This is a genomic window from Streptococcus sp. 27098_8_69 (genome assembly GCF_041432445.1).
Lineage (GTDB): Bacteria > Bacillota > Bacilli > Lactobacillales > Streptococcaceae > Streptococcus.
In genome coordinates this window covers 1-57,671 of sequence record NZ_JAPVZO010000010.1, presented here as the reverse complement: position 1 = coordinate 57,671, position 57,671 = coordinate 1, and the positions used below count along the sequence as shown (strand labels likewise).

The following is a 57,671-nucleotide window of genomic DNA, read 5'->3' as shown; positions in this document are numbered from 1 at the left end:
GGCTTTGATAGCTTCTTCTGAGTAAAGTTTTGGATCCAATTCAAGTACTTCTACTGGAAGTGGACGGTGTGGTGTGATGCGGGCATCGATCACAACTGTCTTACCTTCTTTGTTCAATTTAACAGCTTCTGCAACAACTGCATCGATGTCTTCGATACGGTCAACTGTAATTCCTACAGCACCTTGCGCTTCAGCGATTTTCGCATAGTCAGCATTAGGGAAGTCACAACCAAACAAGTGTTTGTTTGTGTCTTCGTATTTGTCCTTGATGAAGGCATATTTACCATTTGAGAAGACAACGTTGATAACTGGAAGGTCGTATTGAACGTTTGTGATAACGTCTGGGTAGCACATGTTGAATGCACCGTCACCCATGATGTTCCATACTTGGCGATCTGGATTGTCTTTCTTAGCAGCGATACCACCAGGAAGGGCAATACCCATTGTCGCAAAGAGTGGAGATGTACGCCACATGTTCTTAGGTGTCATGTGAAGGTGACGAGTAGATGTTTGAGTAGTGTCACCTACGTCGATTGAGTAGATAGCGTCTTGATCAGCATGTTTGTTGATTGCATTGTAAACTTGATACAATTGCAATTCACCCTCAGTTTTACCTTCGAGTTTGTTCATGTAATCACGCCAGTTTTGGTTGTTCTTCACGTTTGCACGCCACCATGGAGTAGATTCAACTGGGTTTACTTTATCAAGGATAGCTTGTGCTGCTTGACCTGCATCACCAAGGATTGAAGCGTCAAGGGCGTGGCGTTTACCAAGTTTGTAAGGGTCGATATCCACTTGGATGAATTTTTCAGTGTTTTTGAATGCTTGGTAAACTTCAGCAAATGGGAAGTTTGAACCAAGGAAAAGAACTGTGTCTGCTTCAAAGACCACTTCGTTGGCTGGTTTCCAACCAACACGGTAAGCAGAACCTGTCAAACCTTCGTAGTTCCATTCGAACGCTTCAAAGTTTTTACCAGTTGTGATGATTGGTGCTTTGATTTTACGTGACAATTCAGTGATTACTTCACCAGCTTTAACACCACCGTAACCAGCGTAGATAACTGGACGTTCAGCGTTGTTCAAAATTTCAACAGCTTTGTCGATTTCAACTTCATTCAAAGCAGGAGCGATGAATGAACGCTCGTAAGAACCTGAACCGTAGTATGAGTTTTCGTCGATTTCTTGGAAACCAAAGTTTACTGGAATTTCAACAACGGCTGGACCTTTTTTAGAAACGGCAGCACGGCAAGCTTCGTCTATAACTTTTGGTAATTGCTCTGCGTAAGCTACACGTTTGTTGTAAACAGCGATACCGTTGTACATTGGGTTTTGGTTCAATTCTTGGAAGGCATCCATGTTGAGTTCATTAACAGGACGTGATCCAAGGATAGCGAGGAATGGAGTGTTATCCATAGCTGCATCGTAAACACCGTTGATCAAGTGAGTCGCACCTGGACCACCTGAACCAACTGCAACACCGATAGATCCGCCAAATTTAGCCTGCATAACCGCTGCAAGAGCACCTGTTTCTTCGTGACGAACTTGCAAGAAACGGATATCTTTGTCTTCAGCCAAAGCGTCCATAAGTGAGCTGAGTGTTCCTGATGGGATACCGTAGATAGTGTCTACGCCCCATGTTTTCAATACGTTAAGCATTGCTGCTGATGCAGTAATTTTCCCTTGAGTCATAATGATAACTCTCCTTAAAAGTTAATTTGATGAATAATAAAAGCGCTTTTATATGTTTTTTGAAAACGATTCAGTAAATTTACACTCCTAATTTATCACATTTACTTATAGTTTCATAAGAATGTGCTCAGAAACTTTCATTCTCTATTACAGTACAATTTGAAAACGTTTTGAAAATCTGTTTTAGAATAGCAAAAAAGCGGTTAAGACCGCCTTTTTAATCGACTTTAGTAAAATTAAGCATCAGAGAGCTGATCAGAACAGAGACTGAACTAAAGGCCATGGCTAATCCTGCAAGTTCTGGATTGAGTACCAAACCAAGACCAGAAAATACTCCTGCTGCAATCGGAATACCAATGAGGTTATAGATAGAAGCCCAGAAAAGATTGAGTAGAATACGATTAAAGGTCTTCTTACTCATATCAAAAGCACGTGCCAATCCTAATAAATTGTTGGTTGTAAGGACAAGGTCTGCGGATTCAATGGCAATATCTGTCCCAGAACCCATGGCAATTCCGACATCCGCTACACTGAGGGCCGGCGCATCATTGATGCCATCGCCGACAAAGGCCAATTTGCCATTCTTTTGAAGCTTGTGAATTTCATGTGCCTTTTCCTCTGGCAAGACATTTGCGATCACTTCTTCGATTCCAATTTGCTCTGCAATCGCATGCGCTACTCCAGCATTATCTCCGGTAAGCATGACCGTTCTAAGACCACGTTTTTTCAATTTAGCAATAGCTTCTTTGGCATTTTCCTTAGGGACATCCTGCAAGGCAATTAAGCCTTTTAATTCACCATCTACTGATAAGAAGACAACTGTTTTCGCTTCTTTCTCAAGCAAATCAAATCGTTCTTGATAATCATGTGGAATAGCAAGATCATCTAAGAGTTTTGCATTCCCAAGCAAGACTTGTTTACTATTAATAATCCCAGTCACACCTTTTCCATGCAAGGCTTGGAAGTTTTCCACTGGGTAAAGGCTAATTCCTAGTTCAGAAGCACGATTAACAATAGCTTGAGCTAGCGGGTGTTGAGATACATCTTCCAATGAAGCAGCCAAACTTAGCACTTCTCTTTCATCACCAATAACATCTGTCACTACTGGCTTCCCTTCGGTCAAGGTTCCTGTCTTATCAAAAACAACTGTTTGGACTTTTTGGATTTCCTGTAAAACTGTACCATTTTTGAGAAGAATCCCCATCTTGGCACTTCGTCCTGTTCCAACCATAAGGGCTGTTGGTGTCGCAAGTCCTAGAGCACAAGGGCAGGCAATAATCAAGACTGCAACACCATAGAGAAGCGACGTTACAAAACTTTCACCAAGAAAAACAAACCAGATCCAAAAAGTAAGGAGTCCTAATATGACAACTGCTGGTACAAAAATCCCAGAAATCTTGTCTGTCAAATCTTGAATAGGAGCACGACTCGTTTGCGCTTTCTTCACAAAGTCTACAATCTGAGCCAACATGGTTTCGGAACCTATTTTTTCAGCTCTAAAGATGATCGTACCACTATTATTGATAGTTGACCCAATAACAGCATCTCCAACTGATTTATCGACTGGAATACTTTCCCCAGTCACCATTGATTCATCAATACTCGTTTCACCTTCTAAGACAATCCCATCAACGGCAATTTTTTCACCTGGTCGAACGCGAATGAGATCCCCAACTTTGACTTGTTCTAGAGGTATTTGAACATAAACATCATCACGCAAAACCTCTGCTGTTTTTGCTTGTAGGTCTAATAATTTTTCGACTGCCTGCGAAGTATTTTTTCGCATTTTTTCCTCAAAAACTGCTCCCAAAAGAATGAAGAAGAGGATAAATGCAGCACTTTCAAAGTAAACGGGCAGACCAGTGAAGAGGGCAACTAAGCTATAGAAATAGGCCACTAGGGTTCCCAGAGCAACCAAGGTATCCATGTTGGAATTGTGCTTTTTAAAACTAGCCCAGGCGCTTCTGATATATGGAACTCCAGCTACCAGCATAATGGGTGTTGTGGCTAAAAAGGTGCCCCAACGCATGACTTGGTGACTAATTCCTCCTGTAGACATCCCAATCATGAGAATCACAAGAGGCACAGTAAAGATACTAGTAATCCAAAAACGCTGTAAAAGACTGAGAGACTTTTTAGTTTTTTCAACAACGGTGTAGGTCCCCTTTTGCATCTTCATGCCGCATGAAAATTCATGCTCACCTAGGTCTTGAGGAGTAAAACGAATGAGTTTTTCCTCATCTTGAGCGATTGGTTCTAGGATCCCTTCTTCTTCGAAGAGAATTTCTTTATAACAGTTTGAAGGTGTCACACGATGAAAGGTAATCTCAGCAGGAATCCCTTTTTGCAGTTGAATGTGGGCTGGATGGTAGCCTTTGTCTGCCGTGATACGGATTTTTTGAACACCATTTTCAAGACTTGCTTTTACAATTTCAGTCATATCATTCTCCTATTCTACAATCATCTTACCGTGCATCATATTCATGCCACAAGAGAAACCATACTCACCTGCTTCTTCAGGAGTGATTTCAACCACATATTGGTCTCCCATAGGCAGATCTGCATGCACTCCAAAGTCTGGAAAAACGATTTGGTCCAAGCAAGGTGAAGGATCTTTTCGATCAAAAATAATGCGAGCAGGTTGCGATTTTTTGAGGATAATGGTTCCTGGAGTGTAGCCCCCCATGACTTCCACTCGAATTTCCTGATAGCCATTTTTTTGTTGGGCTCTCTTAGCATCTTCTTGCGGTTTTTTGAAAAACCAAAAGAGGATAAAAGCAATCATTCCTAAAACAATAATAGATACAAATAGATTTAACATAGCGTCTCCTTTACATACAATTACATCTTACTTCTGCCACAGCACTTGCTTTTTTCTCAGCAATCACTTCTTCCAAGCCTTCCAAGTCAGCTAGGGTAAAATCACATTCTTCAATCAAATCAGCTAGTAACTGCTTAATCCTTCGAGAACAAAGCTTATCTTTGATATCTTGGACAAGTAACTTCCTACTATCTTCCTGCGTCAACAGAGCTGAATAAATAAAGGACTTGCCCTGCTTTTCCCGAGTCAAACATTCTTTTTCCACCAAACGTGCCAAGAGTGTCTGGATAGTGGATTTGGACCAACTGAACCTTTTCTCTAATACTTTTATCAGATCAGTACTAGTCTGCTCCCCCTGCATCCAGATAATCTTCATGACCTGCCATTCTGCATCCGAAATCTGCATTGTCATCTCCTCCAAAATCTACATTTGTCAATTACAAATATCAGTATACTCTCAAAATCTACGTTTGTCAACTAAATTTCCTTAAAATTTTAAATTTCTCTTTCCAATAGATTTTGTCTATCATTGTGATAGAAAATACATATTATCCAAAGCTCCCTTTTAATGCTACAATGTTTTTATCATTTCTAGATGGGAGGTTTTAGTTTGGATTGGTCTATTGTTGAACAATATCTACCACTTTATCAAGAGGCATTCTTTTTGACCTTGCATATTGCAGTTTGGGGAATTCTAGGTTCTTTTTTGCTGGGGCTCATCGTCAGCGTCATCCGGCATTACCGCCTTCCTGTTTTCTCCCAGTTGGCAACAGCCTATATCGAGCTTTCACGAAATACACCCCTTTTGATACAACTTTTCTTTCTCTACTTCGGCCTACCTCGAATAGGGATTGTTCTTTCTTCAGAAGTCTGTGCAACACTGGGACTGATTTTTTTAGGTGGTTCCTACATGGCGGAATCCTTCCGAAGTGGACTAGAAGCTGTCAGTCAAACCCAGCATGAGATTGGTTTAGCCATTGGGCTTACACCTTTTCAGGTCTTTCGCTACGTAGTTCTTCCACAAGCGACTGCGGTGGCTCTACCGTCCTTTAGTGCCAATGTCATTTTCCTGATCAAGGAAACTTCTGTCTTTTCAGCGGTTGCCCTTGCTGATCTTATGTACGTTGCTAAGGACCTGATTGGACTCTACTATGAGACAGATATTGCGCTAGCCATGTTGGTGGTTGCTTACCTTATCATGCTTCTACCTATTTCACTAGTCTTTAGCTGGATAGAAAGGAGGCTCCGTCATGCAGGATTCGGGAATGCAAGTACTCTTTCAGGGAAATAATCTCCTGAGAATTTTACAGGGATTGGGAGTCACGATTGGGATTTCTATCCTGTCTGTCCTCTTATCCATGATTTTCGGAACGGTTATGGGAATTATCATGACCTCTCATTCTAGAGTCGTTCGCTTCTTGACACGCTTTTATCTAGAATTTATCCGTATCATGCCTCAGCTAGTGCTCCTTTTTATCGTTTACTTTGGCTTGGCGAGAAACTTTAATATCAATATCTCAGGTGAGACTTCTGCTATTATCGTTTTCACTCTTTGGGGAACAGCTGAGATGGGGGACTTGGTTCGTGGAGCTATCACTTCTCTTCCTAAGCATCAGTTTGAGAGCGGACAAGCACTTGGCTTAACTAAAGTGCAACTCTACTACTACATCATTATCCCTCAGGTCTTGAGAAGACTGTTACCACAAGCTATCAATCTTGTCACTCGGATGATTAAAACGACTTCCTTGGTTGTTTTGATTGGGGTTGTTGAAGTTACCAAGGTTGGGCAACAAATCATCGATAGCAATCGTTTGACGATCCCAACAGCTTCCTTTTGGATTTATGGAACCATCCTAGTCTTGTATTTCGCGGTTTGCTTCCCTATTTCCAAACTATCTACTCACTTAGAAAAACATTGGAGGAATTAAATGTCTGAAACTATTTTAGAAATCAAGGAACTAAAAAAATCCTTCGGAGACAATCCTATCCTCCAAGGACTTTCTCTAGATATCAAAAAGGGAGAAGTTGTCGTCATCCTAGGACCATCTGGTTGTGGGAAAAGCACCCTTCTTCGTTGCCTCAATGGTTTAGAAAGTATTCAAGGAGGAGATATCCTGCTGGATGGCCAGTCCATCGTTGAAAATAAAAAAGATTTTCACTTGGTTCGCCAAAAAATCGGTATGGTCTTTCAAAGTTATGAACTCTTTCCTCACTTGGATGTCCTTCAAAATCTTATCTTAGGCCCTATCAAGGCTCAAGGACGCGACAAGAAAGAAGTAACAGAAGAAGCCCTACAACTACTAGAACGTGTCGGATTGTTGGATAAACAACATAGCTTTGCTCGTCAATTATCTGGTGGACAGAAGCAACGGGTTGCTATCGTCCGTGCCCTCCTCATGCATCCAGAAATTATCCTCTTTGACGAAGTGACTGCTTCTTTAGATCCAGAAATGGTGCGTGAGGTTTTGGAACTTATCAATGACTTAGTCCAAGAAGGGCGTACTATGATCCTGGTAACCCATGAAATGCAGTTTGCCCAAGCCATTGCGGACCGCATTATCTTCCTCGACCAAGGGAAAATCGCCGAAGAAGGAACTGCTCAAGACTTCTTCACAAATCCACAAACCAAACGAGCACAAGAATTTTTAAACGTCTTTGACTTTAGCCAGTTTGGCTCATATCTATAAAGGAGATTTTTTATGAAACTACTAAAACCACTCTTAACTGTTTTGGCACTTTCCTTTGCACTTATCTTTGTCACAGCTTGTAGCTCAGGTGGAAGCTCTGATGCTTCATCTGGTAAAACGACTGCTAAGGCTCGCACTATTGATGAAATCAAAAAAAGCGGTGAACTTCGAATCGCCGTATTTGGAGACAAGAAACCTTTTGGCTATGTTGACAACGATGGTTCTTACCAAGGTTACGATATTGAGCTTGGGAACCAATTGGCACAAGACCTAGGTGTCAAGGTCAAATACGTTTCTGTGGATGCTGCCAACCGTGCTGAATACTTGATTTCTAACAAGGTTGATATCACCCTTGCCAACTTTACAGTTACAGACGAACGTAAGAAACAAGTTGACTTTGCCCTTCCATACATGAAAGTTTCTCTTGGTGTTGTGTCACCAAAAGATAAAGTTATCAAGGACGTTAAAGAACTTGAAGGCAAAACCTTGATCGTTACAAAAGGAACCACTGCTGAAACTTACTTTGAGAAAAATCACCCAGAAGTAAAACTCCAAAAATACGATCAATATAGCGATGCCTACCAAGCCCTTCTTGACGGACGTGGAGATGCCTTTTCTACTGACAATACTGAAGTCCTAGCTTGGGCGCTCGAAAATAAAGGATTTGAAGTAGGAATTACTTCCCTCGGTGATCCAGATACCATTGCGGCAGCAGTTCAAAAAGGCAACCAAGAATTGCTAGACTTCATCAATAAAGATATTGAAAAATTAGGTAAGGAAAACTTCTTCCACAAGGCCTATGAAAAAACACTTCACCCAACCTACGGTGACGCTGCTAAAGCAGATGATTTGGTTGTTGAAGGCGGAAAAGTTGACTAACATCCAATGAAATCACAAAAAGAAATCAGATAACTGATGTAATACACTCCCCTTATAGTAGACAGTGAAAAAACATAAATTCACTAGAAACTATAGGGGGAGTTTTCATGCATTAAAAGAAGTCCAAAATCAATAGATTTCATCCAAACTCTACTTATCCTACAATCTTTTTTGTAAAACTGATTTGAATCAGGTGATTTTAGCACTCTACTTAACCGATGTCGTCATTTTTCACCTATATTATACATGATGTGTAATACAACGAAATACAAAAACACCTCGTACAATCTATACGAGATGTTTTCATTCTTCCCCTACTCTCTAAATTTCTTTCAATTTTTCGAGATAGGCGATTAATTCTGCTTGAGCTTCTGGTGTTGTACCTACTAGCTGGCTGCGCATGTGTGCGAGTCTGACTTCTACCTCTCCAATCTCTTTATCAATCTCTGCGAGCTGGTCTGCGAGGTCGGCTAGGGGAACAACTGGTTCTTCCTCAAAGGTATCGACATAGCGCGGAATGTTAAGGTTGTAGTCATTTTCTACAATCTCTTCAAAGCTGGCTAGATGGGCAAACTTCTCGACATTCTCACGTTTTTGATAGGTCTCCAAAATCTTGGCAATATGGTCTTCGGTCATATTGTTTTGATTTTTCCCTTTTTCAAACTCTTTTGAGGCATCGATAAAGAAGACATCCTTGTTAGTGCGATTCTTTTTAAGGATAATAATGGTTGTCGGGATAGAGGTATTGTAGAAGATATTTGCTGGCAAGCCGATAACTGTATCAATAGCGCCTTCTTCTAGCAGGTGCTGGCGAATCTTTTGCTCGGCTGCTCCTCGGAAAAGGACTCCGTGAGGAAGAACGATAGCCATGACACCATTATGCTTGAGGTGGTAAAAACCGTGAAGGAGGAAGGCAAAATCTGCTTTGGACTTAGGTGCAAGAACTCCATAGCTTGAAAAGCGAGGATCTTGCAGGAAGCCACTATCTGCTGACCACTTAAGCGAATAAGGTGGGTTCATCAAAACCCCATCAAAGTCTGTCGGCTCGGTAGTCGGCCAATCTTCGTCTAGGGTGTCGTGGTTACTGAGGTGATAGTTCTCAATCGCAACCCCATGAAGCATCATATTCATACGAGCAAGGTTGAAAGTCGAAGTAATCAATTCTTGACCGTAGTAAGAAATTGTCGAAGCTTGCTTACTATAGCGCTTGGCATTGAGCAAGAGGGAACCAGAACCCATGGTCGGGTCGTAAACCGACATCCCCTTTTGATGCTCCCGCCCTGCAAAGACAATCTGAGTCATGAGGTGAGAGACTGTTTGAGGTGTATAGAACTCTCCAGCCTTTTTCCCAGAATCACTGGCAAATTGACCAATCAGGTACTCATAAGCATCACCCAAGATATCACCAGCATGACCAGAGACATTGAGGTCGTTGAGCTGTTTCATAACCTCAGAGATGGTCTTGTTTTGCTTTTGCGGGGTGTTACCTAGCTTTTTCGCATAGAGGTCGATATCTTCGAAGAGATTTTCAAATTTTTCATTGGCCTGCTCGATATCACGGAAACTTTGGGCTAGGGATTCTAGCTGGAAGGTGCCTTCATGGATAGACTGAACCAGATTGGTAAAGGTCAAAGAAGGCTCAATCACATAGCCCAGCTCGTCATTTAAGACCTCAATGAGGTCTTCACGGACATCTGCATCCGCAAAGTTTTCCTCATAGAGAAGCTGGGCTTGCTGGAAGGACTCAAAGGTCTCGTCCAAGTTATCACAGACGGCTTGGAGGATGTTGTCGGATAGGTACTTGTAGAAAATCAAGCCCAAGAGGTAGGACTTGTATTCATTGGCTTCCATCTGGCCACGCAGGATATCTGCCGCATTCCAGAGGGATTGGTAGAGTTCTCTTGATAAATCTGTTTGTGACATAGGGTCTCCTATCAATTTATGTTGTGAGTAGTATTCCATGTTTTAAAATATTTTTCTTTTTTATATTTTCCTTAAATAGTGCGGACGGGAGCAACTTCCTTCGGAATTTCATCCCTAATTTTTGAGCCCAGAGTCTCAAAAATCCCGTCCTATACAATAACTTTGTTATTGTATAGGATACCACTATGGCGGAAAATATCTTCTAAAGGCTCACTTCGTTCGCGCTCATTTTACATCTAGTTATTAAGATGAAGTCTTTTAAAAACGGGTTACTATACTATGCTTTTAACGGTCTTGTCATCTTAGATAAACATTTTTTTGAGTAGGGTTTGTTTGCTTTCTTTGAGCTGGTTGACTTTTTCCTCTTGCTTGGAAATGGCCTTGTCTAGGTCTTGGAAGAAAGAACCGATAGCTTGTTGCTCAGGGAGGGTTGGGAGATGTAGAGGGAGCTTCATCATTATATCCGAATTTAGCTTCGCTCTTCCTCCTCCTACTAGAAAAGGTTCAATGTTAATTTGTTTTACTGCAAATAATAAAAACAAATTGTTTATCAAGTCATTTTTACCTTGAATAACATGAGCATGATTATTTACCCAAACTTTTCCATTTACATATTGTACTGGATAATTTTTTAAATCACTTGCGCCATCTTCGGCAATAAGAATAAACTCGCCATCATGTGTATAACCATCTACATAATCCTGTATCCCATTAGCCCCATAATATGGAGTATCCCCAGAAACCCTTTCATTTGCTGAAACTGGAACTCTTAAATTATCATATCTATCCGTAACTTCCCCCAACTTCACTTCCTTCCACTCATCTTCAAATCCTGCGAAGCGAAGAGCTGGTTTGGTTTGTCCTTTGGCTGGGAAAAGGAGCTTGAGGTAGGTTTTCTTCTGCTCTTTGAGCACCTCTAACTTACACTGTTGAAGGCTAATAAGCTGGTCAATATCTTGGAAGAAAGAACCAATGACAGTTTGCTCGGGGAGGGAGGGGAGGGGGACTGGGATATCTTTTAGTTGCTTAAGTGGTAACTGCTTTAATGCCGTTCCAGTATTTCTCGATAACAATTCTTTTTGCCCTTTTGTACTAATAAAAAATTGTAAAAAAAAGTCCCCTTTAGCTTCATTTTTATTAGTCCGAATAATTGCGAGCTGTGAATTGATGTTCCATCCAACATTCTCATCTTTAGCGTATCCAATAGCTCCTAATGATCCTCTCACTGCTAAAATAATATCATCCAATTCAATGTGACCAGACGTCAATTCTTCATGTTTTTCATGAGTTATATAATTTGCATTAGTCTCATCCAAAACTCCATTTACAAGATTACTACCTCTTAAAAAAGGGACACCATTTTCACTAGTAGTAAGGTCTTTCTCTGATGGATAAGCTTCTCCGTAGTTGCCATCTGTAAAAAGAGTTTCAGTTTCCCCCAACTTCTTCTCTACCCAAGGTTCGGCATATCCCGCAAAGCGATAACTTGGTTGTTTTGTCATATATCTCCTCCTTATAACAATTGATTGTCCCTTGTATCTATCAATCTTAGTTTATATGCTTTATCTGCACCTAATTTTTTCAGAGTTCTTTTTATTTGTACTATATTTCCAAATCGGTAATAACTATCAAGTAAAATATCTGCATTTGGATTCTCCTTAAATATTGCTTTTAAATATGGACTGTCTACCCATCTTTGTTCTGAACGAATTCCAAAACCGATGAAATAAATTTCTTTGACAGAAGATAATCTTTCAAAAAGTTCATCATAATTAGATAATACATTGTCAACTGGTTTCTTTAACTTCATAACAACCTCTTCAAGGTACGCTGCTACATCTAAAGGATTGAAATCATTTACTTCATCATCAAAACCATGTCCAAAAATAAATTTTTCTCCACCAATAACTCCATGTAAATGAAAAACTCGCTCTTCAGGAATTCTATATAAATCCTCTAACGTTTTTGTATAATTGAAATTGATAAATAATGCATCAGAATTTTTCAAAACTGTATCTTTTAATAATTTAGAGTATGATTCTTCACCTTTAGTCAGAATTCTATCCTTCCAATCAGAATATGTCTCTTCTATCCACAATTTAAATAATTTATTTAAAGAATAATCTATATATTTAGCTAGAATTTCTCCTATCTCATTAGCATTATTAGCCATCAAAGAACCATTCAAATCACCATCACTATCCACAAAATCCATGGTATCAATAGACACTTTATTAAAATCTGCTAATTTCTCTTCAAAATCAGACCAAAATTTCTCAGTTTCTGTAATTTGACCCATCAACTGATACAACAACTTGTAAAAATCTACATCATCTGGATATGGGGCATCTTCTAGCGCCATTTGCTTTTCAAGAATATCATAATCATCTATTTCTTCGAATAATATTTCTTCATCAACCCTATTTAGATATAATTTAATGGCATTTTCACTTTGCAACGACTCCAATAACTCATCTTTGCCATAGGCCTGTTGATAAACAAACTTTTTGAAATATAAATAATTCGTCTTCAAATCATGTGCTATATCGAAACCATTTCCAATAATAAATAATTTCTCCATAATGCTCCTTCTTTCTATTACTCCATTTTCCTATTTCTACACTTTAGATTTTCTTTTTTGATATCTATTCTTCATTTTTATCTATTTTGAAACAATAGATAGGCTGATTTGACAGGATAAAGTTAAACATCTAGCAAATAAGAAAAGTCAAATCGGAATTTTATCTTCCCCTTAGTGGTAAGATATCCTCTGAAATCATGCGCATATAGTCCTCTTTGAGGGCTTTTTTGTATTTGAGTTTTGGCAGTGCCTTGTCTCCGTGGGTTTCCTTATAGGACAGATAGTCCTGAGACTCCGTGATGGCTTTTTCACCATTTTGCTTGTCGCGTCCGATGCGGTAGTTGTCCACTACGAACTGGAGTTCATCCTCCCCTATCTGCCAATAATCTGCCGTTTCACGAATCTTTTTCTGGGTTGTTAGTTCAATCATCTCATCCAACTTATGGATGATAGACTGCCCCTGATAGCTCTTAGCATCAGCTTGGACATCCTGCCAGAGGTTGGAGATGAGGTTGGATAACTTGGGATTGGATTTGTTCAAATCTTCGATATAGTTATCTACCAGACTCTTTTCCTTTTTACCAATGAGGTTTTCCCGATTTTCAATCAGAGCTTGGATGAGAGAGAGGATATAGTGATAGTTTATCTCGTCAGTGCGGATAGATTCGAGCTCATACTCGATATCCAGCAGCACACCTTCATCTTCTTGATCTTCTTTTCTGCGTCTGCGAAGCTCTTCGATGACATTTTGATATTGGCCGGCAAAGTTCTCGATATCTTCGAGGCTGAGACCAATTTCTCTGAGGATGACTTTCTCATCATAGTCCGAATAGACTTGTATAGAGGATAGGAGCTTGTCAAATTCTTGAAAGGCCTTGGCAAAGCGTTTTAATTCTGCATCTGTCGCTGTATCCAAATCAGGCACCTGCTCTGGACTTGGAGCGATGGCTAGTAGTTGATGAACCTTCTCAAGAAACTTGGCCTTCTCCTCCTGCCATTCTGGGGCTAAGACACTAGTTTCACCCCCATTTGAGTAGAGGCTCAGAGCTTCATCCACCTTTTCTTTAAAGCGGTCAGGCGTTTGGAAGGTGACGATTTGACCAAATTTCTTGCCTTCATCAAAGAGGCGATTGGTTCGTGAAAAGGCCTGAATGATATGCTGGGGTTTCATGGGCTGACGATCCATGAACAGGGTCGATAGGCAAGGGGCATCAAAGCCCGTCAACAAGCGGTCCACAACGATAACCAGGTCCAACTGTTCCTCACGAAAGGCAAAGCGTTCTTTCTTACGGGCCAGACGGTCGTTGAGGTCACTATTGTAGGAAGCAATGGTTGCTAGGCTAAAGTGGGTGCCAAACATAGCATTGTAGTCTTCTAAACTCTCCTCCATGTAGGCTTGGTTAACATAGGAGTCTGCTTCATTTTCTGTCACAGAATAGGTAATGGCAACCTTAGGAAAGTCTGGCAAGACCTTTTTAACTTTTTCTGAGATACTTAGAGACTTCTCTCCATTTTTGACTTGCTTAATCAGGTTATAATAGGCCTGCGCACGGGCAATGCTTTTGACGGTCAAAATGGCTTCGTAGGTTTTCCCTACCCCATTTTGGAAACCGAGTTTGCGTCTTGAGCGATTGAGAATGGCATCTAAAACCGCAAGCATGTGGCCTTCGTCATCATAGCGCTCCTCGTCAATCTCATCTTCTGCCCAACCAGGCATGGTTGTCTGATACTCCACATTAAATCCAAGAACCGCCTTGTCATGAATGGCTTCTTTGACGGTATATTGATGGAGACAGTCACCATACTGCTCTTCGGTCGTCTGAGCAAGGTCTCCTTTTTGTTCACGTTGATTTTCTGTAAAGATAGGAGTCCCTGTAAAACCATACCAGAGAGAATTTGTAAAGAAATGCTCTAGGTGGCGCTGGCGTTCAGGAGTCACTGCGCGATGGCATTCATCGACGACAAAGGCAAGTTTGAGTTGCTTGATACGATTGTAAACCTTTTGGTGACGGCCTTCATCAAACTGACGAATCATGGCGTTGATTTTCTGGATGGTCGTCACAACGACACGACGATCATCAGAAGCCAGATTTTTAACTAATTCCTGTGTATCATCTGTCTCGTCGATATCAATCATGTCGTTCTCTGCATAAGATTGAAAAGAACTAGTCGTCTGCTGGTCAAGATCTGTCCTATCAATCACAAAGATTGTCTTTTCGATGGATGGAATCTGGAGCAGATTGCGCGAAACCTTATAGGAGGTCAGGGTCTTTCCTGAACCAGTTGTATGCCAGATATAACCCGACTGGCGCTTGCGACTAGCTTCACGTATAGCCTCAATGGCATGAACCTGATAGGGACGCAATAAAATCAAGGCCTTCTTGTCATCATCGATGACAGAATACTGCATGACCATCTCGTGGGCTCTCGGTATGGACAAGACAGACTCTGCAAAGTCAAATAGCTGAGGCTGGGGTCTATTTTCACTATCCACCCACTTGGTCAAGAAGCGTTCATTTAGCTTGTTGGCTTTGGCAGCTGCGATGTAGCGAGTATCTGTGACATTAGAGACGACAAACATCTGAAGACTTGAAAAAATGCCTCTGAACTGTCCTTCTTGGTCGTATTTCTTAATCTGACGGAAGGCATCCATATAAGGATGAGAACGGCTTTTCAGTTCGATTTGAATCATAGGCAGTCCATTGATTAACAAAGTCACATCTCCACGGCGCTGACGAATCCCTTCTCCGCCTGTGATGACTTGGTTGACAACCTCATAGCTGGATTTGCCACCAGCGACATTGTTTCTCCACAAGACTTCCAAGCGAATGGTGCCTAGACTGGCATCTTCACGTTGAACCTGTACCTTGGCAATGCCATTTTCTCCTGCTATCCACTTGGCTGCTTCATAGAAGTTGACGAAATTGAGCTGGTTTTTAATTTGATTTTTCTCTGAATTTGTAAGGGGATAGTCTTGCAAAATGCGGACATTATTGGCTTCCAGCTTGGCAAAAAAGTTTCCCCATAGGAGGTCTTCTGTATTCAACTCAGGTCGATACACCCATTGACTTTCTCCCTTTGTCAGCTGGTTGATTAAATCTCGCTCGATAGCCAATTCCTGTTTGGTTTTGGCTTTGCCTGCTATAGGAACAGCAAGCTCATCTTTAGGAGAGAGTCTCTGGCTGATATGGAAATCCTGCAAGGCTGCTTGATTGAGATGTTGCAATTTTTCAAGCAGGGCTTGCTCCGTCCCTTTTATGGCTTGATAGCCTGCCGTCAAGTCTTTATCTGCATCTAGGTAGTGATGCGGGTTCTTCTTTATTTGGATATAACCCTGCACCAAATCTTCTAAACGTCTCAGCTGAATAGCAAGCTGGTTCTGGAGTTCCTGAGAATTGCTTCCAGATGCTTCTTTCTGGTTGATAGCCTCTAGGTATTCTACGATGGCAGTATAACTAGGCTGTAACTCAGGTGCAGAAACGATGAGTTCTTGTTCTAATTCTTTTGATAAAGTGTACATCATGTCCATCCTCCACTTCTATCAGGCAAAAAGCCCACCAAGGAGATTGGCAGGTTTTGAAACTGGGTACGTGGACGCGAATATAGCTCTCTGTATGGGACTTGTTTGCTTAAATCTGAAAACCATAGGGACTCTTCCTTTTCATTCATCCAAGGCGTTGCGACATTGAAAAACGGCGCCTTTACTGCCTTTCATTATATCATAAAAGACTAGTAGCGAAAAGATTTTCTAGGGTATTCTCTCTAAATCTAGCAATAATTTCCTGACTTCAAACTTCTACTAAAACAAGCAAAATCCCCTGCAAATCTACCTTACAGGGGACTTATATATTATTCTTGTACTTCTTTCTGGGCGGCCTTGCCTTGGTCTAGAAGGGCTTGGACGATTTTCTCATCGCGTAGTTTGACAGAATCGTTAATCATTTCTGCGGACTTGACGATGGTTGTTTCTAGTTGGGCACGTTTCTGGCGTCCCAACTCAATGGCAGCAACGATACCTTGGTTTTGAGCAACCAGACTTTCAGCCAGCTTAGTAACAGATTCGACAGCGACTGTCGGATTTTGAGCAATTCTCTCCATCTGCGGAATCACTTCCTTGCTGGTTTCAGCTAGCATCTGAAGGGCAGCATTGTTGGCATTGACAATGGCATCTGCCACGACACCTGATTTCATTGATTGTTGCAAAATACCAAGTTGGGCAATGGAAAGCTTCATTGTTGGAATCGTATTGCGACGAAGCATGCCCAATTTTTGGCGCATATCAGATGATACCTTCACAAGGTTGCGCATCTGAGGTGTTGTGGCCCAGGCAACATAGAGACGGCTGACATACTCGGTATGTTGTTGTTCGAGGGTATTGACTACTTCTGCCATGCGGGCCAATTCTTGAGACTTGGTCTGGTATTCCACCGTACTTGTATCGAGTTGGTCAGCTTGAGCTTTCAATTCTGCAGCGCGATTGCCAGCTTCTGTCTGGCTGGCTTCGATAAAGGAAATCACTCCCACTAGATTTTCAATAGATTTGGTATTGTCCTCAATCAACATCTCAGCAGAGACGATATTTCGAGCTAGCACATCTTCTTGCTTGACCACTGCAGCAGCCATGCCATCCAGCTTTTGCTCCACTGTTTTTGAGTCAAAGTAAAATTCCTGTAGGGTATTCTTGCTCTTGTTAAACAAGCGTTGCAAAAAGTTTGGCTTTTCTTCCAACTCAGCAATTTCAGCATTCTTGTATTTGACGACAAAGCCTTGCAACTCACGGTTAGTATTTTTGAGTAGATCATCCACTTGGGGAATCTGCAGTTTCTTTTGTTCTGACAAGATACGGTTGACCGTATTGTTCACACCTTCGACAGCAGATTGTCCAAAATCCAAAAGAGCATTTTGATTGGTGACAAACTGGTCTACTAACTGAGGCACGCGCGCCTTGATTCCCTCTTGCTGCTCAGGGCTCAACTTTTCAAGGAAAGTCAAGGTCTTGTCCGAGCCAGTATTGGTCTCGATGATTTGGGTTGTTTTATCCACCTTAGCTACCGTATTATTGGCAATCTGGTCAATATCAAAATTAAATTCTGTCATGGTTACTCCTTTATTTCTAACCTATTCTTTACGATCTTTTTCTAGGATGCGCAGACTGATATCAAAATCACGCATATCTGTTTCATTGAGTTCTCTCAAGACTTGGTCCAGCTCAAGGTCAAATTGTTCGATGGCTGCTTTAGCTTGCTGCAAACGTTCTTCTGCCCGATTATAGTTTTTAGGATTGGCCTTAATCTTTAAATAGCCTTCTAAAATCGTTTGGAATTTCTCCATCTTCAAAGTATGGATGGCGGTCAATTCTTCCTTATCACCCTCAGCAGAGGTGGCAATCTTGTCTAAAATGGCCTGATGGTCAATAGCAATATTAGCCAAGGTCTGGGACAATTCTGGAGCTAGTTCCTCTGGCTCCGCATTTTCAAGATCTACCTGACTTTCTCTATCCAAACGTTCTAGCTGAACATCGATAGTTGCCCGCACTGTACGAACCTTTTTGTCAATACGGTTGTAAACATCATCATCAATATAGGACTTGAGACGATCCGCCTCCTGACGAATTTCCCGCAGTTCAATTAATACTTGATTGGCCAAACTCTTATAGGACTCTGAGCCTTTTTCTACTAAAGTTCCCTCTAGTTGCTGAATATCTTTGTCCGCCTGGCGAATCCTAGCTTTTAAAAGCTCAATCCGATCGTCGAGCGAACGGTCCTGCAAAAGAGGATAGCGCCAACGTTTGTAAAGTAGATAGCCACCATAACCTAGCAAGACACAAATTGCAAGAGGTAGCGCATACTGAAGCAGAAGCCCCAGCAATAACAAAACTCCCCAAAAATAGAGGCAGCCTTTCCAAAAACCATTACCCGATTTCATAAACATTCCTTATTTTCAATTTATAAGTCTATTTTAGCACAAAAGACCAAAATGAGGGCGGAAATCCCCTAGAAAAAAGTTGATTTCTTTCCTGTAGAATGGAATCTAGAAGCGCATGTTCTAATTTCAGTTGAGCGAACTCAAACCACAGGCTTCGGTGTTATAAAATGGCGGAATGACCTCTGAGGAAATATCAAAACAAAAGCTTGAAATATCGATAGATTTGTGTTAAAATGAACTTACAATGTGAGTAAAGTTACAGCATATGTAACTAAAAAAGCCCCACCGTGTCACCGATGGGGTTTTTTGCTACCCTCTAAAAGGGTTAACCATTACTTCTTACGTTTCTTCAGCCATAACTTAAAAAGCTCAGATAACACGTTAATCAGTAACGGAGCTAGAAACACTGTGAGTAAAGTTTCTAACATATGTAACACCTCCCTTCCTTAAATTGAGGGGGCTAAAACATTATATCACACCCGATTTATATCATCAACATTACTTAATTCAAGGAAGAGACTATATACAATAATCCCTTAGTTATGGAAAAGCTATAGAGCCTAATCTAGGTGCAACTTCGCTGATTCATAGTAACCGTGAATCAGCGTATACACACACGAGAATACTGGATGGTCACCACTGCTCTATATCTAGAGTTGGTAAATGTATTGATAATGCCCCTATTGAGAGCTTCTTTGGACACTTTAAAACGGAGTGTTATGATTTGAAGAAGTATAAGACTTTTGAGGAACTTGTTGCTGATATTGATGATTACATCTACTTTTATAATAACGAGCGTTTTCAAGAGCGCAACAAAGGCCTTGCTCCTCTTGAAATGAGGAACAAGGCCCTTGCTTAATTTTTTATTATTTCATTGTCCACTTGACAGGGAGCAGTTCATAGTACCTACCTGATTTTCTATTTTTTAAGCATTTTGCCAATTTTCTTGGTCTTCTTTAAAGCGTTTTAGGAGGTCAAGTCCTTCTGGTGTGATGTAACCTTCTTCTTGGGCTAGGTGGATAAGCTCACTGTAGTTTGAAAGTGTCACCAGTTTGACACCAGCATCTGCAAAGTTTTTCTCTGCTTTTGGTAATTGATAGCTGAAAATTGCTACGACACCTAATACATCTGCACCTTCACGTTTGGCAGCAGCTACGGCTTCTAAAACTGAGCCCCCAGTTGAAATCAAATCTTCAACAACGACCATTTTTTGCCCTTGGGCTACACGGCCTTCGATTTGGTTTCCTGCACCGTGGTCTTTTGGTTTGCTGCGGATATAGGCAAATGGCAAGTTCATCTTGTCAGCGATGATGGCACCATGAGGAATACCTGCAGTCGCTGTTCCTGCAATCACTTCTACTTCTGGGAATTCTGCCTTAATAGCTTCCACAAAACCATTTTCAATCAAGCTACGAGTATCTGGATAAGCAAGCGTCACACGGTTGTCCGTATAAATCGGTGACTTGATACCTGATGCCCAAGTAAAAGGTTCTTCTGGTTTGAGGTAAACGGCTTGAATTTTTAATAGATGGCTGGCAATGTCTTTAGCAAGTGTCATGGGATTCTCCTTTTAGTTCTTATTTTGTACCTAATTATTTCCAATCTCGTGTCCATTCATCCTTGATAGCATAATAAGCTGCTACTGGATCAGTGGCTTGAGTGATTGGGCGTCCGACAACGATATAGTCACTACCAATCTGGTAAGCTTCTCCTGGGGTTACTACCCGTTTCTGATCCCCTGCTTCTGTCCCTCTTGGGCGAATCCCTGGTGTCAGACAGATAAAGTCTTCATGAGTTGCTTGTTTGATAAGCTTGGCTTCTTGGGCCGAGCAAACGACTCCATCTAGACCAGCTTCAGCTGTTTTCTGGGCATAGTGGATAACCGACTCTTGGAGGCTGGTTTGGATATTTTGACATTCTTGCATTTGTTCCTCCGAGGTTGAGGTTAATTGGGTAACAGCTATGAGAATCCCCTTGTCTCCCAATCCTTCACGCGCTGCTTGCATCATCTCAACCCCACCTGCTGCCTGCACATTGGTCATATCAACTCCCAGGTTCGATAAAATTTTCATGGTTGATTTGACTGTATTGGGAATATCATGCAGTTTGAGATCCAAAAAGACACTATGTCCTAATGACTTCAAATAACGGACAACTTCAGGTCCTACAGCATAGTAGATTTCCATTCCTACTTTGACATAGAGCTTTTCCTCTGCTGGAAATAGGGCTAAGAACTCCTTGGCTTCTTCAAAACTTGGAAAATCCAGAGCTATGACTGGGCGACTTTCACGCATGCGTTTCTCCTCTTATCTTTCTTATCAGCCCAGCTTCCGTCAAAGAGACTACAAAAAAGGAACCTGCCAACAGCAAGGTTCCACGAAAAATGGGTAGAATCCACCCTTTCACCGTCTAACCTTAGCTGCCTCTCTGGACTGCTTTAAAGGTTTTTTACTATTCTATTATTTAAAGTGGGACTTGTCAAGTAAAAACCAATGATTGAACTTGTAGAAAACATGACTCATCATCAAGTCAACAGAATCATCTTAAGCTTAACGACTCTGTGATTGTTGGGTTGTTTGATTTTGACTCTGAGTTTGATTCCCTTGCTCTTCTTGTTTTTTCTTTTCTTCTTCCTGCTTCTTCTTTTCCTCTTCTTTAGCTTTGATTCTTGCTTCTTCTAAAGCCTTATCCGTCAAGCTATAACTATAGATCCCAACTTCCATATCAATACCGCTCGGTACTGTTAGTTGGGGTTTAATCTTACTATAGTAAGGTAATTTTTTACCTAGTTCTGATAAAGGAACCAAAATCTCATCCGTATCATACATGGTAATCTTGAGCAGATCACTAGTTACACTAGTTGGAGCCAATTCAATCGTTTTGATCGCCTGCTTAATCTCTGGGCTGATTTCAGCTAGTTGTTCAATCAAGGTTTTGACTTGCTGCTCATCGTTAAAAAGTACAGACATATAGGTTTCTGGAAGACTGACTAGACTAACTGGACTGGTTTCCACCGTCCCACTAGAAAGAATCGGATAATGGTCCTCTCCAGAAACATAATAGGCTACAATCCCGTATTCCTTGACCTGGATGGTAAAATTGGTCGGAAATTGATAGCGAATGCTAGCAGATTCAATCCAGTGATTGGACTTAATCATCTCAGCATGTTTGTCTTTATTGAGGAGCAGACCAAAGGTATAATCACTATCACGAATCCCTGAAGCCTCTTTGATTTGGTCTGCATTGGTCTCTACCGTACCAGTAACCTCTATGTTTTTCAAAGTTGAGTATGGCGTCAAAAGATAGATGGAAAAGAACAAGACAAGCAAACTTGGGATTAGAATCGTAACAGCACGCCAGATATGAACACTTGGAATAGAAGGCTTGGCCATCTTTCTCTTAGACTTAGATTTCTTTTCTTCTACTTTTGTTTCTTCAGATTTTTCGTCCTCTTCTTCTACTTGTTCTGTCTCAGTAGTTTCCTCCTCATTTTCAAGCGAGGACTGGTCTTCTGCACTTTCCTTCTGCTCTTCAGGATTAGAATCTAAATCCTCTTCCTCCTCAGTATCTTCAGATAAGTCTGACTCTTGTTCTTCCTTGGTCTCTTCCTCAGCCTTTTTACGCAGATATTCACGGTTCTGCTTCTGCCACTCTGATAAAGTGGTTTCTTCTTCCGGAGCTTTTGCAACTTCTTTTTTATTGGTATCTGCTTGGGCCTTTTCTTCAGCTTTTTTTTGAAGATATTCTTGATTTCGTTTTTGCCACTCTGACAATTCCTTGCCTTGAGTTGGCTCTTGTTTCTTATCCTTTGACATCGATTTTCCTTATGATAGATCTTTTGTTAGTAGCGCATAAAAATCCGCCACAGATTTTAATTCATGAGAATTCTTCATCGTGTTCTGGTAGTCTTCTTTGTGGGTCAAAAGCTTGCTTACTTTTTCTTCTAAAGTAGACAAGGTCAAATCGCCCTCTTGCAACTCCTCAGCATAGCCTTTTTTCACAAAGTAAGCCGCATTTTCAATCTGATCTCCACGGCTAGCTTCACGCCCTAGAGGGACAATGACATGCAATTTAGCCATAGCAAGAAGTTCAAAAATCGTATTGGCACCACCACGAGTGATGACTACATCAGCCATATTCATGAGCGGTTGATAGAGGTCAGTCACGTAGTCAACACGGTAGAGGTTTGAACTTAGTTCATTTAAGCTAGCATCCCCTGTTAGGTTGATGATATTATAACGACTAGTCAGTTCTTCCTTATGGTCTGTAACTAATTGGTTAAAGACACGCGCCCCAGCAGAACCTCCGACGAAAAGAAGAGTTGGTAGCTTATCATTGAAAGAAGTTCGGATATCCACCATTTCTTCAGGCTCTTCCATAATTGGTCCAGAAACCTTGGTCACGGCTCCTACATGCTCTACCTTAGTGAGGCTAGATGCTTGCTCAAAAATAGAGTACATTTTAGTCGCAAATTTATAGGCGATTTTATTGGCCAATCCCATAGAGAGGTCAGACTCGTGGATAAAGACTGGTACTCTGCATACTCGCGCTGCAATAACAGGCGGAACAGATACAAATCCACCCTTAGAAAAGAGGGCTTGTGGACGAAGTCGTAGCATGATAAAGAGAGATTGAATAATTCCAAAAGCAACCTTAAAGACGTCAACCATGTTTTGCCATGAGAAATAACGACGCAATTTCCCAGTTGCAATAGAATGAAAGGTGACATCTAAACCTGACTTGAGAATTTCATGATGCTCAATCCCATTTTTGTCACCGATATAGTGGACTTCCCAGCCATCTTCGATGAACTTAGGCATTAACAAAAGGTTGAGGGTAACGTGTCCAACCGTTCCCCCACCTGTAAATACTATTTTTTTCATATTATCCCTTTAACTCCGCTACAGTGTCGATAAAAAGATCTCCACGTACCTCAAAGTTGGCATACATATCCCAGCTAGCATTAGCAGGACTGAGGAGAACCACATCTCCTTCTTCTGCAAGTTCATAAGCCTTTCGAGTTGCGTCAGCAATATCTGTTGCATCGACATAAGCCACACCAGCCTTATCCGCTGCACGCTTGACACGTTCTGCAGACTGACCGAGAATGACCATGTTCTTAAGTCCAGTAATATCAGGGACCAATTCGTCAAACTCGTTGCCACGGTCCAAACCACCAGCAATCAAGATAACCTTGCTATTGTCAAATCCAGACAAAGCTTTTTGAGTTGCCAAGATATTGGTTGACTTGCTATCGTTATAGAATTTAACCCCATTGATTTGGTCTACAAACTGGAGACGGTGTTTAACTCCTCCAAAGGCTGACAAGGTTCCCTTAATCGTTTCATTGTCAACACCACGAAGTTTAGCAACAGCAATGGTTGCAAGAGCATTTTCCACATTGTGGCTACCTGGAACACCGATTTCATCAGCTGCCATGACTTTTTCACCACGGAAGTAGAGAAGACCATCTTCAAGATAAGCTCCGTCAACCTTTTCAAGGGTTGAGAATGGTACTACAGTCGCATTTGTTTTTTTCGCAAGTTCTTTAGACAATTCCTGGTTGAAGTTCAATACTAGGTAATCAGCCGCTGTCATATTTCTTTGGATATTCCACTTGGCTTCAACGTAGGCTTCAAAAGAACCGTGGTAATCAATATGTGTTGGCATCAGGTTGGTGATAACAGCAATTTCAGGATGGAATTCCTGGATTCCCATTAGTTGGAAAGAGGATAGCTCCATGACAAGAGTATCCTTATCTGTCGCAGTTTGAGCCACTTGACTAGCAGGATAACCGATGTTCCCTGATAAAAGACCATTTTGCCCCGCAGCAGTCAAAACTTCTCCAATCATGGTCGTGGTCGTAGTCTTACCATTTGAACCTGTAATACCGACGATTGGTGCTTCTGAGATCAGGTAAGCCAACTCAACCTCTGTCAATACTGGAATACCTTTTTCTAGAGCTTTTTCAATCATCGGATTGCTATAAGGAATTCCTGGATTCTTTACCATAAGGGCAAAATCTTCATCCAATAATTCCAAAGGATGTCCACCAGTGACAACCTTGATGCCCTCTTCCAAGAGACTTTGCGCAGCTGGATTTTCCTCAAAAGGCTTGCCATCATTCACTGTCACAATGGCACCTAGCTTGTCCAAAAGACGAGCTGCAGATTCACCAGATTTGGCCAAACCTAGGACTAATACTTTCTTATTTTCAAATTGATCAATTCGTTTCATATCTAGAACTCCATTTCTACTCTTACTATTTTACCATTTTTATGAAAATAAAAAAGCCACAAAGGGCTTTCTTATTTGTTTTTGTCCTCGATCAACTATTCTACAGACTTGAGGGCTTCAAGCATATCTACCTTTCGGAGATAATGATTGACAAAAAAGCCTAGGATAGTCAAGATGACACTAACAGCTAGAATTGGGATGAGATACACTTCCCAGCCGACCTTGGGTTGAAAACGGAAGGTTCCAGGTGCGATCATCTGAATGAGAAATTGATGGAGATAAAAGCCTGAGACCAATCCTACAATCATTCCAATTAGTGATAATATGATGGTCTCCCGATAGATGTAAAGGGTCACTTCTTTGTTATGAAAACCAAGAACCTTGATGGTTGAGAGTTCCCTAATCCGTTCAGCAACATTGATGTTGGTCAAATTATAGAGAATCACAATAGCTAGTAGCACCGATACCAGCACCAAAATCGCCATGGTATGATTCAGAGAATTGGCAAAACTTTCAAAGAGCTGAATGGTGGAGGCGTTTTGAACGAGGCCACTGATAGCCGCCTGGTCCATAAATTCTCCTGCGACTCTTTCGGTATTGACTTCACTTTTATCCTTGAGTTGGACCAGATAGGTATTCATCTTGGGTGCTTGACCGTATATCTCCTCATAGGTCGCCTGATTCATGTATACAAAATGACCAACATAGTGCTCGGTAATAGCACCTACTTTAAAGGTTTTCCCATCGATGGTAAAATTGTCACCAACAGAAACTCCAGCCAACTGGGCTAATTTTTCAGTCAAAATGACTCCGTTTGATAAGTTCAGTTTCTCCCCATTTTTTTCTAAATGGACAAAGGGATCTAGGTCATCTTGATCCGTTACCATGATGGTCACGGTTTGAACACCTGCCTTACCGGCATAGTCTTCCTCAATCTGTTTGGAAAAAATCAAACGGTAGTTTTCTACTTCATCACTTTTCAGTTTTTCCTCTAGCTTGGCCTTGTCAGAATCAGAAGCTCGAGAATTGACAGAGAGAATCATTTGATATTGTTGCAGGTCCTTAAACTGCCTGTCTGCCACTCCAACCACAGAGGATTGAATCCCAAGTCCTGCAAAGAGGAGAGCTACTGAACCAGCAACTCCAAAAATGGTCATCAGCATGCGTTGTTTGTAACGGAAAATGTTGCGGGCTGTTACCTTCTGAGTAAAACTCAAACGTGACCAGATAAAGGTTATCCGCTCCAAGAGAATTTTAGAACCCTTGACTGGTGGCTTAGGTAGTAATAATTGCGCTGCTTCTTCATGCAATTCTCTGCGAGATACAAGGTAGGCAGGTAGGACACTAGCCACTAAGCTTAGCCCCAGAGCTAAACAACTATAGGTCCAGTAGAAATACTGCTGACTCTCTCCAACAATCATTCGCTCAGTAATAATATGCGAAATTGTAGGTGCTAGGATGTAGTGACCAAGCAAAATACCTAGAAGGGTTCCAAGAGTTCCAGCAACCAGACCATAAATGACAAACTTAGCAATGATGTCTTTGCTATGGTAGCCTAAAGCCTTAAAGATACCAGCATTGGTCCTTTCCTCGTCTACAAATCGTGTCATAGTGGTAAAGGTAACCATGGCTGCAACGGCATAGAGAACGACTGGAAAGATATTCCCTACGGCTCGAATACTCATAGCCGAGTTACTATACATGAGGTAACCTTGACCAGTAGGAGAACTCTTGCGATTGTAGACATGATAGGTTGGCTCTGTTAGAGCATTGACCTCATCCTGACTAGCCTGCCATTTATCCTTTTCGCTCGCCAGATTCGTTTCAGCTTGGCTTAGCTTTTCCTTTTCTTGCTTTAGTTGTTCTTTTGCTTCTCCTAACTGACTAGATGCTTGACTTTTTTGTGGTTCTGGTAGTTGGCTCACTTGATTTTCTTGAGCTTGAAGTCGACTCTCGATATCCTGTAGGCGTTTCTTGCCAGCTGTCAAATTGCTTTCAGCCTCGTCCAGTTGCTTCTTCCCTTCATCAAGAGACTCTTGAGCCTCCTTCTTCATTTTCTCTAGTCGCGCTTGTCCATTATCAGCAACTAGGTCTTTGAGAATTGCCTCTTCTTCCTCTTGCTTCTTTTCGTAATCACTAGAGAAAGGATTGACATCTGTTAGGCTAGCAAAACGCAGGCGGGCAATCGTGTAAACAGAGCTCTTAAAATTTTCTTCAGTTACGACACCATAGGCTGCTAAGTTCCCATTACCACTGGCTGAACTCCCCATATCCGTTTTTGAGAAAATATCTGGAGAGTGGACGAAGCCTGTAATGGTATAACTATCCCACTTCAACTGAGAATTGCTGCCCTTCTTTTGGCTCAAATGAATGACTTGACCAACCTGATAGCGATCTTTCCAAAAATCCGCTAAGGCTAGTTCATCTTCTTTTTCAGGCAAACGTCCTTGGGTCACTTGGAATTTTGAAATCTTATCAGTATTTGAAAAGATTCGTATGGCATCTTCACTGTTTGCCAGAGTCAAATCTGTCATATAACCAAATTCGACATCTACTCCTGATAGAGTTTGTAATTCTTCCTGGTCTGCCTGATCTAGACCATAATCTGCTATGACGGTCATATCTGCCGCATTAGTATCTTTTAGATAAGCCCAAGCTGTTCGCTCCATGTTAGGACTAGCAACCTTGAGACCAACCACGGCTAAAGAACCTAACATCATCAGAGTTAGGATGGATAAAAACCGTCCCTTTGAACCTGTGAAAGACTGGAGCAGGTCTTCCCAATATGTCTTTCTTTTCATCTTAGTACTCCAAATCATCAATATCCTGTGGTTGAGGATTGAGGACAACACTCTTGACACTGGCATCATGCATCTGAATCACCCGATCAGCTATTGGAGCTAGGGAGGCATTATGGGTCACGATGATAACGGTGGCCCCCTTCTTACGTGACATATCTTGAAGAATCTTTAGAACCTGCTTACCAGTCTGGTAGTCCAAAGCTCCCGTTGGTTCATCACAAAGGAGAATTTTAGGATTTTTTGCCACCGCTCGAGCAATGGATACCCGTTGTTGCTCACCACCTGACAACTGAGCTGGAAAGTTATTAAGACGGTGTCCTAATCCTACGTCCTTGAGAACCTGCTCAGGATCCAAGGCATCGGCAACAATTTCTGAAGCTAGCTCGACATTTTCCTTAGCAGTCAAGTTAGAAACCAAGTTGTAAAATTGAAAGACAAAGCCAACGTCATCTCTACGATAGTTAGTTCTCTGATGAGAAGTGAAATTCGAGATATTGGTCCCATCAATCCAGACTTGCCCTTCATCGTTTGTATCCATACCACCAAGAATATTTAAAACTGTTGACTTCCCTGCACCAGATGACCCAAGGATAATGACTAGTTCTCCCTTTTCAATCTCGAAGTTGACATCTCGATTGGCTACGATTTCTGTATCACCAGTATGATACCTCTTATAGCTGTTTTTCATTTCAATATAAGCCATCCTATCTCCTCCTCTTCTCCTATTTTCATCTTTATTATAACTCTTTTGAGGAGAGAAAGAAAGCTTATCCCTGTATACATTAGAGTGATTTTAAGACTCCTTAAAATCGCTGAAAACAAGTCAGTACGGCCTTGCCTTAATCACCTTTGTTTATGAGGCAATTCCCCTAGTTTGCTTTTGATTTTTTGTAGAAAATCCTCACTTTTCTTCTTTCGCAATTGATTCATGAGAAAAAAAGCGAACAAGACCAGATTCTGTTTATCAGAAAACTAGTTTTGTCCGCTTTTTATTATCGAGATTAGTCTCTTGGCCCAATCTCTATGACTTAGATGCTTTTACATCATCTTATTCGTCGTCTTTTTTCTTTCCCATTGCAAACATACCAAGAAGTGCTCCTACAACACCTACGGCTGCAAGGCCAGCATTTTCTTTAGTGCCTGTCTCTGGGAGTTTGTATGGATGACTTGCAGGTGCTTGATAAGTCTTATCTTGTGACATAGTAAGAGCTACAAGAGACTGCTCATCTTTGTATTCTGGAATCTCATGGACAGCTCCTTCTGCCCCATTGACACCACCTGTGAATTCTGGGCCTACTTCCTGAACAGCTGCTGCTTCACCATTCACTCCACCAGTAAACTCTGGAACTTCATGAATAGCGGCTTCTGCTCCATTGACACTGCCTGTGAATTCTGGACTTACTTCCTGAACAGCTGCTTCGACACCATTCACTCCACCTGTAAACTCTGGAACTTCATGAATAGCTCCTTCTGCTCCATTGACACCACCTGTGAATTCTGGGCTTACTTCCTGAACAGCTGCTTCGACACCATTCACTCCACCTGTAAACTCTGGAACTTCATGAATAGCAGCTTCACCTGCTGTACCAATTGCTCCTGTGTACTCTGGAACTTCATGAACAGCTGCTTCGACTGCGTTAACGCCACCCTTGAATTCTGGGACTTCTACTACTGGTGTTGCTTCTTCACCTGCTGTGCCAATAGCTTCAGTGTACTCTGGAACTTCATGAACAGCTGCTTCGTCACCATTTACTCCACCGGTAAATTCTGGGATTTCTACTACTGGTGGTTGGATTTTATCAGCTGCTTCATTTTCTTCAATGTACTCTGGAACTTCATGAACAGCTGCTTCAACAGCATTAACCCCACCCTTGAATTCTGGGACTTCTACTACTGGCGCTGCTTCGTCACCTGCTGTACCAATAACTCCTGTGTATTCTGGAATTTCCACTACCGGAGCTGCTTCATCGCCTGCTGTGCCAATTGCTCCTGTGTATTCTGGAATTTCCACTACTGGCGCCGCTTCGTCACCTGCTGTACCAATAACTCCTGTGTATTCTGGAACTTCTACTACTGGAGCTGGCTCGTCGCCTGCTGTTCCAATTGCTCCTGTGTACTCTGGAACTTCTACTACTGGAGCTGGCTCGTCGCCTGCTGTTCCAATTGCTCCTGTGTACTCTGGGACTTCTACTTCTGGCGCTGCTTCTTCACCTGCTGTACCAATTGCTCCTGTGTATTCTGGAATTTCCACTACTGGAGCTGCTTCATCGCCTGCTGTGCCAATTGCTCCTGTGTATTCTGGAACTTCATGAACAGCTGCTTCTGCTCCGTTAACACCGCCTGTGAATTCTGGAACCTCGTGGATAGCTGGATCAGTTTTACCTGATACTTCTTTCTTAGTTCCGACTAAGACAATCTCATCTTGTGCTGCTTCAACAACTTCACGAAGTTTTTCAGTACGGCTTCCATTTACTGCTACTTCAGTAAGAATGCGTTCTTTACCTTCACGACCTACTTGAGTCACACGAGTTTCACCTTCTGGAAGAGTCGGATCATCTTGCTTAATAGACTTAAAGCTGATTGCTTCTTCTACCACTTCTAGGCTAGGAAGTGCTTCTTGAACAGCTGGTTCTGTCTTAGCAGTTTCGACCTCATCTTTAGTCAATTGGATTCGATACTCTTTAACGTTCTTACCACTTTCTGAAACAAGACGTACCAAAACTGGAAGTTTATCGTCACCACTATCAACAACTGTCGCCGCTACGTTTTCACCAGCTTCAACTGTCACTTTAGGACGTTTTCCACTATAGGTAACTGAGTAATCAACGCGACCTTCTGAGAAGTCAGCAAGCTCTCTACCATCCACAAGAAGTTTAGAAGCTGTATTGTCCTTAGGTGCTTCACTTGGTGCGATAAAGGCCATTTCAGTGATAGCCACACCCTTCTTGTCTGCTTTTCTTTCCATGCGCCATCTCATAGCTTTAGCTTTGACTGGTGCAAAGGTTACATGGATGTCAGTTCCTGCTTGAATCTCTTGATCCGCACGGTATTCAACTTTCTCCCAGTTAGAAGGAGTGTTGAATGGGTGATCAGGATCGTATGGTTGGTAGTTAGAGTAATATTCTGGTGAATCAAATTCTGGTCCAACATAGCGTTCTAATACTAGTTTAGAAGGGGCGTCTGTTCCACCATCTGCAAAGAATCGAATTTTTCCTTCTGCTACTGAACGCTCAACAATCTTACCAGCTTCTCTAAAGATAACCCCTACTGAAACTTCTGGATTAGAAGATGGAGTTGGAGACCAGTTAGTCCAACGACGGCTTTCATCATCAGAACCATCATTGACATAGTCCACACGGTCACGAGAATTTGGATCAATATCGTTAGTTGCTGAGGCAAATGAGCGGTTGCTGTCATCATCGAAGTCTGGGTTGTCTGATAGGTTTTCACCGAGTTTGTCTGTCACTCGTACAGCCACTTCAGCGGATAAATCAGTACCTAAAACGCGACCATGAACTGTAAATTCACCAGCTTTTGCTAGATTTTCTGCTGGAACTTCTTCCCAGTCAACAGCCAAGTCCTTGACTTCATAGCCATCTTTTCCTGTAAAGTAAACAGGAACTTTGGCTGGTAAGTCTAGGTTTTGCCCCTTAGCAACCAAGCGAGAAGCTTTAGCCACAGCTACTGGTTTACTTGTTAGTAAATCTTTGTCAGTTGTGAAGTGTAGGCGGTATTCACCCAGGATATCTCCATTTTCTGCCTTGACAACAACACGAACTGGATCTCCTTCACGTACGCTTGGTACAACTGTTGCAATACCATTTTCAGTAACACTTGCTGTAACTGCTGGAGCTTTTCCTTGGCTTGCTTCAAGATAGTAGTCAGTCAAGCCTGGGTTAAAGTTTGGCAAATCTTTTCCATCTACTTGGATTTGTGCTTGAGCTTTCTTAGCTGCTGCTACTTGTTTAGAGAAGACTTGCATTTCTGTAATAGAAGTACCCCATTTACCATCTGGTCGAATCATGCGGATACGAACTGCGTAAGTGTTGACTTTATCAAAGCTAAAGTGGGTCATTTCTCCAGCTCTTACTTGATCTGGAGCCTTGAGATTTGTTACTTCTTTCCAGTTTTTATCGTCATTAAAGACATGATCTTCACGTGCTACAAAGCTTGGATTCTTAGGAACTGTTGGAGTTGCTGAACCGACATAGTATTCGATGACATAGGATTTAGGTGCACCAACACCGTGGTCTTCGTGGAAGGCGACATTGAGGTTATCAACTGAACGTTTAGACATGATACCAGAGTCACCAAAGAGAATTCCCACTGATGCTTCACTTGTACGGTTCCAGTTTGTCCAACGGTTTGCTGGTTGGTTATTATATGAGATTAGTTTGTCATTGACATTTGCTACTGAATCACTTGGATTTGAGTCTGATGCAAAGGCAAGTGGCAATTCTGAACCAGTCCACTGGTCAGAAATATTAGCACCAGTTTCTGTCTGAGCAGACACACGAACATGAAGTTTAGTTGGTAGTTGAGTACCTTCGACATGTCCTGTCACAGTAAACTTGCCTTCTTGTGCGTATTGGCTTGGTTCAATTGCGTCCCAAGTTACTTTAGCTGAAGAGACTTGGCCATTTGAGTGGTAAGTACGAACGCTCTCTGGTAGTTGAGGAGCTTCTGCAACTGGAGTTGTTACGCTCACTTCTTCGACAGCAATGATACCTTCAACAGATACCTTAGCATGAGCTTCTTTTTCAAGCCCTTCTACTTTACCAAGAACATCAAAGCTATGGTATTTAGCAAGGTCTTCCTTAGCAACTGCTTGCCAAGTCACCTTGTGAACCTTCGGAAATCCTTTGTCATACTCTACAGTTACAGTAGCAGGTAGACTTGGTTCTTGGTTCAAACCTGTCACGACACTAACTGGACGGATGGCTTGGACAACTTTGCTTTCAGTATTTGCTTGAATGTTCAAGTCAATCTGACCTTCTGCTCCTTCAAATTGAGCTTTCAGAGTTACTTGACCAGGTTTATGCAATTCAAGCATACCTTTACGAACGGCTACATCTCCTTCACCTGTAGTTGAGAAGGTAACCTTATCAGCCTTCAAGACTGCTTGTGTACCGTCTTGATAGTGAGCCAAGACCTTGATACCGACAGTTTGGTCTTCTTTCAAAGTAGCTACATTTTCAACTTCTAGGCTCAAACTTTCAATTTGTGGAGCTTCTTGTAGGAATTGGATAGCATAGGTTTGTAGTGGGCCACCATCGTTTGGTTGAACATGGATGCTTGCACGCATACCATTTGCTTCATTAGCTTGAATAACTGTCACTTGAGCATTTTCAGCCGTAGCTTTAACCTCTGGCAAAGCTGCTCCATAAGCAAGCTTGTGGTATTTTACAGGTTGGTCAGTTGAAAGACCTTCAACCGCTTGATCTGCTACAGTTACACTTGGAACTACTGGATTAGCAGCTTCCCCTTCTGCAACTACCAAGGTCGCAGCGATTTCTTCATCTTCTAAAATACCTTTTGCTGGGATGCGAGAGCCTGGGATTGCTAGTTTAGCTTGATCTTCAGCTGCAATTTCCCACTTATTAACATCATAGCTTGCTACAGTACCATCTGACAATACGTAGGAAACAGATTTGTCAACCGAATTTAGATCTGTATTTGGAGCGATTCTCTTGACTACAGGCAATTCTGCTTCGAGAGCCAAGACTTCAACACGAGCTTCTACATCACGTCCATCTGCCACACCCTTAACAGTCACAATTCCTGGTTCATTGACATCAACTGCTGACCATTCTACTGGAAGTTTTGTACGGCTACCATCACTGTAGATAAATGCAACCTTCTTAGGCATTTTTGGTGCTTGACCGATAACAGTACGGACTTTAGCAACTTCTGTACCCAAGACAGTTTTTTCAGCTTGGTCTTTCTTACCTGTAAAGATTGTAGTTTGATCAGATTTCAAGAGATCAGAATGAGCAGTCAAGGTAAATTTACCAGCTTGCTCAGTTGATTTGACAATGACAACACCCTTACCATTGAAGGCCTTACGAACCCATGAACCGTCAGCTTGCTCTTTATAACGTTCACGGCTTGCTTGTTCCCCGTTATCCACACCGACAATCTGACCTTGTCCATGCAACTGGAAGCGAACAAGGTTATTGGCAGTTGGAACTACATTACCAGCACTGTCAACGATTTCGTAGTAAATATAAGTGAGATCTTTTCCGTCTGCTGCGATAGCATTTTCTTCTTTGACTAGGCGAACACCTGCAGGTTCACCAGCAGTCGTAACCTTATCACGAGCAATTTCATTACCAGCCTCATCGCGAGCTACTGCTTCCAAGGTTCCAGGTTGATAAGCAACCTTCCACTCAAGGTAAAGTTCCTTTGCATTGGCACCTTCTTGGTAAGTACGGCCATCGCTTGTTTGTTTCTTGTTAAAGGTTTTCTTACCTAGGGACTCACCATTCAAGAATAGTTCCACACTGGCAGCATTTGAAAATGCACGAACAGGAATATTACCATCTGCGTCAGCTACATTTGCTTTCAGAGTAGGATCTTCCCAGTTCCAATGAGGAAGAAGGTGAACCATTGGTTTCTTCTGAGCAGAAACCCATTGGCTTTGGTACAAGTAGTAATCATTCTTTGGAATTCCGGCTGTATCTACGATACCAAAGTAAGAACTCTTAACTGGTGTGTTGTTTTGGTTGTGCCATGGAGTAGGCTCACCGATATAGTCGGTACCTGTCCAGATAAACTGACCAGCATAACCAGCATTGTCTCGGTCAAAAGTCCACGATGCAGTGGCTGTTTTACCCCAACCAACACGGTCATTACCATAGTCTGACTGCTCATAGTGTCGGTAAGCTTGATTGCTATGAACTAGCTCACTTTCTGGACGGAAATAGCTACCACGAGTACGAGTTGCTGAAGAAGTTTCTGAACCATAAATCAACCAATTTGGATGTTTCGCACGAAGCTTCTTGTAGTTGTCTTCTGAATAGTTAAATCCAACCGCATCAAGTTCGTTGGCAATCTTTTCATGATCACCACTACCATCACCAAAGCGGAACTTATCTGCTCCCATAGTGACATAGCGTGTCTTATCAACTGCTTTAATAACTTGGACCAAGCGTTTTACAGTCGCTAGAGAACGAGCCTTACCGTCTGCTTCACCGATTTCATTACCGATAGACCACATGAAGATAGCAGGGCTGTTTTTGCCTCTTTCGACCATTGTACGTAGGTCAAAATCAGACCATTTTTCACCTTTTTTAGCATCTGGGTGAGTAGCGTCCTTGTCAAAGAAACGTCCGTAGTCATACTGTTTCTTCCCACCGTACCAAGTATCGAAGGCTTCTTCTTGCACCAACAAACCTAGTTCTGCAGCGATCTGCAACGTTTGCTCACTAGCTGGGTTGTGGGTTGTACGGATAGAGTTCACACCCATATCCTTCATCTGTTTCAGACGACGGTATTCTGCCTTATAGTTTTCTTCAGCCCCTAGAGCTCCGTGGTCGTGGTGAAGAGAAACTCCATGGAATTTAATGCGTTCACCATTCAAAGAGAATCCTTCATTTGGTGTCCAGTTATAGTAACGGTAACCAAACAAGTCCTTCTTAGCATCGACCAATTGACCATCACGATAAACACGAGTCACCAACTCATAAAGGGCAGGCTTGTCATTAAGAACTGTCCAAAGTTTTGGTTTCTCAACTTGCAAAATAGCATTCAAGCTAGTTGATTGATGGGCTTTCAAGACTTGGCTGTCTGTACGAACAACGTCCGTCACAGCCTGACCATTTCTTTCAATAATTTGGTATTCAGCAACAATTTCATGATCTTTGTCATCTGTATTGACAATCTTACTTGTTACATGAGTATCAACCTTACCATTTTGTTGTTTTTCAAGGTCTGGTGTTAAGATAGTTGTTCCGTTTTTCTCAGCATGAACCTTATCTGTGACTTGAAGGGTAACATCGCGGTAAATACCACTTCCTGAGTACCAACGGCTACTTGGTTGTTTATTGACCGCATGTACAGCTACGACATTCTCACGACCGTCTTTATTGAGATAGTCAGTAATGTCATAAGAGAATTGATTGTAACCATTTGGATAGTGACCAACTAGCTGACCGTTTACATAGACTTGCGAATCCATATAAACTCCATCAAAGACCAGGCGAACATTCTTATTAAGGTCTTTTTCATCTAGTTTAAAGGTCTTGCGATACCAAGCATCACCACCGTTGAGTTGTCCACCCTCATTTTGGGCAGGAGAATCATGATCGAAGTCATTGTAAATACTCCAGTCATGAGGAAGGTCTAATTTCTTCCAGCTTGATACATCTGCATCTGGTTTGATAGCGTCTTTGGCATTAGCATTGAGTTTAAAATGCCAGTTTTGGTTAAATTCTACTTTACGGTCCTCAACCAATTGATTTACCTCCTCACTGGTAGCCGGTTTTAGGTCCGGTTTTTCCGTTTGAGCAGATTGATCTTGAGTAATTGCTTGAGGTTTCTTATCTAAGATGGAATCCACTTTTTTATCAGAATCTGATTGTACAGTTTGGTCGTCCTGTGCCTTTTCAACCGCATGAGCTGGTGTAGCAACTTCACTTGCAGCTGATTCAGTTGATGCTGGCTGTTCTGGACTTCTTGTTTCACCAAGTTCCTCTTTATGAGAATCATCCGCTACTTTTTCTGCAGCAACTGCAATTGGAGTTTCATCAGCTGAAACTGGGTTTGCACCAGCTACACTTGCTCCAAATAAGACTGAGCAAGTACCGATGACTACAGAGCAAGTTCCAACGGTAAATTTTCGGATACTATACACTCTTTTTCGATTCCAATGATCTTTTCTCATAATATCCTCCTTACATTCGTAACCGCTTCCATTTTTTTGTAAGCGCTCTACTTTTTCAGTAGTATTTTGCTTCTATTTTATAAAATAATATAAGAAACTTCAATACTGGCAGCATAAAAATCATACTTTTGATTCTTTTTTCTATAATTAGTAGAAAACTTTGAAAATCTGAATGTACATTTAGTGAATGATTTTACTAAAAAAGGCGGTGGGACAGAAATCGATAGACAAAGTCTCGATTTCGTAGTCCCAGCCCCGAGAGGATGATTAGGAGCTTTTTGGAGTCTAATACTCAATGAAAATCAAAGAGCAAACTAGGAAGCTAGCCGCAGGTTGCTCAAAGCACTGCTTTGAGGTTGTAGATAGAACTGACGAAGTCAGTAACATATATACGGCAAGGCGACGCTGACGTGGTTTGAAGAGATTTTCGAAGAGTATAAAAGACGAACAAAAAGTTCAATCAACTACCGCATCAAAGTTTGATTGCTAATAAAAAGTGAGGTCGGGATCTTTTGTCCCAACCTCTTTTACGGACTATCAAACTGATATTTCCTATTAGATTATTGACTAGATTTCCCCTTTTTCAGTAGCTTGACCATCTCATTTTTACGTTCTTCAAGCTCGGCAATTTGCTGAAGCAAAAGTTCTGAAAAATCACATTCAAGCTCTTCAGTTTCGCCACTATTATACCAATCTAGAGCTACTATGTGATTGTCCTTATCAAAGCAGAAAATCACATCTCCATCCCCGATGATAGACAGAAATGGAATATAGTCAACAAATCCTAAATCATGTAATTCCTTGGTTTTTATTCGAATGTCTAAGAAGTCTGGGATGCCATTGGCGATCCCCAAGACCTTGATACCTCGGCAGAAGGTCCAAAAAGGAGCTACATCGTAAGCCTTGGCTCTTGGCCATAGCTCTTCCCTAACCTCCATAAAGAGGCCTCCCAGAGCTGACATGGTGAATTCTCTGAAATCTTCTGGCAGACGGATGCTGTATTGAGTTTCAAAATCCTGAACATCTTCTTCCGATGGTTCATTGCCCATGCAAGCGACAACTTGATAAGTGTCCTTATCATAGTGACGAAAATAATCATAAACTTCCTTGAGTGCCATTATTTTAATCCTTTTTTAGTCAGAAATATAGACCACAAATCCAGCTGGTAAGATGATTTGTTGTCCCTCCTTAACCTGACAATGACTCGCTAAATCAACTGAATCTCTGTCCAAGACAAAATTTTCCTTAGACTGATTAAAGATAGCCTGAACTTCTTTTCCTTGGTAGCTCCACTTCAAGGATAAAACATCTAGTTTCACTTCTTGCAAGCTATAGGAACCATGCTGGATCATGCTTGCCACTTCCTTACGAACCTTAATTAATTTCTTCATGAAATTCAGCATATCATTGTCCTCAGAAACACGGTCCCAAGGCATGACACGACGGCAATCGGGATCTGGTCCACCTTTAAGTGCCAGCTCTGTTCCGTAATAGATACAAGGAGTCCCTTTTTGAAGATAGAGGAAGGCGAGAGCAGCCTTAACATGCTGGATATTTCCTTTGGCAGTCGTGAGGATACGCTCTGTATCGTGAGAGTCTAAAAGGTTAAACATCACTTCCGAGATTTGTTGCTTATAGTACATAGACTGGCTATTGATTTCTGAAATAAACTGCTCTGTCTTTTTATGCTGACGCAAGAAATAATCCTTGATACTTTCAGAAAGTGGGTAGTTCATAACTGCATGGAACTCATCCCCTTTTAGCCAAGGCTGAGACGTATGCCAGATTTCACCTAAAATATACAAATCAGGCTTTTTAGCGAGAACTGCCTTTCTAAAATCTTTCCAGAACTGATGGTCAATTTCATTGGCAACGTCCAAGCGCCAAGCATCAATATCAAAATTTTCAATCCAGTAAGTTGCAACACTGAGAAGATAGTCTTTGACTTCAGGATTTGCTGTATTTAACTTAGGCATATAGCTAGCAAAGGCAAAAGTATGATAAGGGAGTTGTCTTGGATTCTGAAGTTTATCCTCAGTAACTGGAAATTCTTGAATATGGAACCAATCCTTATAAGCTGACTTTTCTCCATTCTTCAGAACATCTTGCCACTGAGCCGACTGGTAACCGATATGGTTAAACACCGCATCAAGCATGATCTTAATGCCACGTTTATGAGCTTCCTCGACTAGATTACGGAAGACTTCCTTGTCTCCAAAGTGACGGTCGATTTCAAAATAATCTGTCGTATCATACTTGTGATTGGTTGTAGCTTCAAAAATCGGACATAGGTAAAGTCCTGTGTTTCCCAAGTCTTTTAGATAGTCTAGGTGGTCGATAATTCCTTGCAAGTCTCCGCCAAAAAAATCATCCCTTTCAGGAGAAATCTCTGCATCCCACTCTCGAGCTCCATCAGGAGTCAATTTAGGATTCCCATTGGCAAAGCGTTCTGGGAAAATCTGATACCAAACGGTATTTGAAACCCAGCTAGGAACTTGGCAACCGTCGATTTCGTGAATGTAAGGAAGCTTGAAGCCATTACTTTCAGCATCCAAGTTTTCTTGAGTATGTTCTACACAACCCCTATCTCCATAGTAGACATCCTGGCCTTCTGTATCAAGAAGTTCAAAGAAATACTGAATCCGTGCAAAATTAACCGACACCGTAACCTGCCAATAATCAAATAAAGCATCTGAGGTTACTTTTGTCATTTCTTTCTTGGCTTCATAATTATCCTCAATAAAAATAAAGGGGTCACCATAGTGTAAAATGACCTTCTGGACATCATTTTTCTTGGTTCTAATTCGGATATGTAGCTGACCTTCTTTGTACAGATAAGCATACTCTGATTCTGGTCTATGATAAATGGCTGTTAATTCCATGTCTTGTCTCCTAAAATTAATAAACACGCAAACGTTTTCATAATTGCTGGTTCTAGTATACTATTTTAAAATTCGATTTGCAATACTGGGATATATTTGATAATAAAACACCCCAAAAGTCAGTGTTTACTGGCTCTTGAGGTGCGAATAGGATTCTACTTATAATTAAAAGTCTCCCCAGCTAACTTATCTGCCGACTTGGGAAAGAGGGTATAAAACTTATGGGCTAAGTGCAGCAAGATTGGAAGATTGAGTTCCCGCTTGTTTTTTCCTATGGTTTTAACAATCTTTCTAGCTACTGCGTCAGGTTCCAAGAGAAAACGATCAACCGACTTAAGATAGGTTCCATCTGGATCAGCCTGGTCAAAAAATCCTGTACGAATCGGACCTGGATTAACCGTCGTCACATAGACACTATAGGGCATGAGCTCAAGGCGAAGAGCATTTGAAAAACCAATAGCCGCAAACTTGGTCGCTGAGTAAAGACTGGACTTGCCAGTAGCTATCAAACCTGCCATGCTGACGATATTGATGATATGGCCTTTTCGTGTCTCCTTCATACGAGCTCCAACCAACCGAGACAGATTCATGAGAGCAAAGGTGTTGACCTCAAACATTTGATGAATATCTTGATTAGAGATCTTGTCAAATTCCTCAAAAATCCCGTAGCCAGCGTTGTTAATCAAGACATCTATCTTACCATAGCGGAGATAGAGGTCAGCTACCAGTCCTTCTAAGGCTTGACTATCGGTAATATCTATCTCGACTAATTCTGCATGTGGGTGATTTCTATAGAGTTGACTGAGTTTTTCCTTATTTCTACCTAGCAAGATGAGTTGATCATCTGGCAAGAGTTTGACCATTTCTTGAGCTAGACCACCACTAGCACCCGTAATGAGAATCGTAGACATATTTATCCTTTCTCGAGATCCTAGATTTCCACTTCTTCTAGGTCTTTAACCACATGGACATTTTCAAAAATTGTTGCCGCATCTTTCTTTAGCTGGCTGATATCTTTTGAAAGAAAACGAGCACTGATATGGTTGAGTAAGAGGCGTTTAGCTCCTGCTTCTACTGCAACCTGAGCAGCTTGCATATTGGTTGAGTGACCGTGGTTGCGGGCAATCTTTTCGTCTCCCTTGCCATAAGTCGACTCATGGACAAGAACATCTGCATTGACAGCCAGACGCACACTGGCATCTGTTTTTCGAGTATCTCCCAAGATGGTAATAATCTTACCAGGTCGTGGTGCTGAGATATAATCTGCTGCCTTGATCTCGGTGCCGTCCTCTAGGACAACATCCTGACCGTTTTTGATTTTTCCAAAGAGTGGTCCAAATGGCACACCAGCAGCTTTGAGCTTTTCAGCATCCAAGGTTCCTTCTAAATCCTTTTGCATGATACGATAACCGACACAGAAAATAGTGTGATCCAACTCTTCTGCATACACCATGAATTTATCAGTTTCGAGAATTTTCCCTAGGGAATCCTTGTCAAACTCATGGAAATGAATCTTATAGGGCAGACGAGAACCAGAGACACGCAAACTAGTCAAGACAAATGATTTGATGCCTTGAGGTCCATAGATTTCCAAATCTGTCTGCTCTTCATTGGCTTGAAAAGCGCGACTTGAAAGAAAACCTGGTAAGCCAAAGATATGGTCTCCGTGTAAGTGGGTGATAAAGATTTTGCTGATTTTTCGTGGTCGAATCGTGGTTTCCAGAATGCGATTTTGCGTTCCTTCTCCACAGTCAAAGAGCCAGACTTCGTTAATCTCGTCCAAGAGTTTCAGGGCAAGGCTTGAAACGTTGCGGGCTTTAGAGGGCTGACCAGCCCCCGTTCCTAAAAATTGAATATCCATTCGATACTTTCTAATTAATCAATATATAACATAGCAGTGCGATTTTCCGAGCGGTAATAAAACTTGCCAGAGAAAGATTCAGCTTCTTGTAGCAAATCCTCTTGACTATAGCCTTTGAGACGCTTGCGACCATCTGCCAAACTTTCCAGATCTGTCAAGGCTGTGAGATTTTCCACGTTAACAACTTCCTCGTCCCCGACAGCCTTCATATAAATCTTACCAGACTCTTCAAAGACTAGTTGATGGGGAAAAATTTGCGCAATTTCAAAAAGCAAGTCATCTGAAATCCTCTCTTCATTCTCAGAGAAAATTCGACCCAGTCCCTCACTCTCATAACAAAAACCAAAGGATTTACCAGACAGATTGAGCCGGATAAAAGGCTTGTTTTCAAATGTGAAACTTGGCTCAGCATTGTAGAGATTTAGTTCCTGGCTGACTTCTGCAAAATAATCTGTCGCAGCTTGAGAACTCTTTTTCTGGTAGAGTTCTGCAAAGTAGGCATTCACTACGCTGGGTGGAGGGGTGATGAGAGCTAGTTGCTCCTCTTCAGACCTACCAGCTAGAAGATGGTCCAAATATACCTTGTCTAGACTTGTATAGCCACCATATTTGAGAGCTAATGATTTGATATCAGTCATAAAATTCTTCTAATCTCCATTTATTTTTCTCAGAAATGTAGCCTCTGATGACTTCGCCGTCATCTTGGTAGTTACGTTCTTCAAGAATCGCAACACTTTCTAAATCATGAATCTTGTAAGACTTAGAAAAAGGCACGCGCAAAGTAAAGGGTTCAAAAATTTCCTTGATCTTATCTAGCAACAAAGCTTGCAACTGTTCTCGACTATCTTTAGACTTGGCAGAGATCAATGCATAAGGCGTTTGGGTAGGCGTAAAGTCCTCCACCAAATCTGCTTTATTATAAAGGGTCAGGCGAGGAATATCCTCCATGTCCAAGTCTTTCATGATAGACAGGACCGTTTTTTCATGTTCCTCATGGTAGGGATTGCTGGCATCGATAACATGAACCAAAAGGTCTACATGCTTGCTTTCTTCCAAGGTCGACTTGAAACTAGACACCAACTCTGTCGGCAAATCTTGAATAAACCCAACGGTGTCGGTCAAGGTAACCTGAAGATTGCCCCCCAGATGAATACTCTTAGTTGTCGCATCCAGAGTCGCAAAGAGCTCATCTGCCTCATACTGGGTCTTGCTGGTCAGAGTATTCATAATAGTCGATTTACCAGCATTGGTATAACCAATCAAACCAATCTTAAAGGTACTTGACTCCAAACGTTTTTCTCGAACTGTTGCCCGATTTTTCTCAACGACTTTGAGCTGACGCTCGATATCGGTGATTTGGTTACGAACACTTCGACGATTCAGCTCCAGCTGACTTTCACCTGGACCACGAGAACCAATCCCTCCTGCCTGACGGCTGAGCATAATTCCTTGACCAACCAAGCGAGGCAAGAGGTATTTGAGTTGCGCAAGATGAACTTGAAGCTTTCCTTCATGGCTTCGAGCCCGCATGGCAAAGATATCCAAAATCAACTGCATCCGGTCAATAACCTTGACCCCTAGAACTTCTTCTAAATTGACATTTTGCCGTGGTGTCAGACGGTTGTTGACAATGACAGTTGTGATTTCTTCTGCATCCACCATTTGAGCAATTTCTTCCAACTTACCAGATCCGACAAAGGTCTTAGAGTCGTATTTTTCACGTTTTTGTCTGTAACTATCGACTACAACTGCCCCAGCCGTCTTAGCCAGACTAGCCAGTTCTTCCATGGAAAGGTCAAAATTATCCATGCCCTGGAGTTCAACACCAATCAGCAGGACACGCTCTTCTTTTTTCTCCGTTTCAATCATCTAAAAACTCCTCAATCTGGCTGAAAATACGCTCTTTCACACCAGGTTCTCCAATCTGATAAAAGGTTACCTGCATGCGGTTACGGAACCAGGTTAGCTGACGTTTGGCAAATCGACGAGTTGCCTGCTTGAGACTATCGCCAGACTCCTCCAAACTTTGCTCCCCTCGAAAATAGGGAAATAGTTCCTTGTAGCCAATGCCTTTAGCAGCCTGTACATCTGGATAATGGTCAAACAGCCACTTGACTTCATCCAATAGTCCAGCTTCAAACATCAAATCCACACGGTGGTTAATCCGTTCATACAATTGACTACGCTCATCATCCAAGCAAATAATCAGCGGCTCATACAAGGTCTCTTGATTTTCCAAGTCTTGACCAAAATGGGAAATTTCTAAGGCACGCATGGCACGGCGACGATTAAACTGGGGAATTGCAAGGCCTGCTTGATCCACCAAATGGGCTAATTCCTCATCTGTATAAGGCTCCAAACTAGCTCGATAAGCTAAAATCTCCTCATGGGGAGTCTCACCACCTAAATGATATCCTTCTAGCAGACTCTGGATATAAAGACCTGTCCCACCAGCGATAATAGCTAGTTTGCCGCGACTTTGAATATCCTCAATGGCTGCCTTAGCTTCTGAAACAAAATCAAAAGCCGAGTAAGACTCGGTTACATCTCTCACATCAATCAAGTGATGAGGAACACTTGCCTGCTCCTCTGAACTAGCCTTGGCTGTCCCAATATCTAGTCCTCGATAGACTTGCTGGCTATCTCCACTAACTACTTCACCATTAAAACGCTTAGCAACTTCAATGGCTAGAGCTGTCTTTCCAACTGCAGTCGGTCCAACAATCACAATTATTTTTGTTTTCATCTTTTTTCCTTGAAAAATTCCCATTTTTTCGCTACTATTATTATATCACAAAAAGGTCAGTCAGAAAAATGCGACCTCTTGAGGTAGCTGGCTGATTTATAAGTTAAAGGAGGAATACTCATGGCTAAAGGATTCGCTAAAGGTCTTGTGACAGGTATTGCAGGAACTGTCGCTGCAGTTGCAGGTGCAGTATACGCAGTTAAAAAGAAAGTGATCGAACCAGAAGAACAAAAAGCAGCTTTCATCGAAGAAAACCGTAAAAAAGCAGCGCGTCGTCGCGTATCACGTTAAAAAACAAAAGAAGTTGGGATTTTTCTCAACTTCTTTTTTTCTATTCTTTTATACTCAATAAAAACCAAATAGGAAAAGGAATCTAGCGTGGTTTGAAGAGATTTTCAGAGAGTATTAAATGGCCAAGTCAAACTTCAATTGCGGTTTCACAGGATCATAGTCAACCAACTCAAAATCCTCTGCTTTAATATCAAAGAAATTAGTCTTATCTGGTACATTCAAGACCAAACGTGGTTGGCAATTTGAAGGCTCACGACGAAGCAATTCCTGAGCTTGTTCAAATTGATTGTCATAGATGTGAAGGTTGTTAATAAAGTAGAAGAATTTTCCAACTTTCCAACCAAAGTGTTTAGCAATCATCATTTGAAGAGCTACATACTGCATGGCATTGATATGATGAGCTACAAGCATATCGTTAGAACGCTGGGTCAAGGTCGCATCCAGATAGATTTCTCCATCAACACGACGGACATCAAACATGGTCTGAAAGGCGCATGGGAGCAACCCGTCTGTTTCTTCGAAAGCTTGGTAATCCCAGAGCGAAATGATATTGCGGCGGTTCCAAGGATTGGCTTCCAACTGCTTGAGAAGCTTATTGATGATATCGTGTTTCTTAACAACAGCTCCATAACGTTCCCCAATAGTCCCTGTATCTCCAACTTCCCAGTCATTCCAGTAGTGAACATTGTACTTGTCATTGAGAACTTCCAAACTATTGGTCTGGTCTTGGTAGATCCAAAGTACTTCCTTGATGGCTGATTTGATTGCGATTGGGCGCAAAGTCGTGATGGGAAATTCGCCCTTAGATAAATCGTACTCCGCAAAAGCACCTGTGATGTACTTGGAGTTAGCTACTGTTCCATCCTTATACTTGGGACGTGCTTGCTCGGAAAACACACCCTCATTCAAGATTCGCTCGATATTTTCTTTAAAAATCGTGTCTGCTTTTGTCATTTGCTATCACCTCATTCATTGTCTTAACTAGTATAGCATAAAAAAAGAAAGGAGGAAAATCACTCGCTTACAGAAAGCAATTTTCTCCTTTTTATGTTTATATTTATTGCAAGACAAGTGACGCAGCACCAATCACTCCAGCGTCATTTCCTAGAGTTGCAAGAGCCAACTTAGTTGTTGTGCGAACTTGTGGGAAGGTATTTTCATCATAAACCTTTTGCACGCCTTGAAGAAGGAAATCTCCAGCAGCTGACACACCACCACCGATAACAATTGTTGATGGGTTTAGGATTGAACCGATGTTAGCACATGCAATACCCAAGTAACGTGAGAAGTTACGGTAAACGATCAAAGCAAGGTCGTCCCCTTCTTTTGCCAAATCAAAGACAGTTTTAGCTGTTACTTCTTCTCCGTCATCAATCAAGCGTTTCAACTCTGCATCGCCTTCGTATTCATCTGCGTAACGACGAGTCAAGTTAACGATACCTGTCGCTGAAGCTACTGTCTCAAGACAGCCTTTTTTACCACAAGTACATGCGATTGGTTGATCAAAGTCAACTGTGATGTGTCCAAGTTCACCAGCAGCACCTGCAACACCGTGAAGCAATTTACCTTCTGCTACGATACCGCCACCAACACCTGTACCAAGTGTCATAAAGACAACATCTGGTTGGTTGTCACCAGCACCCATCCAACGCTCACCAAGAGCTGCCACGTTAGCGTCGTTGTCGATGAAGAATGGAATACCCAAGGCTTTTTCCATTTTTTCTTTGATTGGTTGAAGAGTTTTCCAGTTCAAGTTGTAGGCACCAATAACAGTCCCTTTTTCACGGTCAACCACACCAGGTGATCCCATACCAATTCCACGGAAATCTTCAGCAGACAATCCAAGCAAGCCCAAACGATGTTGAATAGTTTCAATCATATCGTCTACGATATGGCTTCCTTCATCCAAAATGTTAGTCTTGATAGACCATTTTTCTTGGATTTCTCCTTCTTGCGTTAAAATTGCAAACTTGATAGAAGTTCCACCAAGGTCAATCCCAATAATCTTTTGACTCATCGTCTTCTCCTTATCCTTAATTGAAAATGCTTACAGTACTAGTATAACAAAATCTGCCATTCAGTGCAAAGGTTTGCATTGCTTTTCCAAACTTTTTTCTATTCTATGGTTTCCACAAACCAGAAGCATCTACATAATAGCGTCCGCCATCCACTCGCTCATTCTTAGCCATTTTACCATCCGATTTCAAATAGTAATTTCCTTGCCATGCATTACGAGCATAAGATCCATCTGATTTCAAGTAATACCAGGCTTGGTAAGAAGAATCATAGACCCACTCACTCTGAGCCATTTTACCATTTGACTTGAGGTAATATGCACCTTGCCAAGTATTATGCGCATAAGATCCATCTGATTTGAGGTAATACCAGGCTTGGTAGTAAGAATCATAAATCCATTCACCCTGAGCCATTTTACCATCTGATTTGAGGTAGTAACTTCCTTGCCAAGTATTATGCGCATAAGATCCATCTGATTTGAGGTAATACCAAGCTTGGTAATAGTTATCGTATACCCACTCATTCTCAGCCATTCTTCCATCTGACTTGAGATAGTAAGCACCCTGCCAAGTATTTGTTACTGGTTTCCCATTTTCAGAAAAATAGTACCAAGATCCATTCTGACGAACCCAGCCACTTACAGCTGCTGCACTAGGAGCAGATACTGCACTATTTGGTGTTGCACTATTTGGTGCTACACTGTTGTTAGCTTGAGATATATTCGTCTTTTTCTCTTTTAAAACTCCCTGAGGCGCATTCTTCGATTCACAAGCGATTCCATCATGATCCTTATCCAGAGTAGCAGAATAACCTGGTTCTCCCTTATGAATATCTGCATATCCATTCTCCCAAGCTTCCTTACAGCTTGAAAAATGGATACTTTCATCTGCCACAACAGGTTGTAAAAACAAAGCTAGGGCAGGTAAAGAAGCTAGGCCTAGTTTTAATAAATGACGTTTGTTCATGATTTTCTCCTAAAATTATAATATCAATCTCAATATTATTTTATCAAACTTGTTTCAGCAATTCAAGAAAACTTCTGGTTAATTCTGCAAACTCTTTTGGTTTTGCCTTATTCAAAACATGAGGGCCATCAGGGATAATTTCAAACTGGGAATCTGGCATCAGTTCATGAATACTTTTCATTGAACTGAGATTAGGCTTATCCTGACTACCACAAATTAACAAGCTTGGATAGGGACAATTCCGTGCAATCTCTCTTAAATCAAGTGTTTTTAATTCCTCAGAAACTCCAACCATAAGAGCCTTATCTGCCCCCTGCTTCTCATATATCCTCTTAGGAAGCAATTTGAATATCAGCAACTGAATGTAAAAAGGAATGTTACCTGCTAATTTCAGTGGACATCCTGACAAAACCAAGGCCTGAAGATTTGGTAGATCATAACTTGAAAGCTCCAACGCAAGGGCAGCCCCTAAAGACAAACCGATTAAGACAAAAGGTTCTGTCTCCTCTGATAAGTGTTGATAAATGCGCTCTTTGGCTTCTTGGTAGGTCCCAACTCCTGAAGGAAATAAGTCCAGTGCTTCAGAGGGATAATCTGCCAGCAAATCCTGAACTACTTTCCAACTATCTGCTGACTGTCCCAAACCGTGTAAAAATATAAGTTTCATTTAGTGCTCCTTTACTGACAACTCATACAAGCCTCTGACTGCATTACAACCATAGATAGCTTCTGCTTGATTCAAATCTGCTAAAGTCAGAATTTTCTCCTCTACTTGCCCATTTTCAAGTAAGTGTTGACGATAAATCCCTGGTAACAGGCCTAGTTGACTTGGCGGTGTATAGAGTTTCCCATCCATTTTCAAAACCAGATTGCCAATAGAGGTTTCAAGCAATTTTCCATCAGCAGTATGATAGATGATTTCCTGATTTCCCACTGTCAAATGTGGGCGGTGTGTCGTCTTAAAGTAGGTAAAGGCCTGCTGCAAATCAGCTTCTTGCAGACAAAGTTTAGCCTGACAGAAGCCAGAACTAAGTGGTGTCAATACTTGGCGATCAATGTCTATTTCTCCAGACTTATTGAGACTGATTCGCAAACGGTAGTCTTGATGGAGGTCACAAACTTGACACTCTTCCTCTATCTTTTGTCTCAAACTATCTTCATCAAATGTAAAGGCAAAATAACGACTAGCCTTTTGCAGTCTTTCCAGATGTTGATTTTCAAAGAGTAATTTTTTCTGGCTGATTTTCCCTGTCGTAATCAATTGAAAACGAGGCTGTTTTCGGTAAAGAACAGCAGCCTTTTGCTGGACTTCACGGTATTCTGACTCCCAAGTGCTATCCCAAGTGATGCCTCCACCGACTCCATAGATGGCTTGCCCTCCATGCAGTTGAATGGTTCGAATTGCCACATTGAAAATCCGTCGGCCATTGGGAAGCAAGAGACCAACAGTTCCACAATAAACTCCTCTGGGTTGGGGCTCCAAGTCTTTGATAATTTCCATAGTCGCTATCTTGGGAGCTCCTGTAATAGAACCACATGGAAAGAGTGAACGGAAGATTTCTACTAGGTCAATATCCGGTCGTAACTGACTCTTGATGGTCGAAGTCATCTGCCAAACCGTTGAATACTGTTCCACCTGACATAAACGTTCCACATGCTCACTTCCCACCTCAGACAGACGATTCATGTCATTGCGCAAGAGGTCCACTATCATCATATTTTCTGAGCGATTTTTGGAATCCTGCTCCAACCAAACTGCCTCTTTCAAGTCTTCAGCATCAGTCAGACCACGTTTAGTCGTCCCCTTCATTGGGCGAGTTGTCAATTCACGATCATTTTGTTCAAAAAAGAGTTCTGGACTCATGGAAATCACTGCCATATCGTCATGTTCAACATAGGCATTGTAACCTGCCTCCTGCTCTACCACCATGCGATTGTAGATAGCAAAAGGATTAGCAGACAACTCCTGCTTGAGTTGAACCGTATAATTGACCTGATAAGTATCGCCTTGTCGTAAATGATGATGAATCTGAGCAATCACTTTTTCATAGTCCTCAGCAGATGTTACTTCCTGCCAGTTTGATGGTAAAGCCACCTCCTCATAAGTCAGAGGAATACTAGATTTTTCAACGCTGTCATGAATAGTGAAATAGAGGAGATACTCTCCTAACAAGGGACCTGAGTGAACCGCCAACTTCTCCTCAAAAGCTGGCGCTGCTTCATAACTAACATAACCAACTACATAATAGCCTTGCTCTTGGTAGCTTTCCACTTGAGCTAACAAGTCTGTTACTTCTGCTAAATCTCTAGTTTTTAACTCTTTGATAGGCTGGGTAAAGGTGTATCGCTCACCCAAAGCCCTAAAATCAATCACTGTTTTTCTATGCATATCCTAAGTATACCATAAAAGCCAGACCCCAACAGGAGATCTGGCAATTTTATTCTTTGAGAATGATAAAGTAGATGTCACTTTCTAAGAAAATCTGAACATAGCATTCTCTTTTATCACACCGACTTTTTATCTATCCTTTAGGAAAGAGTTCAGATGAAAATGCATCTGTCACCTGCAATAGTTTTTGGAAGACTTTTTTCTTCAGAGCTACTGTATAATTGGCAACTGAGCCTCCATACTTGAAGTTTCGGTAATCCGTTTCTACTGCTTGGTCAAACAAGTCTTGCAATTTCTCATAAGAATCAATTTGCTGACCATCAATTTCAAAACTATGGATTCCTCGTTTGGCCTTGGCAATAATAGCATCAAACCAGGCCTTCTTCCATTCTTCCAAGTTCTGGAACTTGCCCTTCGAAACCTTCTGGATGATGAAATCATCTCCAAGGGTGTCATGCCCCTCGCTTAACGCCTCATCCTTGTACTTATTAGAAGCATAACCTAGGAAACCATTTTCGTAGCCAAAATAACCCCACATACGGAAGGCATTATGCTTGAAGGAAATGGCTCCTGGAGCTCCCTGACTGGTATTTCCACCATAGATAGCATCCACCATCTTGACATTGACATAAGCTGTCTTGAGTTCTTCTGGTCTGTAAGTTCCCTGATAATGCCTATTGGTGATGATGTTATGTTTGATTAGGTCATCTACAGAATTTAGCTGAGTCTTGGCTTCCTCATCCGTCAATGGACGGACATAGTCCCACTGGTTTGGAGCAAGGAGTTTATTATCTTGGTCCTGATAGCGCATTTGCTTGGTCATCTTGCTGAACCAAGCCTTCTTCAAAGCCAGATCATCCTTAGCGAGAACTCGTTCTCCTTCCAGATAATCTAGAAGCATCAAGGCCTCATTATAACCTTTCATGTAGTGGTCAATCTGCTGGCGTGTTTGCAACTTGGTTGGATCAGGATTGTACCATTGATCCCCATCATTTGGTCGCATGTATGCCATATTGAGCCCGAGAGCGCCATATTCACCCTGATGGCCTTCACCTTACTTGTTTTCAAAATCAAAAATTTTCAGGAGTGATCCCAACACGTTCGATTAAATTGCCCAACCTCTTCTAAAATCCAAATTCTACACTTCTTATGAATTAAAATATATTTCTAGTAAACACTTTTTAATAATCTCAAGATCACTCAACATAATCCAACAAATAGCCATAGCCCTTTTCTTCCATTTGATCCTTTGGGATAAAATGGATGGATAGACTATTGATACAGTATCGTAGCCCACCCTTTTCTGTAGGTCCGTCTGTAAAGACATGTCCTAGATGGGAATTACCAGTTCTACTTCTGACTTCTGTTCTGACCATATTATAAGACTTGTCTTCCTTGTAGGTTGCAACATCTGGGCTGATAGGCTGGGTAAAGCTAGGCCAACCACAGCCCGATTCAAATTTATCTTTCGAAGAAAAGAGAGGTTCGCCAGTCGCAACATCCACATAAATACCTGCTTCAAATTGATCCCAGTAACGATTTGAAAAGGCACGTTCTGTTTGACCGTTTTGAGTCACAGCATACTCCTCTGGAGAGAGGAGTTTTTTCAATTTATCGTCGCTCGGTTTTGGATATTGACTAGCATCAATGACAGGATAGGTCGCTTGATTGACATTGATATGGCAATAGCCATTAGGATTTTTCTGGAGATAGTCTTGGTGGTAGTCCTCAGCCACAATAAAATTTCTTAAGGCTTCCTTTTCAACCGCTAGAGGCTGGTCGTATTTCTGAGCAACTTGTTCAAAAACTTGATTGATGACTTCTAGGTCATGCTCGTCCTTATAGTAGACACCAGTCCGATACTGAGTCCCCACATCATTTCCCTGCTTATTTTTACTGATTGGATTGATAATGCGGAAATAATGGAGCAAGATTTCTTTTAGAGAGATTTGATTGGCATCATAGGTCACATGAACAGTCTCAGCATGCCCGGTTTGGCCAATCAATTCATACTGGGTTGTTTCTCCTCTGCCATTCGCATAGCCAGAAACAGCATCTGTCACACCTGCCACTCGAGAAAAATATTCTTCGACTCCCCAGAAACAACCTCCTGCTAGATAGATATCATGTAAGTCAGCATCTTTACTTGGCTCAGTTTTTTTCGTGACTTTTTGCCCTTGACTAACTGCTGCCTTCTCGATTTGAGTGGTATCTGTGTAGCTTGCGCTCCTTTTTTCCAAAAGAAATAAAAATCCAATAATAATGCAAATGATGATTCCAATGAATACAATTATTTTTAATTTATCATTCATGATGAGCCTCTAATCTATGCTTTTTAGCGTCTGTAAAATAGTTTCCTTGTCCATAAAGCCTGGCTGGGTCTTAACGAGTCTACCTTCCTTATCAATAAAGGCCTGAGTCGGATAAGAACGAACTCCGTAACTCGCCAAAAGTTGTCCCGAAGGGTCTAACAATACTGGTAAATCTTTATAGTCCAAGCCCTGATACCATTTCTTGAAGCCTTCTTCTGCTTGCTCGCCTTTTTGACCAGGAGAAACGACTGTCAAAACAACATAGTCATCACTTGCTTCTTTTGCAAGTTCATCTGTATCAGGGAGGCTGGCTAGACAAATAGAGCACCAAGATGCCCAAAATTTGAGATAGACCTTTTTGCCTTTATAATCTGATAGGCGATAGGTTTTACCATCAACTCCCATAAGCTCAAAGTCTGGAACTTCTTCCCCTTGTTTTGCCATTTGAGAGCTAACTTGCGCTTGTTTGTCTTCATTTTGCTTATCAGCCTCGCTTGTTGTCTGATTTTTACAAGCTGATAGACAAAACAAACTAGTGCAGACCAATACAGTTGCTTGCCATTTTTTCATCTTCATCACCTTTCTCGCTCATCATATGAATATAGATATTCACTTTATAGTTCTATTATATACCTACCTTGCTAAAAATACTTGGAATCTGTTTGGAAAATCAATAATCTTCTTGATTACAAAAACTCCCACCTGCTAAGCAGATGAGAGCTTTGGATTATTTAAAGATAGAAGTTTTAAAGCTATCTGTTTGTTGAAGAAGTTTCTTGAAGACTTTTTCTTTCAAAGCAACAGTATTGTCAAATTTAACAGATCCGTTACTTAGAGTAGCCTTATCTTTATCAACTGCTTCAGCAAATGCGCGTTTCAAGTCTTCATAGCTATTGTATGTTTTACCATCAATTTCAATAGATTGAATTCCATTTTTGGCACTTGTCACCACTTCTTTGAAGTAAGCTTTCTTCCATTCTTCAAGATTGTTGAATTTTCCTTCAGAAATCTTGCTAATGATGAAGTCATCACCTAGAGTATCTTTTCCAGCTTTTTTAGATTCAGCTTTTAGCATGTTAGAAGCATAGTTTAAGAAGCCTTTTTCGTAGCCATAGTAACCCCAGATTCTGAAGGTATTGTGTTTAAATGACATCGCTCCAGGAGCACCTTCACTTGTGTTCCCACCGTAGATACCTGCAGTAATAGGTACAGTGACATAAGCAGAATCAAAGTCAGTTGGGTTGTAAACTCTGTTGCCTGGACCACGGTTGGTCATGAAGTTATTCGTAACTAAGTCATCAACTGTACGCAAAGGAATAGTCTTTTCATCATCACTTAAAGGTCGAACCTTATCGAATTGATTCTTGGTGTTATTTCCTCGATATTGCTTATCAACCTTCTTGAACCAAGCGTTGTTTAGTTCTTTATCGCGTTTATCAAGAACGGCTTCACCTTCTAGGTAATCAAGAAGCATGAGCGTATCATTGAAACCTTTCATGTAATGATCGATCTCTTCTCGAGATGCAAGATCATTTGGATTAGTGTTATACCATTGGTTTCCGTTATTCGGACGTTCATAGGCCATATTTAATCCTAACGCTTTAAAATCACCATTTGGACTAGATTCAGCAGGAGATTGTAACATCCCTTGAGCAAACGCTTCTAAGTCCGTACCTTCACGATGTCCCGAACCTCCTAAATAAACCATACGGTCATTTACGTGAGTTGTTTCGTGAGTAAAGGCTGAAATACCAAAGTCACTAATCATATCTGTCACCATGAAGAAAACAGAATCATCTTTATATGGTTTAGGATAAACACGAGCTACTGCTCCCATACGACCGTCTGTTGCGTGATAACGACCTGTTGGTCCATATAATTCACGTACCGGAGCAACGTCTTTACCACTAGCAGTGTGGCCGTAACGGTCTGTGCTAATACCTTTATAGTTTTGGTTATCTAATACCGGTGTAGGTACCATGTTGTTGCTCTTAAGTAGTTGATTACGAACTTTATCCAATGATAAGCGTGACCAGAAGTCTAGGTAGTTTTGTTGACCTTTGGCTACTTTATCGATTTCTTTCTTGAATGCTTCACGTTCTGCTTCAGTATACTTGCCATATTTCTCAAATGAGCTGTATGCCATAGTGTTATATGTTGAGATTAAGAACATATGTGCATCTTTTAAGTTCAGAAGGGGAAGAATCATCTTACCGTGCATATCGTTGTTTAATCCTTCATAGGCTCTGTGTTTCTTATCAGCAAACTCAGGAGTTGTTGTTTTTGGTTCCACGATATAGACATTATCTTTAGTTGCTTTAATGAACCAATCATTTAGATCTTTGTCTTCTGTGAATAGACGCATATTATAGTCTAAGAAACTGTTTAACTCGCCTATACCGATAACTCCACCGATAGTTTCGCGATAAGCTTCTAAAGTTCTATCACCTTTAATGTTATTTTCTTTGGAACCAATCTTGATCAAGAAGTCTAACACATTGACATTTTTACCATAGAAGTCTGGTTTGAACAACATGAGTTGCTTGATATTGAAGTTATCAAACTTAACTCCGTAGTAACGATTGAGGTAAGACAAACCAAGAAGAACAGCAGCCTTGTTGTCATCAATCTTCTTGATCAAGGCACGTTTAGCAGCTTCATCTGTGTTTAATTGATGGTCTTCATTTTCAAGCAACTGTTTCACAAATCTAGCCAGATTATCCTTGACTTCTTTGAAGCTTTCTTCTAGGTAAAGATCTTTTATAGCGTTAACTTTATTTTGTCCTGTTCTACCTAGGTGTGTGTAGATAGGATCTGATTGCAATTCTACTAGGCTTAATTTTTCAACAATAGCATTGATAAGATCGCTGCGATCTTTGTCAACCATGTTCGGAGTGTAAACAACTTCTCCAAGTTCAGCAATGCTGTACTCTTTGACTTGTTTGACCTTAGAGTCTTTCGGTGAAACAGTAAAGATGTCTTTAGTCTTATCACCATAATGAACCATAATATGGTCAGCATCAGCCAATTCTGTCACAAAGGCATTTCCCTTCATGGCAGTAACAGACAAGACTTCCTTAGTCAAGAGAGGACTACCAGCAGCCAATTTATTTCCTTGGTTAACAATCCACTCTTTGTTGTAGAATGGTTGTAATTTTTCGATATTACGGTAGGCAAGTTCACGAGAGGCATCGTAACCATCGATTGTTTTGTATTGATCAGCTTTGTTGACAATATTATTGAGTTTGTCTTCAACAGGTTTGGTGCTTTCAAATTTATCAGCAGTGATTCCCATTGATTCAATTTTCTTGTCAGCTTCTTCTTGTGAGATGCTAGGAATCTTGCGAGAATTCTTATAAGATTTATTACCCTCACTTACTCCCTCAACACTAAAGTTACGTTTTGTTCTTGAATACGTGAAGTAATCATCGGCGTCAATATCAGAGTGACCAAAGACCATCTCACCTGTTTTGACTTTCATCATCGTGATGTTGTCTTCAATAGCACCCAAGGCCCAGTTGGTACCCAGCAATCCACCAGATTGAACAGCTTCTTTCAGCTCGATAGAACCTTTAGCAACTGAATTTCTGAGAACACCTTCTCTTCCTAGTGTATTGTTATTTCCACCATTTTGAGAAGAATAAACTAATCCTGCAGCTTTTGCCTTGTTACCAGTAATTTCAGCATCAACGTAGGCTTTTTCTACGATACCTTTCCAGTTTTCACCTAGAACACCTGCTAAGTACCAACCTTTATTTCCAGCAGCGTGAATTTTACCGATAAAGGCAACATTACTTACCTTACCACTACCATCAATTTTATTGATAATACCAGCTACATCGTTGCCCCCGATAACATTACCTGTTACTTTAACATTTTCGACAGTCGCATTATTTTTAATAACATTTGCGATTGGTGCTACTCGATCAAATCCAGGCATGTCAATGTTGACATTTTCAAGCAAGAGATTCTTGACAGTACCACCTTCAATGTTACCAAACAATGGTCTCGTAATGTTATGGATGGCAAATTTATTACCTTCTGTACTTTCCAATGTTCCCTTGAAGGCATTGGTTACATAAGACTTGCCAGCTGGTTGCACGTTACTTGCATTCATACTGCTACCAAGCTTAAAAGTACCAGTAGGATTGGCCTGCATTGCTTTTACAAGGTCATTGAAATCGTAATAAACATCACCTTCATGGGCTTTTGGTTTAGCAAAGTAATGGACATATTCCTCTGTAAACTGATTATCTGCGTTGCGTTGGACTAGGTCTGGTGCTTTAGCAGTGACTTTGAACAATGTTTTACCATCAACTGTGACTTCTTCAATCTTATCAACAGCAAGTTTTGTCACCTTGTTATCATGAGTAGTCACTTTCAAGTAATAAGGTTTAACATCTGATGGTTTTGCTGACAAGAGACTATTATCAGTTTCTACACCTTGGTCATCAACACTGATAAGGCTTGTTTCCTTAATGTTTTTGACTTCGACTTTTTTGAGATCAAGGCGCAGTGGTTCTTCCGCAAGAACTACTTCTTCATTCCCATTTCCACGATCGTAAACCATCTTAGTCGCAATCTTGTAGTCCTTGTAATACTTCAAGTTTGTAAGATTAGCAGTCAGGTCTCCCTCAGACATATTGACTGTTTGAAGGCTAGTGTCTCCATCTTTCAAAACAACTTCAAGAGATTTAATGGTTACACCTGTTGGTTTCACCAATTGATAACGAACCTTGGCACTACGCTCTAATTCTTCTTTATCTATATGAGTGAGGGTCAAGGTTGGCGCAGTCAGGATTTGATCACCTTTCTTAATGAGACGATCTTGAGCTGCTTCAACAACTTCCTCTGAAATCGTTGGAGCATCTGCAGTTTTCACGCCCTTAAGAGTCTTATAAACTTTGGTAATCTTTTTCTTACCGTTTTGACCAGCTTGAGCAACAACTTCTGTTCCCTTCGGAAGAGTGCTGTCTACTTCTGTTCTTGTCTCGAAAGGAATTTCTTCAAACGAAACTTCTTCAACTTGACCTTCAATAGCCTTGGTACCACGACTAATTTTTTCGTTTACTGGCGCCGTAACAATTTCTGTACTCGTGCTGATTGGGTCCCCAACTTTTTGGCCATTGACTGTCTTATAGACACGATGAATCAGCTGACTTCCTGCTTGACCGTTTTGAAGCACTGTTTCTTCATCAGTGTAACGAGTATCATCAGTTACATACTCCTTTGTATATGGAACTGCTACTGTTTCAGTTTCTGTAATAGTTGCTTCAGCTACTTTATACTCTGGCAATTCTGGCTGGACAAGAGATTCACCTTGGTGACCCTCTTCTTGCGTGCCTTTAGCTGTAAGCTCGCCGGTGTAGGCTGGCAATTCTGGTTGAACTAAGGATTCGCCTTCATGGCCCTCTTCTTGCGTGCCTTTGGCTGTAATCTCACCGGTGTAGGCTGGCAACTCTGGTTGAACCAAGGATTCGCCTTGGTGACCTTCTTCTTGGGTTCCTTTGGCTGTAAGCTCACCTGTATAAGCTGGGGCTTCTGGCTGAACAAGAGATTCGCCTTCATGGCCTTCTTCTTGCGTGCCTTTAGCACTATGCTCGCTAGTGTAAGCTGGGGCTTCTGGTTGAACTAGGGATTCGCCTTCGTGACCTGCTTCTTGGGTGCCTTTGGCTGTAATATCGCCTGTATAAGCTGGGGCTTCTGGTTGAACTAGGGATTCACCTTCGTGACCTGCTTCTTGAGTTCCTTTGGCTGTAAGATCGCCGGTGTAGGCTGGCAA

At 41.4% G+C, this 57,671-nt stretch carries 38 protein-coding genes and 2 pseudogenes (1 of these 40 running past the window's edge); 6 read left to right on the top strand and 34 right to left on the bottom strand.

Annotated features, from left to right (window positions below; translation table 11 throughout):
- From spxB to O3658_RS05035, 4 genes are all read right to left on the bottom strand, one after another.
- Positions 1-1,689, bottom strand: partial view of a pyruvate oxidase gene (gene spxB, locus O3658_RS05050; RefSeq protein WP_371559732.1) — the 5' portion only. It extends 87 nt beyond the left edge of the window; 1,689 of the gene's 1,776 nt are visible here — the first part of the coding sequence; the start codon lies at positions 1,687-1,689; the stop codon falls past the left edge of the window.
- A gap of 217 nt (positions 1,690-1,906) precedes the next feature.
- Positions 1,907-4,129, bottom strand: a complete 2,223-nt coding sequence (locus tag O3658_RS05045; protein WP_371559730.1) for a heavy metal translocating P-type ATPase — start codon at positions 4,127-4,129, stop codon at positions 1,907-1,909.
- Between the two features lie 9 nt (positions 4,130-4,138).
- A complete protein-coding gene (locus O3658_RS05040) occupies positions 4,139-4,510 on the bottom strand; it encodes a cupredoxin domain-containing protein (protein ID WP_049549376.1) in 372 nt (123 codons plus the stop codon).
- Positions 4,511-4,520: 10 nt separating this feature from the next.
- Positions 4,521-4,916, bottom strand: a complete 396-nt coding sequence (locus O3658_RS05035; protein ID WP_371559728.1) for a CopY/TcrY family copper transport repressor — start codon at positions 4,914-4,916, stop codon at positions 4,521-4,523.
- A gap of 204 nt (positions 4,917-5,120) precedes the next feature.
- Here O3658_RS05035 and O3658_RS05030 point away from each other — a divergent pair, with 204 nt between their 5' ends.
- The 4 genes from O3658_RS05030 to O3658_RS05015 are packed head-to-tail and all read left to right on the top strand — an operon-like array spanning position 5,121 to position 8,076.
- Entirely contained in the window at positions 5,121-5,801 is a 681-nt protein-coding gene (locus O3658_RS05030; protein WP_248034761.1) for an amino acid ABC transporter permease, read from the top strand.
- Entirely contained in the window at positions 5,761-6,438 is a 678-nt protein-coding gene (locus O3658_RS05025) for an amino acid ABC transporter permease (RefSeq protein WP_371559726.1), read from the top strand. The genes O3658_RS05030 and O3658_RS05025 overlap by 41 nt, the downstream gene beginning before the upstream one ends.
- Complete coding sequence (locus tag O3658_RS05020; protein ID WP_371559725.1) at positions 6,439-7,197, top strand: amino acid ABC transporter ATP-binding protein; 759 nt, start codon at positions 6,439-6,441, stop codon at positions 7,195-7,197.
- A gap of 12 nt (positions 7,198-7,209) precedes the next feature.
- Positions 7,210-8,076, top strand: coding sequence for a cysteine ABC transporter substrate-binding protein (locus O3658_RS05015; protein ID WP_371559724.1), 867 nt, complete (start codon positions 7,210-7,212; stop codon positions 8,074-8,076).
- 321 nt (positions 8,077-8,397) lie between these two features.
- Here O3658_RS05015 and O3658_RS05010 read toward each other — a convergent pair whose 3' ends face one another.
- The 6 genes from O3658_RS05010 to O3658_RS04985 form a co-directional block, all read right to left on the bottom strand.
- Positions 8,398-9,999, bottom strand: coding sequence for a type I restriction-modification system subunit M (locus tag O3658_RS05010; RefSeq protein WP_371559722.1), 1,602 nt, complete (start codon positions 9,997-9,999; stop codon positions 8,398-8,400).
- Positions 10,000-10,301: 302 nt separating this feature from the next.
- Positions 10,302-11,501, bottom strand: a complete 1,200-nt coding sequence (locus tag O3658_RS05005; protein ID WP_371559720.1) for a restriction endonuclease subunit S — start codon at positions 11,499-11,501, stop codon at positions 10,302-10,304.
- A gap of 11 nt (positions 11,502-11,512) precedes the next feature.
- Positions 11,513-12,580, bottom strand: coding sequence for an AbiH family protein (locus O3658_RS05000; protein ID WP_371559718.1), 1,068 nt, complete (start codon positions 12,578-12,580; stop codon positions 11,513-11,515).
- A gap of 160 nt (positions 12,581-12,740) precedes the next feature.
- A complete protein-coding gene (locus tag O3658_RS04995) occupies positions 12,741-16,109 on the bottom strand; it encodes a type I restriction endonuclease subunit R (RefSeq protein ID WP_371559716.1) in 3,369 nt (1,122 codons plus the stop codon).
- 320 nt (positions 16,110-16,429) lie between these two features.
- Positions 16,430-17,677: a toxic anion resistance protein gene (locus O3658_RS04990; protein ID WP_371559714.1), complete on the bottom strand. Its 1,248-nt coding sequence runs from the start codon at positions 17,675-17,677 to the stop codon at positions 16,430-16,432.
- Positions 17,678-17,698: 21 nt separating this feature from the next.
- Positions 17,699-18,505 (bottom strand): hypothetical protein, encoded by an 807-nt coding sequence (locus O3658_RS04985; protein WP_371559712.1) that lies wholly within the window; start codon positions 18,503-18,505, stop codon positions 17,699-17,701.
- A gap of 547 nt (positions 18,506-19,052) precedes the next feature.
- Here O3658_RS04985 and O3658_RS04980 point away from each other — a divergent pair.
- Positions 19,053-19,364 (top strand): annotated as a pseudogene (locus O3658_RS04980) (transposase); the annotation flags it as partial.
- 66 nt (positions 19,365-19,430) lie between these two features.
- Here O3658_RS04980 and pyrE read toward each other — a convergent pair.
- The 15 genes from pyrE to miaA all read right to left on the bottom strand — a co-directional run bounded on the left by pyrE (position 19,431) and on the right by miaA (position 43,916).
- The gene (gene pyrE / locus O3658_RS04975) at positions 19,431-20,063 is read right to left on the bottom strand and encodes an orotate phosphoribosyltransferase (RefSeq protein WP_371559710.1); all 633 of its coding nucleotides are present in this window, start codon (positions 20,061-20,063) and stop codon (positions 19,431-19,433) included.
- A 34-nt stretch (positions 20,064-20,097) separates the two neighbouring features.
- A complete protein-coding gene (pyrF, locus tag O3658_RS04970; RefSeq protein WP_371559708.1) occupies positions 20,098-20,799 on the bottom strand; it encodes an orotidine-5'-phosphate decarboxylase in 702 nt (233 codons plus the stop codon).
- Between the two features lie 255 nt (positions 20,800-21,054).
- Positions 21,055-22,320, bottom strand: a complete 1,266-nt coding sequence (locus O3658_RS04965; RefSeq protein WP_371559706.1) for a cell division protein FtsQ/DivIB — start codon at positions 22,318-22,320, stop codon at positions 21,055-21,057.
- 9 nt (positions 22,321-22,329) lie between these two features.
- Positions 22,330-23,388, bottom strand: coding sequence for a UDP-N-acetylglucosamine--N-acetylmuramyl-(pentapeptide) pyrophosphoryl-undecaprenol N-acetylglucosamine transferase (locus O3658_RS04960; protein ID WP_371559704.1), 1,059 nt, complete (start codon positions 23,386-23,388; stop codon positions 22,330-22,332).
- 1 nt (position 23,389) lies between these two features.
- Positions 23,390-24,742: a UDP-N-acetylmuramoyl-L-alanine--D-glutamate ligase gene (murD, locus tag O3658_RS04955; RefSeq protein WP_371559702.1), complete on the bottom strand. Its 1,353-nt coding sequence runs from the start codon at positions 24,740-24,742 to the stop codon at positions 23,390-23,392.
- A gap of 95 nt (positions 24,743-24,837) precedes the next feature.
- Entirely contained in the window at positions 24,838-27,543 is a 2,706-nt protein-coding gene (locus O3658_RS04950) for an FtsX-like permease family protein (RefSeq protein ID WP_371559700.1), read from the bottom strand.
- 1 nt (position 27,544) lies between these two features.
- Complete coding sequence (locus O3658_RS04945) at positions 27,545-28,246, bottom strand: ABC transporter ATP-binding protein (RefSeq protein WP_000323392.1); 702 nt, start codon at positions 28,244-28,246, stop codon at positions 27,545-27,547.
- 345 nt (positions 28,247-28,591) lie between these two features.
- On the bottom strand, positions 28,592-36,427 hold the full coding sequence (locus O3658_RS04940; protein ID WP_371559697.1) for an SIALI-17 repeat-containing surface protein: 7,836 nt from the start codon (positions 36,425-36,427) through the stop codon (positions 28,592-28,594).
- 560 nt (positions 36,428-36,987) lie between these two features.
- Positions 36,988-37,545, bottom strand: a complete 558-nt coding sequence (locus tag O3658_RS04935; RefSeq protein ID WP_371559695.1) for an SMI1/KNR4 family protein — start codon at positions 37,543-37,545, stop codon at positions 36,988-36,990.
- 15 nt (positions 37,546-37,560) lie between these two features.
- Complete coding sequence (locus tag O3658_RS04930; protein WP_371559693.1) at positions 37,561-39,309, bottom strand: glycoside hydrolase family 13 protein; 1,749 nt, start codon at positions 39,307-39,309, stop codon at positions 37,561-37,563.
- 155 nt (positions 39,310-39,464) lie between these two features.
- Positions 39,465-40,220 carry an SDR family NAD(P)-dependent oxidoreductase gene (locus O3658_RS04925; protein ID WP_371559691.1) on the bottom strand — a complete coding sequence of 252 codons (756 nt, stop codon included), beginning with the start codon at positions 40,218-40,220 and terminating at the stop codon, positions 39,465-39,467.
- Positions 40,221-40,240: 20 nt separating this feature from the next.
- A complete protein-coding gene (gene rnz, locus O3658_RS04920) occupies positions 40,241-41,170 on the bottom strand; it encodes a ribonuclease Z (protein ID WP_371559689.1) in 930 nt (309 codons plus the stop codon).
- Positions 41,171-41,184: 14 nt separating this feature from the next.
- Positions 41,185-41,808: a cystathionine beta-lyase gene (locus O3658_RS04915; RefSeq protein WP_371559687.1), complete on the bottom strand. Its 624-nt coding sequence runs from the start codon at positions 41,806-41,808 to the stop codon at positions 41,185-41,187.
- Positions 41,801-43,039 carry a GTPase HflX gene (hflX, locus tag O3658_RS04910; protein WP_371559685.1) on the bottom strand — a complete coding sequence of 413 codons (1,239 nt, stop codon included), beginning with the start codon at positions 43,037-43,039 and terminating at the stop codon, positions 41,801-41,803. Before hflX ends, O3658_RS04915 begins: the two co-directional genes overlap by 8 nt.
- Positions 43,032-43,916, bottom strand: a complete 885-nt coding sequence (gene miaA / locus O3658_RS04905; RefSeq protein ID WP_371559683.1) for a tRNA (adenosine(37)-N6)-dimethylallyltransferase MiaA — start codon at positions 43,914-43,916, stop codon at positions 43,032-43,034. The genes hflX and miaA overlap by 8 nt, the downstream gene beginning before the upstream one ends.
- Positions 43,917-44,036: 120 nt before the next feature.
- On the opposite strand from miaA, the gene O3658_RS04900 reads away from it, so the two are divergent.
- Positions 44,037-44,207, top strand: a complete 171-nt coding sequence (locus O3658_RS04900; protein WP_049526232.1) for a DUF3042 family protein — start codon at positions 44,037-44,039, stop codon at positions 44,205-44,207.
- Positions 44,208-44,321: 114 nt separating this feature from the next.
- Here the strand turns inward: O3658_RS04900 and O3658_RS04895 are convergent, their stop codons facing one another.
- The 9 genes and pseudogenes from O3658_RS04895 to O3658_RS04855 form a co-directional block, all read right to left on the bottom strand.
- Complete coding sequence (locus tag O3658_RS04895) at positions 44,322-45,161, bottom strand: thymidylate synthase (RefSeq protein WP_371559681.1); 840 nt, start codon at positions 45,159-45,161, stop codon at positions 44,322-44,324.
- A gap of 103 nt (positions 45,162-45,264) precedes the next feature.
- Positions 45,265-46,224 carry an ROK family glucokinase gene (locus O3658_RS04890; protein WP_371559679.1) on the bottom strand — a complete coding sequence of 320 codons (960 nt, stop codon included), beginning with the start codon at positions 46,222-46,224 and terminating at the stop codon, positions 45,265-45,267.
- Positions 46,225-46,327: 103 nt separating this feature from the next.
- Complete coding sequence (locus O3658_RS04885; protein WP_371559677.1) at positions 46,328-47,188, bottom strand: excalibur calcium-binding domain-containing protein; 861 nt, start codon at positions 47,186-47,188, stop codon at positions 46,328-46,330.
- A 43-nt stretch (positions 47,189-47,231) separates the two neighbouring features.
- Complete coding sequence (locus O3658_RS04880) at positions 47,232-47,855, bottom strand: alpha/beta fold hydrolase (protein ID WP_371559675.1); 624 nt, start codon at positions 47,853-47,855, stop codon at positions 47,232-47,234.
- Positions 47,856-49,577: an aminodeoxychorismate synthase component I gene (gene pabB, locus O3658_RS04875; protein ID WP_371559673.1), complete on the bottom strand. Its 1,722-nt coding sequence runs from the start codon at positions 49,575-49,577 to the stop codon at positions 47,856-47,858.
- A 133-nt stretch (positions 49,578-49,710) separates the two neighbouring features.
- Positions 49,711-50,607, bottom strand: a pseudogene (locus tag O3658_RS04870) (ZmpA/ZmpB/ZmpC family metallo-endopeptidase); the annotation flags it as partial.
- Positions 50,608-50,773: 166 nt separating this feature from the next.
- Entirely contained in the window at positions 50,774-51,889 is a 1,116-nt protein-coding gene (gene msrB / locus O3658_RS04865) for a peptide-methionine (R)-S-oxide reductase MsrB (protein WP_371559671.1), read from the bottom strand.
- 9 nt (positions 51,890-51,898) lie between these two features.
- The gene (locus tag O3658_RS04860) at positions 51,899-52,459 is read right to left on the bottom strand and encodes a TlpA family protein disulfide reductase (RefSeq protein WP_371559669.1); all 561 of its coding nucleotides are present in this window, start codon (positions 52,457-52,459) and stop codon (positions 51,899-51,901) included.
- 157 nt (positions 52,460-52,616) lie between these two features.
- Positions 52,617-57,671 (bottom strand): ZmpA/ZmpB/ZmpC family metallo-endopeptidase (locus tag O3658_RS04855; RefSeq protein ID WP_371559667.1); only part of this gene is annotated, 5,055 nt, incomplete at its 5' end.

Bases quoted from the DNA above. Each gene is read 5' to 3' on its own strand.
- O3658_RS04945 (WP_000323392.1), bottom strand. From the start codon at position 28,246: ATGGCTTATATTGAAATGAAAAACAGCTATAAGAGGTATCATACTGGT.
- O3658_RS04930 (WP_371559693.1), bottom strand. From the start codon at position 39,309: ATGGAATTAACAGCCATTTATCATAGACCAGAATCAGAGTATGCTTAT.
- O3658_RS05015 (WP_371559724.1), top strand. From the start codon at position 7,210: ATGAAACTACTAAAACCACTCTTAACTGTTTTGGCACTTTCCTTTGCA.
- O3658_RS05040 (WP_049549376.1), bottom strand. From the start codon at position 4,510: ATGTTAAATCTATTTGTATCTATTATTGTTTTAGGAATGATTGCTTTT.
- O3658_RS04950 (WP_371559700.1), bottom strand. From the start codon at position 27,543: ATGAAAAGAAAGACATATTGGGAAGACCTGCTCCAGTCTTTCACAGGT.
- miaA (WP_371559683.1), bottom strand. From the start codon at position 43,916: ATGAAAACAAAAATAATTGTGATTGTTGGACCGACTGCAGTTGGAAAG.
- O3658_RS05020 (WP_371559725.1), top strand. From the start codon at position 6,439: ATGTCTGAAACTATTTTAGAAATCAAGGAACTAAAAAAATCCTTCGGA.
- O3658_RS04990 (WP_371559714.1), bottom strand. From the start codon at position 17,677: ATGACAGAATTTAATTTTGATATTGACCAGATTGCCAATAATACGGTA.
- pyrE (WP_371559710.1), bottom strand. From the start codon at position 20,063: ATGACACTTGCTAAAGACATTGCCAGCCATCTATTAAAAATTCAAGCC.
- murD (WP_371559702.1), bottom strand. From the start codon at position 24,742: ATGAAACGAATTGATCAATTTGAAAATAAGAAAGTATTAGTCCTAGGT.
- O3658_RS04890 (WP_371559679.1), bottom strand. From the start codon at position 46,224: ATGAGTCAAAAGATTATTGGGATTGACCTTGGTGGAACTTCTATCAAG.
- O3658_RS04895 (WP_371559681.1), bottom strand. From the start codon at position 45,161: ATGACAAAAGCAGACACGATTTTTAAAGAAAATATCGAGCGAATCTTG.
- pyrF (WP_371559708.1), bottom strand. From the start codon at position 20,799: ATGCGTGAAAGTCGCCCAGTCATAGCTCTGGATTTTCCAAGTTTTGAA.
- pabB (WP_371559673.1), bottom strand. From the start codon at position 49,577: ATGCATAGAAAAACAGTGATTGATTTTAGGGCTTTGGGTGAGCGATAC.
- O3658_RS05005 (WP_371559720.1), bottom strand. From the start codon at position 11,501: ATGACAAAACAACCAAGTTATCGCTTTGCGGGATATGCCGAACCTTGG.
- O3658_RS04860 (WP_371559669.1), bottom strand. From the start codon at position 52,459: ATGAAAAAATGGCAAGCAACTGTATTGGTCTGCACTAGTTTGTTTTGT.
- O3658_RS04940 (WP_371559697.1), bottom strand. From the start codon at position 36,427: ATGAGAAAAGATCATTGGAATCGAAAAAGAGTGTATAGTATCCGAAAA.
- O3658_RS05045 (WP_371559730.1), bottom strand. From the start codon at position 4,129: ATGACTGAAATTGTAAAAGCAAGTCTTGAAAATGGTGTTCAAAAAATC.
- rnz (WP_371559689.1), bottom strand. From the start codon at position 41,170: ATGGATATTCAATTTTTAGGAACGGGGGCTGGTCAGCCCTCTAAAGCC.
- O3658_RS04925 (WP_371559691.1), bottom strand. From the start codon at position 40,220: ATGTCTACGATTCTCATTACGGGTGCTAGTGGTGGTCTAGCTCAAGAA.
- O3658_RS04885 (WP_371559677.1), bottom strand. From the start codon at position 47,188: ATGAACAAACGTCATTTATTAAAACTAGGCCTAGCTTCTTTACCTGCC.
- O3658_RS04935 (WP_371559695.1), bottom strand. From the start codon at position 37,545: ATGGCACTCAAGGAAGTTTATGATTATTTTCGTCACTATGATAAGGAC.
- O3658_RS04965 (WP_371559706.1), bottom strand. From the start codon at position 22,320: ATGTCAAAGGATAAGAAACAAGAGCCAACTCAAGGCAAGGAATTGTCA.
- O3658_RS05010 (WP_371559722.1), bottom strand. From the start codon at position 9,999: ATGTCACAAACAGATTTATCAAGAGAACTCTACCAATCCCTCTGGAAT.
- O3658_RS04960 (WP_371559704.1), bottom strand. From the start codon at position 23,388: ATGAAAAAAATAGTATTTACAGGTGGGGGAACGGTTGGACACGTTACC.
- O3658_RS05025 (WP_371559726.1), top strand. From the start codon at position 5,761: ATGCAGGATTCGGGAATGCAAGTACTCTTTCAGGGAAATAATCTCCTG.
- O3658_RS04995 (WP_371559716.1), bottom strand. From the start codon at position 16,109: ATGGACATGATGTACACTTTATCAAAAGAATTAGAACAAGAACTCATC.
- O3658_RS04900 (WP_049526232.1), top strand. From the start codon at position 44,037: ATGGCTAAAGGATTCGCTAAAGGTCTTGTGACAGGTATTGCAGGAACT.
- O3658_RS05000 (WP_371559718.1), bottom strand. From the start codon at position 12,580: ATGGAGAAATTATTTATTATTGGAAATGGTTTCGATATAGCACATGAT.
- O3658_RS05035 (WP_371559728.1), bottom strand. From the start codon at position 4,916: ATGCAGATTTCGGATGCAGAATGGCAGGTCATGAAGATTATCTGGATG.
- hflX (WP_371559685.1), bottom strand. From the start codon at position 43,039: ATGATTGAAACGGAGAAAAAAGAAGAGCGTGTCCTGCTGATTGGTGTT.
- O3658_RS04915 (WP_371559687.1), bottom strand. From the start codon at position 41,808: ATGACTGATATCAAATCATTAGCTCTCAAATATGGTGGCTATACAAGT.
- O3658_RS04880 (WP_371559675.1), bottom strand. From the start codon at position 47,855: ATGAAACTTATATTTTTACACGGTTTGGGACAGTCAGCAGATAGTTGG.
- O3658_RS04985 (WP_371559712.1), bottom strand. From the start codon at position 18,505: ATGAAATCGGGTAATGGTTTTTGGAAAGGCTGCCTCTATTTTTGGGGA.
- msrB (WP_371559671.1), bottom strand. From the start codon at position 51,889: ATGAATGATAAATTAAAAATAATTGTATTCATTGGAATCATCATTTGC.